The 56,867-nt window shown below is 68.3% G+C and carries 46 protein-coding genes and 1 tRNA gene; 29 read left to right on the top strand and 18 right to left on the bottom strand.

Features of this window, described 5'->3' with window-relative positions:
• Nucleotides 1-930, top strand: a 930-nt coding sequence (locus O3Q52_RS03660) for a CdaR family transcriptional regulator (RefSeq protein ID WP_269647306.1), incomplete at its 5' end; no start/stop codon positions are given.
• Nucleotides 931-1,147: 217 nt separating this feature from the next.
• Nucleotides 1,148-1,993, top strand: coding sequence for a phosphatase (locus O3Q52_RS03655; RefSeq protein ID WP_269647305.1), 846 nt, complete (start codon nucleotides 1,148-1,150; stop codon nucleotides 1,991-1,993).
• A 48-nt stretch (nucleotides 1,994-2,041) separates the two neighbouring features.
• Here the strand turns inward: O3Q52_RS03655 and tesB are convergent, their stop codons facing one another.
• The 3 genes from tesB to O3Q52_RS03640 form a co-directional block, all read right to left on the bottom strand.
• On the bottom strand, nucleotides 2,042-2,914 hold the full coding sequence (gene tesB, locus O3Q52_RS03650) for an acyl-CoA thioesterase II (RefSeq protein ID WP_269647304.1): 873 nt from the start codon (nucleotides 2,912-2,914) through the stop codon (nucleotides 2,042-2,044).
• A gap of 57 nt (nucleotides 2,915-2,971) precedes the next feature.
• A complete protein-coding gene (locus O3Q52_RS03645; protein ID WP_269647303.1) occupies nucleotides 2,972-4,129 on the bottom strand; it encodes an acyl-CoA dehydrogenase family protein in 1,158 nt (385 codons plus the stop codon).
• Nucleotides 4,130-4,334: 205 nt separating this feature from the next.
• Nucleotides 4,335-4,925 (bottom strand): TetR/AcrR family transcriptional regulator, encoded by a 591-nt coding sequence (locus tag O3Q52_RS03640; RefSeq protein WP_269647302.1) that lies wholly within the window; start codon nucleotides 4,923-4,925, stop codon nucleotides 4,335-4,337.
• A gap of 199 nt (nucleotides 4,926-5,124) precedes the next feature.
• Here O3Q52_RS03640 and O3Q52_RS03635 point away from each other — a divergent pair, with 199 nt between their 5' ends.
• The 4 genes from O3Q52_RS03635 to O3Q52_RS03620 are packed head-to-tail and all read left to right on the top strand — an operon-like array spanning nucleotide 5,125 to nucleotide 10,877.
• Complete coding sequence (locus tag O3Q52_RS03635; RefSeq protein WP_269647301.1) at nucleotides 5,125-6,741, top strand: carboxyl transferase domain-containing protein; 1,617 nt, start codon at nucleotides 5,125-5,127, stop codon at nucleotides 6,739-6,741.
• A 28-nt stretch (nucleotides 6,742-6,769) separates the two neighbouring features.
• Nucleotides 6,770-8,752, top strand: a complete 1,983-nt coding sequence (locus O3Q52_RS03630) for an acetyl/propionyl/methylcrotonyl-CoA carboxylase subunit alpha (protein WP_269647300.1) — start codon at nucleotides 6,770-6,772, stop codon at nucleotides 8,750-8,752.
• Nucleotides 8,749-9,705 (top strand): hydroxymethylglutaryl-CoA lyase, encoded by a 957-nt coding sequence (locus O3Q52_RS03625; RefSeq protein ID WP_269647299.1) that lies wholly within the window; start codon nucleotides 8,749-8,751, stop codon nucleotides 9,703-9,705. The genes O3Q52_RS03630 and O3Q52_RS03625 overlap by 4 nt, the downstream gene beginning before the upstream one ends.
• A gap of 5 nt (nucleotides 9,706-9,710) precedes the next feature.
• Entirely contained in the window at nucleotides 9,711-10,877 is a 1,167-nt protein-coding gene (locus tag O3Q52_RS03620) for an acyl-CoA dehydrogenase family protein (protein ID WP_269647298.1), read from the top strand.
• Nucleotides 10,878-10,934: 57 nt separating this feature from the next.
• Here the strand turns inward: O3Q52_RS03620 and O3Q52_RS03615 are convergent, their stop codons facing one another.
• Nucleotides 10,935-11,552 carry a Uma2 family endonuclease gene (locus O3Q52_RS03615; protein WP_269647297.1) on the bottom strand — a complete coding sequence of 206 codons (618 nt, stop codon included), beginning with the start codon at nucleotides 11,550-11,552 and terminating at the stop codon, nucleotides 10,935-10,937.
• 103 nt (nucleotides 11,553-11,655) lie between these two features.
• Entirely contained in the window at nucleotides 11,656-12,153 is a 498-nt protein-coding gene (locus O3Q52_RS03610) for an ATP-binding protein (protein WP_269647296.1), read from the bottom strand.
• A gap of 250 nt (nucleotides 12,154-12,403) precedes the next feature.
• On the opposite strand from O3Q52_RS03610, the gene O3Q52_RS03605 reads away from it, so the two are divergent.
• Nucleotides 12,404-13,255 (top strand): Scr1 family TA system antitoxin-like transcriptional regulator, encoded by an 852-nt coding sequence (locus tag O3Q52_RS03605; protein ID WP_269647295.1) that lies wholly within the window; start codon nucleotides 12,404-12,406, stop codon nucleotides 13,253-13,255.
• A gap of 11 nt (nucleotides 13,256-13,266) precedes the next feature.
• Nucleotides 13,267-13,461, top strand: a complete 195-nt coding sequence (locus O3Q52_RS03600) for a DUF397 domain-containing protein (protein WP_269647294.1) — start codon at nucleotides 13,267-13,269, stop codon at nucleotides 13,459-13,461.
• A gap of 83 nt (nucleotides 13,462-13,544) precedes the next feature.
• Here the strand turns inward: O3Q52_RS03600 and O3Q52_RS03595 are convergent, their stop codons facing one another.
• The 6 genes from O3Q52_RS03595 to O3Q52_RS03570 form a co-directional block, all read right to left on the bottom strand.
• A complete protein-coding gene (locus tag O3Q52_RS03595; RefSeq protein WP_269647293.1) occupies nucleotides 13,545-14,234 on the bottom strand; it encodes a hypothetical protein in 690 nt (229 codons plus the stop codon).
• A 421-nt stretch (nucleotides 14,235-14,655) separates the two neighbouring features.
• Nucleotides 14,656-15,267, bottom strand: coding sequence for a hypothetical protein (locus O3Q52_RS03590; protein WP_269647292.1), 612 nt, complete (start codon nucleotides 15,265-15,267; stop codon nucleotides 14,656-14,658).
• Nucleotides 15,268-15,735: 468 nt separating this feature from the next.
• Nucleotides 15,736-16,023 carry a hypothetical protein gene (locus O3Q52_RS03585; RefSeq protein ID WP_269647291.1) on the bottom strand — a complete coding sequence of 96 codons (288 nt, stop codon included), beginning with the start codon at nucleotides 16,021-16,023 and terminating at the stop codon, nucleotides 15,736-15,738.
• A complete protein-coding gene (locus tag O3Q52_RS03580; protein ID WP_269647290.1) occupies nucleotides 16,016-16,354 on the bottom strand; it encodes a hypothetical protein in 339 nt (112 codons plus the stop codon). Before O3Q52_RS03580 ends, O3Q52_RS03585 begins: the two co-directional genes overlap by 8 nt.
• Nucleotides 16,355-16,511: 157 nt before the next feature.
• Nucleotides 16,512-17,759 carry a helix-turn-helix domain-containing protein gene (locus tag O3Q52_RS03575; protein WP_269647289.1) on the bottom strand — a complete coding sequence of 416 codons (1,248 nt, stop codon included), beginning with the start codon at nucleotides 17,757-17,759 and terminating at the stop codon, nucleotides 16,512-16,514.
• Between the two features lie 558 nt (nucleotides 17,760-18,317).
• Nucleotides 18,318-19,187 carry a winged helix-turn-helix domain-containing protein gene (locus O3Q52_RS03570; protein WP_269647288.1) on the bottom strand — a complete coding sequence of 290 codons (870 nt, stop codon included), beginning with the start codon at nucleotides 19,185-19,187 and terminating at the stop codon, nucleotides 18,318-18,320.
• Nucleotides 19,188-19,364: 177 nt separating this feature from the next.
• Between O3Q52_RS03570 and O3Q52_RS03565 the strand changes: the two genes are divergently transcribed.
• The 7 genes from O3Q52_RS03565 to O3Q52_RS03535 all read left to right on the top strand — a co-directional run bounded on the left by O3Q52_RS03565 (nucleotide 19,365) and on the right by O3Q52_RS03535 (nucleotide 25,193).
• Nucleotides 19,365-19,718 (top strand): hypothetical protein, encoded by a 354-nt coding sequence (locus O3Q52_RS03565; protein ID WP_269647287.1) that lies wholly within the window; start codon nucleotides 19,365-19,367, stop codon nucleotides 19,716-19,718.
• The gene (locus O3Q52_RS03560; RefSeq protein ID WP_269647286.1) at nucleotides 19,715-19,903 is read left to right on the top strand and encodes a hypothetical protein; all 189 of its coding nucleotides are present in this window, start codon (nucleotides 19,715-19,717) and stop codon (nucleotides 19,901-19,903) included. Before O3Q52_RS03565 ends, O3Q52_RS03560 begins: the two co-directional genes overlap by 4 nt.
• Nucleotides 19,904-19,913: 10 nt before the next feature.
• Complete coding sequence (locus O3Q52_RS03555; protein ID WP_269647310.1) at nucleotides 19,914-21,314, top strand: cell division protein FtsK; 1,401 nt, start codon at nucleotides 19,914-19,916, stop codon at nucleotides 21,312-21,314.
• Nucleotides 21,315-21,349: 35 nt separating this feature from the next.
• Nucleotides 21,350-22,093: a DUF2637 domain-containing protein gene (locus O3Q52_RS03550; protein WP_269647285.1), complete on the top strand. Its 744-nt coding sequence runs from the start codon at nucleotides 21,350-21,352 to the stop codon at nucleotides 22,091-22,093.
• Nucleotides 22,094-22,243: 150 nt separating this feature from the next.
• Nucleotides 22,244-23,689, top strand: coding sequence for a replication initiator (locus O3Q52_RS03545; RefSeq protein ID WP_269647284.1), 1,446 nt, complete (start codon nucleotides 22,244-22,246; stop codon nucleotides 23,687-23,689).
• Complete coding sequence (locus tag O3Q52_RS03540; protein WP_269647283.1) at nucleotides 23,689-23,913, top strand: helix-turn-helix domain-containing protein; 225 nt, start codon at nucleotides 23,689-23,691, stop codon at nucleotides 23,911-23,913. The genes O3Q52_RS03545 and O3Q52_RS03540 overlap by 1 nt, the downstream gene beginning before the upstream one ends.
• Entirely contained in the window at nucleotides 23,913-25,193 is a 1,281-nt protein-coding gene (locus O3Q52_RS03535) for a site-specific integrase (protein WP_269647282.1), read from the top strand. The genes O3Q52_RS03540 and O3Q52_RS03535 overlap by 1 nt, the downstream gene beginning before the upstream one ends.
• A 77-nt stretch (nucleotides 25,194-25,270) precedes the next feature.
• Here the strand turns inward: O3Q52_RS03535 and O3Q52_RS03530 are convergent, their stop codons facing one another.
• The 3 genes from O3Q52_RS03530 to O3Q52_RS03520 form a co-directional block, all read right to left on the bottom strand.
• Nucleotides 25,271-25,828: a hypothetical protein gene (locus tag O3Q52_RS03530; protein ID WP_269647281.1), complete on the bottom strand. Its 558-nt coding sequence runs from the start codon at nucleotides 25,826-25,828 to the stop codon at nucleotides 25,271-25,273.
• Entirely contained in the window at nucleotides 25,825-32,784 is a 6,960-nt protein-coding gene (locus O3Q52_RS03525) for a polymorphic toxin-type HINT domain-containing protein (RefSeq protein ID WP_269647309.1), read from the bottom strand. Before O3Q52_RS03525 ends, O3Q52_RS03530 begins: the two co-directional genes overlap by 4 nt.
• Before the next feature lie 192 nt (nucleotides 32,785-32,976).
• On the bottom strand, nucleotides 32,977-36,354 hold the full coding sequence (locus O3Q52_RS03520; protein WP_269647280.1) for a LamG-like jellyroll fold domain-containing protein: 3,378 nt from the start codon (nucleotides 36,352-36,354) through the stop codon (nucleotides 32,977-32,979).
• 762 nt (nucleotides 36,355-37,116) lie between these two features.
• Here O3Q52_RS03520 and O3Q52_RS03515 point away from each other — a divergent pair.
• The 6 genes from O3Q52_RS03515 (at nucleotide 37,117) to O3Q52_RS03490 (ending at nucleotide 44,597) form a co-directional block, all read left to right on the top strand.
• Nucleotides 37,117-38,166, top strand: a complete 1,050-nt coding sequence (locus O3Q52_RS03515; RefSeq protein WP_269647279.1) for an ABC transporter substrate-binding protein — start codon at nucleotides 37,117-37,119, stop codon at nucleotides 38,164-38,166.
• Between the two features lie 167 nt (nucleotides 38,167-38,333).
• Nucleotides 38,334-39,284 carry a siderophore-interacting protein gene (locus O3Q52_RS03510; protein ID WP_269647278.1) on the top strand — a complete coding sequence of 317 codons (951 nt, stop codon included), beginning with the start codon at nucleotides 38,334-38,336 and terminating at the stop codon, nucleotides 39,282-39,284.
• A gap of 199 nt (nucleotides 39,285-39,483) precedes the next feature.
• Nucleotides 39,484-40,950: a lysine decarboxylase DesA gene (gene desA / locus O3Q52_RS03505; protein WP_269647277.1), complete on the top strand. Its 1,467-nt coding sequence runs from the start codon at nucleotides 39,484-39,486 to the stop codon at nucleotides 40,948-40,950.
• On the top strand, nucleotides 40,934-42,226 hold the full coding sequence (locus O3Q52_RS03500; protein WP_269647276.1) for a lysine N(6)-hydroxylase/L-ornithine N(5)-oxygenase family protein: 1,293 nt from the start codon (nucleotides 40,934-40,936) through the stop codon (nucleotides 42,224-42,226). The genes desA and O3Q52_RS03500 overlap by 17 nt, the downstream gene beginning before the upstream one ends.
• Nucleotides 42,223-42,798, top strand: a complete 576-nt coding sequence (locus O3Q52_RS03495) for a GNAT family N-acetyltransferase (protein ID WP_269647275.1) — start codon at nucleotides 42,223-42,225, stop codon at nucleotides 42,796-42,798. Before O3Q52_RS03500 ends, O3Q52_RS03495 begins: the two co-directional genes overlap by 4 nt.
• Nucleotides 42,795-44,597 (top strand): IucA/IucC family siderophore biosynthesis protein, encoded by a 1,803-nt coding sequence (locus O3Q52_RS03490; protein WP_269647274.1) that lies wholly within the window; start codon nucleotides 42,795-42,797, stop codon nucleotides 44,595-44,597. Before O3Q52_RS03495 ends, O3Q52_RS03490 begins: the two co-directional genes overlap by 4 nt.
• Before the next feature lie 114 nt (nucleotides 44,598-44,711).
• On the opposite strand, the gene O3Q52_RS03485 is transcribed toward O3Q52_RS03490, so the two are convergent.
• A complete protein-coding gene (locus O3Q52_RS03485) occupies nucleotides 44,712-46,307 on the bottom strand; it encodes a beta-N-acetylhexosaminidase (RefSeq protein ID WP_269647273.1) in 1,596 nt (531 codons plus the stop codon).
• Between the two features lie 62 nt (nucleotides 46,308-46,369).
• Here O3Q52_RS03485 and O3Q52_RS03480 point away from each other — a divergent pair, with 62 nt between their 5' ends.
• Entirely contained in the window at nucleotides 46,370-47,248 is an 879-nt protein-coding gene (locus O3Q52_RS03480) for a DUF4429 domain-containing protein (RefSeq protein ID WP_269647272.1), read from the top strand.
• 143 nt (nucleotides 47,249-47,391) lie between these two features.
• Here O3Q52_RS03480 and O3Q52_RS03475 read toward each other — a convergent pair whose 3' ends face one another.
• Nucleotides 47,392-48,966: a metallophosphoesterase family protein gene (locus O3Q52_RS03475; protein ID WP_269647308.1), complete on the bottom strand. Its 1,575-nt coding sequence runs from the start codon at nucleotides 48,964-48,966 to the stop codon at nucleotides 47,392-47,394.
• Between the two features lie 163 nt (nucleotides 48,967-49,129).
• Between O3Q52_RS03475 and O3Q52_RS03470 the strand changes: the two genes are divergently transcribed.
• Both O3Q52_RS03470 and glmS read left to right on the top strand, forming a co-directional pair.
• A complete protein-coding gene (locus tag O3Q52_RS03470) occupies nucleotides 49,130-49,387 on the top strand; it encodes a hypothetical protein (protein WP_055616059.1) in 258 nt (85 codons plus the stop codon).
• Nucleotides 49,388-49,481: 94 nt separating this feature from the next.
• A complete protein-coding gene (glmS, locus tag O3Q52_RS03465) occupies nucleotides 49,482-51,299 on the top strand; it encodes a glutamine--fructose-6-phosphate transaminase (isomerizing) (RefSeq protein WP_269647271.1) in 1,818 nt (605 codons plus the stop codon).
• Between the two features lie 175 nt (nucleotides 51,300-51,474).
• On the opposite strand, the gene O3Q52_RS03460 is transcribed toward glmS, so the two are convergent.
• The gene (locus O3Q52_RS03460; protein WP_269647270.1) at nucleotides 51,475-52,044 is read right to left on the bottom strand and encodes an acetate uptake transporter; all 570 of its coding nucleotides are present in this window, start codon (nucleotides 52,042-52,044) and stop codon (nucleotides 51,475-51,477) included.
• A 235-nt stretch (nucleotides 52,045-52,279) separates the two neighbouring features.
• A complete protein-coding gene (locus O3Q52_RS03455) occupies nucleotides 52,280-52,804 on the bottom strand; it encodes a universal stress protein (RefSeq protein WP_055616056.1) in 525 nt (174 codons plus the stop codon).
• 521 nt (nucleotides 52,805-53,325) lie between these two features.
• Here O3Q52_RS03455 and O3Q52_RS03450 point away from each other — a divergent pair.
• The 5 genes from O3Q52_RS03450 to O3Q52_RS03430 all read left to right on the top strand — a co-directional run.
• A complete protein-coding gene (locus O3Q52_RS03450; RefSeq protein WP_269647307.1) occupies nucleotides 53,326-53,631 on the top strand; it encodes a hypothetical protein in 306 nt (101 codons plus the stop codon).
• Between the two features lie 377 nt (nucleotides 53,632-54,008).
• Nucleotides 54,009-55,238: a helix-turn-helix domain-containing protein gene (locus O3Q52_RS03445; RefSeq protein WP_269647269.1), complete on the top strand. Its 1,230-nt coding sequence runs from the start codon at nucleotides 54,009-54,011 to the stop codon at nucleotides 55,236-55,238.
• Between the two features lie 138 nt (nucleotides 55,239-55,376).
• A complete protein-coding gene (orn, locus tag O3Q52_RS03440) occupies nucleotides 55,377-55,979 on the top strand; it encodes an oligoribonuclease (RefSeq protein ID WP_269647268.1) in 603 nt (200 codons plus the stop codon).
• Between the two features lie 94 nt (nucleotides 55,980-56,073).
• A tRNA-His gene (locus O3Q52_RS03435) sits at nucleotides 56,074-56,146 on the top strand.
• A 143-nt stretch (nucleotides 56,147-56,289) separates the two neighbouring features.
• Nucleotides 56,290-56,867 (top strand): hypothetical protein (locus tag O3Q52_RS03430; RefSeq protein ID WP_269647267.1); only part of this gene is annotated, 578 nt, incomplete at its 3' end.

The following is a 56,867-nucleotide window of genomic DNA, read 5'->3' as shown; positions in this document are numbered from 1 at the left end:
GGGGCGCTGGCGGGGCTGGTGGCGGTGGTGCGGCCGACGACGGGGAATGGGTCCGGCGCCGGAACCGGGAGCATGAGTGCGGGTGCGGGTAAGGGCCCGGGTGGCGGGGGCCCCACGCCCTCCTCCGCGAGTGACACCGCCGCCGGGGTCCACCTCGCGGCGTACGCCCTCGGCACCGGGCAGGGCTTCGTGCTGGGCGTGGCTGCCCCGCGCCGCGATCCCGGCGACCACACGATCGCGTCCGTGGGGGCCGTGCTCCTCTCCCTCCTCACCGGGGAGCACCAGAGCAGCACGGGTGCGGCGCGCTCCTCGGCCCTCGTACGGCTATTGCTGGGCGCCGCTCCGGAGGAGGTCGCACCACTGCTGGGCGGGGGTGAGCGCTGGGTGGTGGTGCACGCGCGGCCGGACGGTCCGGCGCCGGACGCCGTGACCGCGTCCGCGCTGGGGGCGGCGCTCGGTTCGGCGCTGGTGGATGTGGACGGTGACGTCGTACGGGTCCTCGTGCCCGCGGGTCACCGTGAACCGGCCGTCCAGCAGGGCTGGACGTGCGGGGTGAGCGCCCCGGTGGGCGCGCAGGAGTGGGCGTCCGCGGACACGCAGGCGGCGCGCGCCCTGTCCCGCGCGAGAGCGACCCGAGCCCGTCTGGTCCGCCACGGCGAACACCCGGGCCTCGCCGACCTGGTCGCACCGTCCGAGGCCGCGGCCCACGCCCGTACGGTGCTGGCCCCCATCACCGCGAACCCCGCCCTCACGGAGACCCTCCGCACCTGGCTCTCCCTCCACGGCAGTTGGGACCGCACGGCCGTCGCCCTCTCCGTCCACCGCAACACGGTCCGCCAACGCATCACCCGCTGCGCGACCCTCCTGTCAACAGACCTGGACGACCCGGACGTCCGCATGGAGCTGTGGTTCGCGCTGCGGCACGCGTAAGGCGGCGTCGTCCTCAAACGCCGTACGGGCTGAAAGGCAGGGGCGCAGCCCCGCTTTTCAGGGGCGCGGGGAACTGCGCGACAAGCCACTCACCACCCGCACCCGGCACACAACCCCACCCACCCCACTCCACCCCGCCCCAAACCCCGAGTGACCCATGTCCCACGGTTCGATACACCGGCGCCACCCAGCGGAGCGCACCGGCAGAATGGGGGGCATGCCGATACCCGGGACCCCCAGCCGCGCCGACCTCGTAGACCACCTCGTACGGACGCGAATCGCGGGCGACGTAGCCACCCCCCGCGAGAACAACCTCTCCCACTACCGCAAGCTGGCGAACGGCGACCGCAACTACTGGCTCGGCCTGGAGCTCGGCGACCGCTGGACCGACGAGCAGGACGTCCTCGCGGTGATGGCCGAGCGGTGCGGCGTGAACGACGACCCCGAGTACCGCTACGGCCAGGACACCATCGACCCGGACCTGACGGTCGACGCCCTGGAGCGGATGGCCGGCCGGCTGCGCAAGGCGGCCGCGGGCAAACAGCGCGTGCTGTTCGCGACGGGCCACCCGGGCGGCCTCCTCGACGTGCACCGCGCCACCGCCGCCGCCCTGCGCTCCGCCGGCTGCGAGATCGTCGTGATCCCGGACGGCCTGACCACGGACGAGGGGTACGTCTTCCAGTTCGCGGACGTCGCGGTCCTGGAGCACGGCGCGACGCTGTGGCACACCCACTCGGGCGAGCCGATGCGCGCGATCCTGAAGGGCCTGGAGGGGGCCGGCCGCCCCCTGCCGGACCTGGTCGTCGCCGACCACGGCTGGGCGGGCTGCGCGGGTCAACTGGGCGTCGACTCCATGGGTTACGCGGACTGCAACGACCCGGCCCTGTTCCTCGCGGAGTCCGAGGGCACGGTCCAGGTGACCGTCCCCATGGACGACCACGTCACGAGCCCCCGGTTCTACGACCCGATGACGGCGTACCTGCTGGACGCGGCGGGCCTCACGGACACCGACGCCGAAACCGACACGGACGCGGAGACCGGGACAGAGGCCAAGAGCAACTGAGCCTCCTCCGCCCGCGCCCGGCAGGGCCCCCTCGGCCCGCCGGCGCCGTCACCGCGGAACGCGAACCACACCCTCCTGGATCACCGTGACCGCCAGCCGCCCGTCCTGCGTGTAGATACGGGCCTGGCCGAGGCCCCGGCCGCCGGACGCGGACGGGGACTCCTGGTCGTACAGCAGCCATTCGTCGGCGCGGAACGGCCGGTGGAACCACATCGCGTGGTCCAGGGAGGCTCCGACGACGTCTCCCGTGACCCAGCCGCCGCGCCCGTGGGCGAGCAGCACGGAGTCGAGGAGCGTCATGTCGGAGACGTACGTGGCGAGACAGACGTGCAGGAGCGGATCGTCCGCGAGCTTGCCGTTGGCGCGGAACCACACCTGGGAGCGCGGCTCGCGGGCCTCCCCGACGCTGGCGAACGGCGGCGCGTCGACATAGCGGAGGTCGACGGCCTCGCGGGCCTCCAACAACCGCTCCAGGACACCCTGTTCGCGGTACAGGTCCATGTACCGCGGCAGCAGCTCGGCCGCCGTCGGCAGGGTCTCCGGATCGGGCGCGGGCGGCATGTCGGCCTGGTGCTCCATGCCCTCCTCGTACGTCTGGAAGGACGCGGAGAGGTGGAAGATCGGCTGGCCGTGCTGGACGGCGACCACCCGGCGGGTCGTGAAGGACCGGCCGTCGCGGATCCGGTCGACGGTGTAGACGATCGGCGCGCCCGCGTCCCCGGCGCGCAGGAAGTACGCGTGCAGGGAGTGGGCGAACCGGTCGTCGGGGACCGTACGCCCCGCGGCGACCAGTGCCTGCGCGGCGACCTGCCCGCCGAAGACTCGGGGGACGACGGCGAACCGGGACTGGCCGCGGAAGATGTCCTGCTCGATCTGCTCGAGGTCGAGCAGATCGAGCAGGGCTTCAAGTGCCTGACTCATGTGTCAGTTGTACCGTGCAGTGATTTCGCGGGTGTTTTCTCGGCTGGTTTCCGGGCCCTACAGACCCATGTCCTTGGCGATGATCGACTTCATGATCTCGCTGGTGCCGCCGTAGATGCGGTTGACGCGGTTGTCCGCGTACAGACGGGCGATCGGGTACTCGTTCATGAAGCCGTAGCCGCCGTGCAGCTGGAGGCAGCGGTCGATGACGCGGTGCGCGACCTCGGTGCAGAACAGCTTCGCGGACGCGGCCTCGGCGGGGCTGAGTTCACCCGCGTCCAGGGCTTCGAGCGAGCGGTCGGCGACCGCCTGCGCGGCGTCCACCTCCGCCTGGCAGGCGGCCAGTTCGAACTTGGTGTTCTGGAAGTGCGAGACCTGCTTGCCGAAGACGGTGCGCTCCAGCACGTACTCCTTGGCGAACCGGACGGCCGCCGCGGCCTGCGCGTACGCGCCGAACGCGATGCCCCAGCGCTCGGAGGGCAGGTTGCCGCCGAGGTAGTAGAAGCCCTTGTTCTCCTCGCCGAGGAGGTCCTCGACGGGCACCTTCACGTCGACGAACGCCAGCTCGGCGGTGTCGGAGGTCTTCAGCCCGAGCTTGTCGAGCTTGCGGCCCACCGAGTAGCCCTCGGACTTGGTGTCCACGGCGAAGAGGGAGATGCCGAAGCGGCGGTCCTCGGCCGTGGGCGCGGCGGTGCGGGCGCAGACGATCACCTTGTCGGCATGCACGCCACCCGTGATGAAGGTCTTGGCGCCGTTGAGGACGTAGTGCGAGCCGTCCTCGGAGAGCTTCGCGGTGGTCTTCATGCCCGCGAGGTCGGAGCCGGTGCCCGGCTCGGTCATCGCCAGCGCCCACATCTCCTCGCCGGAGACGAACTTCGGCAGGAAGCGCTTCTTCTGCTCGTCGGTGGCGAGCGCCTTGATGTAGGGCAGGCCGAGCAGCACGTGCACACCGGAGCCGCCGAAGGAGACACCCGCGCGGGCGGTCTCCTCGTACATCACGGCCTCGAACTTGTACGAGTCGATGCCGGCACCGCCGAACTCCTCGTCCACGCGGATGCCGAAGACGCCCAGCTCGGCGAGCTTGTAGTAGAAGTCGCGCGGCGCCTGGCCGGCCGCGAACCACTCGTCGTAGACGGGAACGACCTCGGCCTCGATGAAGGCCCGGAGGGTCTCCCGGAACGCCTCGTGATCCTCGTTGAACACCGTACGGCGCACCGCCGCCACCCTTCCTTGCGCCTAAACCGGCGCCGCTCTCGCGTACGTGGTTGCTCGCCGTCGGGGTTCCTCAATTGGTGGTTGAGGTCCAATTGGCGATTGAAGTCCAATTGGCGGTTGCGGTCCCGGGTTGGCTAAGCGCTTGCTCATTCACCGTACCGGCGAGTAGGCGGCAGCGTCCAGAGGAGCACCCGCGTAACGCTCGTCACGCTGCGGCGGCCGCGAAGGCGCCTCTCGCCATGCGGTGGAGCAGCTCCGCCGTGCCCGCGCGGCCCGGGAGGGCGCCGGGGCGGCCCAGGTGAGGGGTGGAGTTCAGCAGTCCGAACACCGAGTGCACCGCCGAGCGGGCCGCCGGTTCGGCCAGCTCCGGATAGACCTCGCGGACGACCTCCACCCACAGCTCGACGTACTGCCGCTGCAGCTGCCGTACGAGCTTGCGGTCGCTGTCCCGGAGGCGGTCCAGCTCGCGGTCGTGCAGGGTGATCAAGGGGCGGTCGTCGAGCGCGAAGTCGATGTGCCCCTCGATGAGCGAGTCGAGGAGCGCCTCGGGATTTCCGTCGGACTCCGCCAGCCGGCGTTTGCCGCCGGTCAGCAGCTGCCCGCTGATCCCCACCAGCAGCTCGGCGAGCATCGCGTCCTTGCCGGGGAAGTGCCGGTACAGGCCGGGGCCGCTGATGCCGACCGCCGCCCCTATCTCGTCGACCCCGACCCCGTGGAAACCGCGCTCGGCGAAGAGCCGCGCGGCCTCCTTGAGGATCTGCTCGCGGCGGGTGGGGGCGTCGGTTCTCGTGGCCATGGACGCAATTCTAGACAGGGAGGTTAGCGCTCGTTAACCTGAAGGAAACGCGTTAACGCTCATTAACTTGGTTCATGGACCGACGGCAACTGGTTCATGGACCGACGACAACTCGGCTCACGGGCCGACGACGGCTTGGTTCATGGGCGGCGACGGCTTGGTTCATGGACCGGTGACCACCGGGTGAGGGGACCGCAGAATGCACGAGGCACCGGAGCTGACGACCGCGGGGGACCCCGCGGCGGAGGCCTGGCGGGCCAACGAGGAGGCGCACCGCACGCTCGTCGACGAGCTGCGGGGCAAGCTGGCCGCGGCCCGTCAAGGCGGCGGTGAGCGGGCCCGCGCCCGGCACACCGCCCGCGGCAAGCTGCTGCCGCGCGACCGCGTGGACACGCTCCTCGACCCCGGCTCGCCCTTCCTGGAGCTGGCCCCGCTGGCGGCCGACGGGATGTACGAGGGGCAGGCCCCGGCCGCAGGCGTCATCGCCGGGATCGGCCGGGTGAGCGGCCGCGAGTGCGTGGTGATCGCCAACGACGCCACGGTCAAGGGCGGCACGTACTACCCGATGACGGTGAAGAAGCACCTGCGCGCCCAGGAGGTGGCACTGGAGAACCGCCTCCCCTGTGTGTACCTGGTGGACTCGGGCGGCGCCTTCCTCCCCATGCAGGACGAGGTCTTCCCCGACCGCGAGCACTTCGGGCGGATCTTCTACAACCAGGCCCGGATGTCGGGCGCCGGCATCCCGCAGATCGCGGCCGTCCTCGGCTCCTGCACGGCCGGCGGGGCGTACGTCCCGGCGATGAGCGACGAGGCCGTGATCGTGCGGAACCAGGGCACGATCTTCCTCGGTGGCCCGCCCCTGGTGAAGGCCGCCACCGGCGAGGTCGTCACGGCGGAGGAACTGGGCGGCGGCGAGGTCCACTCCCGGGTCTCCGGCGTCACGGACCACCTCGCGGAGGACGACGCGCACGCGCTGCGGATCGTCCGGACCATCGTCTCCACACTCCCCGACCGCGGCCCCCTCCCCTGGTCGGTCACACAGGGCATCGAGCCGAAGGTGGATCCCGCCGGGCTGTACGGCGCGGTGCCGGTGGACTCCCGCACCCCCTACGACGTGCGCGAGGTCATCGCGCGCGTGGTCGACGGCTCGCGGTTCGCCGAGTTCAAGTCCGAGTTCGGGCAGACCCTCGTCACCGGCTTCGCCCGGATCCACGGCCACCCGGTCGGGATCGTCGCGAACAACGGCATCCTGTTCTCCGAGTCCGCCCAGAAGGGCGCCCACTTCATCGAGCTGTGCGACCAGCGCGGCATCCCGCTGGTCTTCCTGCAGAACATCTCGGGCTTCATGGTGGGCCGCCAGTACGAGGCCGGGGGCATCGCCAAGCACGGCGCCAAGATGGTCACGGCCGTCGCCTGCACACGCGTACCGAAGCTGACGGTGGTGGTCGGCGGGTCGTACGGCGCGGGCAACTACTCGATGTGCGGCCGGGCGTACTCCCCGCGCTTCCTGTGGATGTGGCCGAACGCCAAGATCTCGGTCATGGGCGGCGAGCAGGCCGCCTCGGTCCTCGCGACCGTCAAGCGCGACCAGTTGGAGGGGCGCGGCGAGTCCTGGCCGACGGAGGAGGAAGAGGCCTTCAAGGACCCGATCCGCGCCCAGTACGAGACCCAGGGCAACGCCTACTACGCCACGGCCCGGCTCTGGGACGACGGTGTGATCGACCCGATGGAGACCCGGCAGGTGCTGGGACTGGCTCTGACGACTTGCGCGAACGCCCCGCTGGGTGACCCCCAGTTCGGCGTCTTCCGGATGTGAGGGGACAGACGTGAGGGGACGGACGACGATGTTCGACACAGTACTTGTGGCCAACCGGGGCGAGATCGCCGTACGGGTCATCCGTACGCTCCGGTCGCTGGGCGTCCGCTCGGTGGCCGTCTTCTCGGACGCGGACGCCGACGCCCGGCACGTGCGCGAGGCGGACACGGCGGTCCGGATCGGTCCGGCGCCGGCCGCCGAGAGCTATCTGTCGGCGGAACGGCTGCTGGAGGCCGCGGCGCGGACGGGGGCCCAGGCGGTGCACCCCGGGTACGGATTCCTCGCGGAGAACGCCGACTTCGCGCGTGCGTGCGCCGATGCCGGGCTCGTCTTCATCGGTCCTCCGGCGGACGCCATCTCGCTCATGGGCGACAAGATCCGCGCCAAGGAGACGGTGAAGGCGGCGGGGGTTCCGGTGGTGCCGGGGTCGTCCGGCAGTGGGCTCTCCGATGCCGAACTGGCCGAGGCCGCGCGGGAGATCGGGATGCCCGTGCTGCTGAAGCCGTCGGCGGGCGGGGGCGGCAAGGGCATGCGGCTCGTGCGGGACGCCTCCGTGCTGGCGGACGAGATCGCCGCCGCCCGACGGGAGGCGCGGGCCTCCTTCGGCGACGACACGCTCCTCGTCGAGCGGTGGGTCGACCGGCCCCGGCACATCGAGATCCAGGTCCTCGCGGACGGCCACGGGAACGTCGTGCATCTCGGCGAGCGCGAGTGTTCCCTCCAGCGCCGGCACCAGAAGATCATCGAGGAGGCGCCCAGCGTGCTCCTCGACGAGAAGACCCGCGCCGCGATGGGCGAGGCGGCCGTCCAGGCGGCCCGCTCGTGCGGGTACTCGGGGGCGGGCACGGTCGAGTTCATCGTGCCGGGCGTCACTGTGCCCATCGGGGGGACACCCCCCGAACCCCCCGTGTCCTCGTACTACTTCATGGAGATGAACGCGCGTCTCCAGGTCGAGCATCCGGTGACCGAGATGATCACGGGCGTCGACCTGGTGGAGTGGCAGTTGCGGGTGGCTGCGGGCGAGCGGCTCGCGTTCGCCCAGGACGACGTCACGCTCACCGGGCATGCCGTCGAGGCCCGGATCTGTGCGGAGGATCCGGCGCGGGGGTTCCTGCCGTCCGGCGGGACCGTCCTGCGGCTGCACGAGCCCCAGGGTGACGGCATCCGTACGGACTCGGGGCTGTCCGAGGGCACGGAGGTCGGGTCGTTGTACGACCCGATGCTGTCCAAGGTCATCGCGTACGGGCCGGACCGGGCGACCGCGCTGCGGCGGCTTCGCGGGGCGTTGGCGGGGACGGTGACGTTGGGGGTGCAGACGAACGCGGGGTTCCTCCGGAGGTTGCTCGGCCATCCTGCGGTTGTCGCTGGTGAGTTGGATACGGGGTTGGTGGAGCGGGAGGTTGAGGGGCTGGTTTCGGGCGAGGTGCCGGACGAGGTGTACGAGGCCGCCGCGGCCGTCCGCCTGGACGCGCTGGCCCCTGCCGGCAGCGGCTGGACCGACCCGTTCTCCGTGCCGAGCGGCTGGCGGCTCGGCGGTGAACCGGCGGTACCGGCCTTCGACCTGCGAGTGACGGGACTTGAACCCGTCACTCTCGGGGCGCACCCGGGTGCCGAGGTCACCCTCACACATGTCTCCGTCACCCTCGACGGCGTACTCCACACCTTCCACCGGGCCGGCGACTGGCTCGGCCGGGACGGCGACACCTGGCACGTCCGCGACCACGATCCGGTCGCCGCCTCCCTCACCGGCGCGGCACACGCGGGCGCGGACTCCCTCACCGCTCCCATGCCCGGAACCGTCACCGTCGTGAAGGTGGCCGTCGGGGACGAAGTGGCCGCCGGGCAGAGCCTGTTGGTGGTGGAGGCGATGAAGATGGAGCACGTCATCTCCGCCCCGCACGCCGGCACCGTCACCGAGCTGGACGTCACCCCGGGCACGACGGTCGCCATGGACCAGATCCTGGCCGTGGTGGCGCCGGGCGAGGAAGCGCAGGAGGAGGAGAAGGCATGACCACCCCCGAACTCGGCCTGCCCATGGCCGTACCGGCCGAGGGCCTCCCGGCCCGCGTCCGTATCCACGAGGTCGGCGCCCGCGACGGCCTGCAGAACGAGAAGGCGACCGTCCCGACGGAGACCAAGGCGGAGTTCGTACGGCGGCTGGCCGACGCGGGCCTCGGCACCATCGAGGCGACGAGCTTCGTCCACCCGAAGTGGGTGCCCCAACTGGCCGACGCGGAGGACCTGTTCCCCCTCGTCCGCGACCTGGGCGACCTCTCGGGCACCGCCCTCCCGGTCCTCGTACCGAACGAACGGGGCCTGGACCGGGCGCTGGCTCTCGGCGCGACCCGTATCGCCGTCTTCGCCAGTGCCACGGAGTCCTTCGCCAAGGCCAATCTCAACCGGACCGTGGACGAGGCACTGGCGATGTTCGAGCCGGTGGTCGCGCGGGCCAAGGCGCAGGACGCCCACGTGCGCGGCTACCTCTCCATGTGCTTCGGCGATCCGTGGGAGGGTCCGGTACCCGTACCCCAGGTCGTACGGGTCTGCCGTGCGCTCCTCGACATGGGCTGCGACGAGCTGAGCCTGGGCGACACGATCGGAGTGGCGACCCCGGGGCATGTGGGCCGACTCCTCACCGCGCTCAACGATGAAGGCGTGTCCACGGCCTCCATCGGCGTGCACTTCCACGACACGTACGGCCAGGCGCTCTCCAACACCCTGGCCGCGCTCCAGCACGGCGTCACGACGGTGGACGCGTCCGCGGGCGGCCTCGGTGGCTGTCCGTACGCGAAGAGCGCCACCGGCAACCTCGCCACCGAAGACCTCGTGTGGATGCTGACGGGCCTCGGCATCGACACCGGGGTCGACCTCGACCGTCTCACCGCCACCAGCGTGTGGATGGCCGAACAACTGGGCCGACCCAGCCCGTCCCGCACCGTCCGCGCCCTCTCCCACCAGGAGTGATCCCCATGCCTCTCGACCACCGCCTGTCCCCCGAACTCGACGAACTCCGCCGTACGGTGGCCGACTTCGCGCACGACGTCGTGGCCCCGAAGATCGGCGACTTCTACGAGCGCCACGAGTTCCCGTACGAGATCGTCCGCGAGATGGGCCGCATGGGCCTGTTCGGGCTGCCGTTCCCGGAGGAGTACGGGGGAATGGGCGGCGACTACATGGCTCTCGGCATCGTGCTGGAGGAACTGGCCCGCGTCGACTCGTCCGTGGCCATCACCCTGGAGGCGGGCGTCTCCCTCGGCGCGATGCCGATCCACCTCTTCGGGACCGAGGCCCAGAAGGCGGAGTGGCTCCCGCGCCTCTGCTCGGGCGAGATTCTCGGCGCCTTCGGTCTCACCGAGCCGGACGGCGGCTCGGACGCGGGCGCGACCCGTACGACGGCCCGCCTGGACGAGGCGACGAACGAGTGGGTGATCAACGGCACCAAGTGCTTCATCACCAACTCGGGGACGGACATCACGGGCCTGGTCACGGTGACGGCGGTGACCGGCCGCACCGAGGCGGGCAAGCCGCTCATCTCCTCGATCATCGTGCCGTCGGGAACCCCCGGCTTCACGGTCGCGGCCCCCTACTCGAAGGTCGGCTGGAACGCCTCGGACACCCGCGAGCTGTCCTTCGCCGACGTCCGCGTCCCGGCGGCGAACCTGCTCGGCTCCGAGGGCCGCGGCTACGCGCAGTTCCTCCGCATCCTCGACGAGGGCCGCATCGCCATCGCGGCCCTCGCGACGGGCCTGGCCCAGGGCTGCGTGGACGAGTCGGTGAAGTACGCGAAGGAACGCCACGCCTTCGGCCGCCCGATCGGCGCGAACCAGGCGATCCAGTTCAAGATCGCGGACATGGAGATGAAGGCCTACACGGCCCGCCTTGCCTGGCGCGACGCGGCCTCCCGCCTGGTGGCGGGCGAACCCTTCAAGAAGGAGGCGGCCCTGGCCAAGCTCCACTCCTCCACCATCGCCGTCGACAACGCCCGCGACGCCACCCAGATCCACGGCGGCTACGGCTTCATGAACGAGTACCCGGTCGCCCGCATGTGGCGCGACTCCAAGATCCTGGAAATCGGCGAGGGCACGAGCGAGGTCCAGCGGATGCTGATCGCACGGGAGTTGGGGTTGGTGGGCTGAGAGCCGCCGTACCGTCGTCGGTCTGCGCCGACTCGCCCGCAGACCGACGTCCGGTGTTCACGCGTCGCGCGCGCCCTCTCCGTTGGCGTCATGCGCGCGGACGAAGAACCCGGACGTGTCCAACTCGAAGTCGAAGGGCGCGGGCACGTGCAGCGGCTCACCGAAGGGAACGGAGTGCCGGGACCGATAGCCCTTCGCAGACGGATCCCAGAAGGCGGTGACCTCCTGGACCTGCATGTCGAGCACCAGGTACACGGGCACGACCCGACCGTACGTGTCCAGCTTGTCGAGCCAGTCGGCGTCCTTGGTGGAGTCGGAGGTCAGCTCCGCGGCGAGGGACAGAGCGGCACCGTCGGCATGGCGGCCATCGGCGTCGAACGCTGTCTCGTCGGCGACGTGCAGGTCAGGGCCGAAGCCCCGCTCGGAACCCGGGAAGGTGAAAAGAAACGGCGCCACGTCGACGTCGTGCCCCTCCGGGGCGTGGGGTTGCAGCTGCAGCCGCAGTGACTTCATCACCTTCTTGTGGCGCAGCTTCGACCACGGCGACACGATGATCTTCCCGCGGATGAGTTCGGCCTTGTAGCCGTGAGGTGTGTCCAGCTCCTCGACGATTCGGAGCATGTCCTCGAAGGTTCCAGCCGGAGCGGTGTCTATGGCCGTCGGGCGCTCGGTCATGGTGGTCACCACGGTCCTCCGCTGGTTACAGAGCGTGTCGTGATTCCACGATAGCGTGGGGCCACCTGGGCCGCCCGCCGCTTGGTCACCGGCCGCGCGGCCGTCACGCGGCAGCTCCGGCACGATCAACCACCGGCGCCCCCAGCTCGCACCAAAGCAGCTTCCCGCTCGTCCCGAAGAGATCATCTCCGAGCGGATACCCGCCCCACGCGTCCGCGAAATGGCATACCAGGAACAGCCCACGCCCGCCGTCGGCCTCCACCGGCACAGGTGCGGGGCGCAGCGGTCCTGAGCGCTTGTCGAACGGGGGCGGGATATGAGGGTTGGCGTCCCAGACACTCACCCGCAGTCGGCTGCCGCCCAGGCCACGGAGGCGGAGGGCGGCGGGGCCGGTGGAGTGGCGGTAGGCGTTGGTGACAAGCTCGGAGGCCAACAGCTCCGCGACGTCAACAAGTTGCACCAGGCCGTGCCCCGCGAGCACGGCCCGGAGGGTAATACGGGCGATGCGGGCGGCACGGGGATCGTGAGGCAGTTGGAGGGCATACGCCCAAGTCTGGTCCGCTTCACACTCCAGCGGGGACGGCGGGGATACGGTGACCATGAAAGCCTCCTGCGGTGGGGGGACTTGCTTCATTCGACTCACTCGACGCCTCGACCGGGCGGTGACGGTGGCGGTGCCACGTACAGGCACGTACGTGGTGCACTTCCGGCTTACCGGCGGGGGCGGTTGAGCGGTTCGGGTCTCACCGTAGACTGCAAACCCTGAAGGTTTTGCTTGAAAATGCAAAACCTTCAGGGATTTGCCCTGTGTGGGTGACCGCCACGTCAGATGTACGAAACGGAGCGAGGACATGGCACCACGGAGCACCCCCACAGCTCGCCGTCTCCGCATCGGCACCGAGTTGCGCCGACTGCGCGAGCGGGCCGGCATGACCGCAGTGAAGGCCGCCCACTCGCTGGGTACCACGCAAGCTCAGATCAGCAATATCGAGGCCAACCGCTTCGGCGTGAGCGGGGAGCGCGTACGCTCGCTCGCCCACATCTACGGCTGCGCGGACCAGCCTCTGGTCGACGCCCTCGCGGACATGGCAGCGAACCGCACGCGCGGCTGGTGGGAGGAGTACCGCGACACACTGCCGTCCCCCCTCCTCGACTTGGCCGAGATGGAGCACCACGCCACCGCACTACGCGTTGCCCAGGTCATCAACATCCCCGGCCTGCTCCAGACGCCCGATCACGCCCGCGCGCTCTTCCGCGAAGTGGTCCCGGCCCTGCGACCCCACGAAATCGAGCACTACGTCTCCCATCGCATCAAACGCCAGGCCGTCCTGTTTCGCGACAACCCGGTGCCGTACATCGCGGTCATCCACGAAGCGGCCCTGCGCATGCAGTTCGGTGGTCGAGAGGTCGCCCGAGCCCAACTCCGGCACCTCGTCGAAGTCGGCGAACAACCGAACATCAGCCTGCGCGTCATCCCCTTCGGCGGTACCTCGTTCCCAACCGCCGGCCACGGCCTCGACTACGCCAGCGGACCGGTGACCGCCCTCGACACCGCCCAACTGGACACCAGCCACGGCAGCGAACTGATTGACGCGGCAGGGAAGTTGGAGACGTACCGGCTCATCCTGGACCGCATGGAGCAGGCCACCCTGAAGCCCGCCGCCTCCCACGACCTCATCGAAACCATCGCCAAGAGCATCTGACGAGGAACCCCGTGACCGACCTCCACTGGCAGAAGTCCACATACAGCGAGACAGCGTCCTCCTGCGTCTATCTCGCCACCCCGTCCGCCGGAACGATCCTCCTCAGAGAAAGCGACGAACCGGAAACCATGCTCATAACCGGCCCACTCCAGCTTGCCGCCCTGATATCCACCCTGCACACACCACACAGGTCACCGCGGGCATAGGCCGAGAGCGAGCATCCGGAGCGGCCAACTACTACTCACGGGCGCCTTCTCCACCCGGGCACCGGCAACGGCGCGACCAGCACTCACTTACGTTGCGCTTCATGCAGACGCTCCACTTGCTTGCCGATCAGTTCTTCAGGGAAGGAAGAGCTGCCCCCGATATTCATCCTCTGAAAGGTCACAATCACATTCCCGGACCGAACCAGGGTGAACTCCATATCTCGGTCTCCCAAGTCCTTTATGGGGACGATTTCCCGGAAACGCGCGGCTTCGTCTCCCACACTCGGGTCCTTCTCCACCTTGACCGCTGCCTTGAATTTTCCTGCATAGTTTCCGCCCGAGTAGGAGCGGCACGCACCAAGCGCCTGCTCGAGTTCGGCAAAGACTTTGCGCGCTTCACCCTGTTTATACGATGCAATGATCGAGGAGCCTGCGTAGATATCTCCCTCCCAGTCGAAGGACTGAGAAACAACGACTGATGCATTCTCCCCGATTCGAATATCGACCATCGCATTGCAGGAAGGGTCAGAAACCGGCGGGAACGAAGGCCTACCGCTCTTCGTTTCGAATTCCTGCAGGGCGATCCCGCCCTCTCGCACCTGCGGGACCTCACCCTCCTTGAAGGTGAGCGCCTTCAACTGCGCTTTCGTGAGTGGAGCCAGAGAAGCCTCAGCAGACGCAGTCGACTGCCCAGCTCCTGCCGTTTGCCGCGCATCAGTATCTGAGGAACACGCGACGGTGACGAGCACCCCGGCAGCCAAGATGAGCAGCACTGGGACGATCCGTGGTACGTGGACATACATAAGCTCTCCGAGAGAATTTCGAATAGGTCATCGAAGTAGAGCGGTGCAGACACTGGCAGACATGAGACCTTGAAGGCGTATCCGTCAGCCTCGGCGCCGGTGACTCACTCCGACAACTGCGGCAACCCTCGCGGATCAAACCCTGTACGCATACCTGGACGCGGGGAGCGCCAACGCCCCATGGGGATTTTCCGACAAGGTCCGCCCTTGTCAGGCGAGAGTCTTTCCCATCGGGAAATTTCGTCCCATTCGGCCACTCGCGCGCATTCACCCACGGTTAATTCAGCCCCCCGGAATTGCGAATGAGAACCGGGGCGAGTCCCGCCAGCGAATAGTACATGATGGATTCAATAGGTTCCCACCGCAGCAATCTGGCCCGGATGCAGCGCTACTAAGAAGCGCCAACTCGGCGAGGTTCCGGACCATGACCAAGAAAATGCACGCCTAGAGACCCAAGCCCCTCTCCCACCAAAGTGGTCTCAATCAGAGAAACATTGTCAACTTCTTCGACGTCGACACTGAGCAGCGAGGCACAGTCCGGCATGTAGAGGATGAATCCATCAGTCATCCACTCTACAGCCGAAGGAATTATTTCTGACTGCACAATGCCTGGCGAAACCTCAATCCACGCCGCTTCTGGCGCATCCATGATCAAGACCAGGAGTCGCTCTCCGTTCAGTTCGAAGGAGTCACAAGATCGCGAAACCTCGTCGAACTTTCCCTTGGTCGGCCAACGCTGAATGACTCGCTCACGAGACTCGCCAAGTTCCTCAACCTCCCTGGTCAGCCGGGCTGACTCTGGAAAGCTGCACCATTCACCTGTCAATTGCCGGCCATGATCACTGAACGCGTCAAAGAGAGACTCCCTGGCCCTTCTCGCCTTCCAGTTCCATCGTGCGAGCTCGGCTCGCTTCGCCGCATCACCCACAGGGAGCTCCACCGTAATTAGCCTTAGTCTTTCCGCTACCAACGCGGAGCCGACCAAGGGTATCTCGCTGACCACCGGGCTTGGCTTCGCCGACCTCCCAATGTGGAGGATGAGGCTTATCTGCGTTCAAATCATTCCAGTTATCGGTGACGAGCCAAGTCCTACCATTGTAGTCATAGACGTACTGGTACCCGCCCCCTTGTCCGTATCCGCCCGAATAATACTTCGAGCTTCTAGGCTGCAGGCTTGTAGGGAGACCAGCCTCTCGCATCGCAGCAAGGCGCGCCTGCCTACTCTTCTCATAACTTGGATCATCACCGTCGGCATTGTGAACCAGAATGGGTGTCTTGCCGACAAGCACATAGTACGTGTGCTCACGGGCCCGCTCTATCTGCGTATTCGCAGATCAGCAGCGGTTTCGGGTTCCGCTGGTGTCCGTGGTTGTGCGGGGGAATCCGTGGGTGTTGCCGTCGGTACTGCCGTCAAGGGCTCCGGCCCCGCGGTCGCGTTTCCGCTGGCGTGATGTCATCTCCCCGGGGGACTTCACTGCCATGCGCCGGGCTCGGCTCGGACGAGGGCTCGGACGGTCTGCTCATACAGTTCGTGGCCGCTCTGGGCGCAGTGTCCGGCGATCCAACGGGTCAACTCGTCCGAGGTGTGCAGCGTGCCTGACGTGGCACCGCAGTTGCGCTCTTCGCCAGTGACGCAGACCGCCTCCATGGTCGGCAGCGCCAGTGGGTCGGGGACGGTGGTCAAGTGGTACTCGCGGAAGCGGTAGCGCCCCCGAGAGGCATCGCGTACTGGTGCGCCGGCGTTCGGAGAGTCAGGCATCCTCGGTCGCCTCTTCCTGATCCGGGATGCGCTGTCCGCGCGAGTCCGCGACCCTGAGTGCGTCCGCCAGAGCTTCTGTCAACCGGCGAGCCAGCCAGCGGTATTCGGTCGCCGACAGGGTTTTCGCGCCGGGCGCCGTGGCGTCGCGGGCGTACTCCAGCAACTCCTGGCCCATGCTGAGCTGTGCCGTCTCGATGCTGTCGGCGAGCGTGGAGAGGTAGCCCCGGCCATCGGTGCTCAGGTAGCAGGGCTTTCCCTCCGGGCTGGTCCACGGCAGTAAGCGGGGACCTCCTCCACCCGACGCGGCGTCGTACAGGTCTCTGCGGCGCATGCGGTCGGCATCGCTCCTGGGCTGGCTCACTGGGCACCCCCGGCCTGGGTCACTGATGGTGGACACACTGACCGTAGGCACTGACTGGCCGTCACCCCAGACGAGAGTCATGGCAGTTCGCGACTCTTGGTTCACGAACTGCCACGCTATGTGGCAGCTACCCGACGACGCCCAGGTAGTCGGCCATTTCGCGCATCTCCGTCGTGAGGGTGCGCTTGCGCTTGCCCAGGATCTCCTGCATGGTCTCGGCGGCCCCGTTCTGGTGCCGCAGCCACTGCGGGGCGGCTTCCCGGGCGCGGGTCAACTCGTCCATGGCGGCGGACAGGTCGCCGGTCCGGGTGTGGGCGCGCGCCACATCGAGGGTGAAGCGGTTCCCGTCGTTGGTGCTGGGCCTGCCCAGGCGCTTCCACGCCTTGGGCGACAACTCCTCCTGCTCGCCTGCCTTGCGCACCACCGCGCGGGCGTCGCCGATGACCATGGAGTCTTCGAGTGCCTTGACGGCGACGGTGACCGGCCCGAAGACGGACCAGTGCCGGGAGACGTTGCGATGCGCTGTCCCGACAGCGGTTGCCGCGACCCGGGCGGCCTGACGGTACGCCTTCGCCTCGTCGGGACGGTTGTTCCTCGCGGCTGCGGCGGCGGCCTCCATCGCCAGGCCGCCCCACACCGCGTAGTGGTCCGGCTCGGCCCCGGTGATCTTCGGCTCCACCGCGTCCATGCTCCGGGCGGCGACCTGTTCCGCCTCGTCCAGCCTTCCCTGTCTCACCAGCAGCCAGCACATGCAGCCGACACCGGAGCCCGCCGCAAGCATGTCTCCGGCCTGACGGGCATCCATGATGGCGCCGCGCACAGCGGCGTACGCGATGTCGTACTGCCGTACCTGGGTGAGGTAGGTGCCGGCCAGACGCAGCGCCTCGGCGCGGGCCAGCAGGGCCTGTCGGTGCTCGTCCCCGCTGTCGTAGTAGGCGACGGCCTGGGCGGCATCACGCAGCAGGCCCGGCAGTTGGGCCGCGACACTCTTGTAGCTGTCGGAGAAGTACAGCACCCGTGCGTCTTGCAGCGTCCGCCGGAAGGTGCGCAGGTTCGGTTCCTCGCCCACGGCTTCGGCGTCCTGGTCCACGAGTCCGACGGCCGGGGTGAGGGCGGCGCGGAGCTGGATCAGGTTGACCCGGTTAGGCTCCTCGGTCCGCCCGACGGGCTCCGGGGCATCCGAGGCCATCAGCGCGGCCGTGGTCACGCCCAGTGCGCGGGCGAGCGTATGCAGGGTCTCCATGCGGAGAGTGCCGCCCTGCTCGGCCTTGCGTACCGTGCCCGGCGATACGCCTGCGGCATGGGCCAGTTCCTCCTGGCTCATCCCCGCGCGACGCCGGTACCTGCGGACGTTGTCGGCCAACTCCGTAATCATCAACTCACCACCTCCCACTCCACGGTACGCCCGGCCGGCACATCAGCCAGGGGCGATCCGGCAGACACCCACCCACAGGAGTGCCCCACCACGTGGCGGGCCAGAACTCCGGCAGCATCCATGCCTGAGCGGGAGGGGGTCCCTCGTCGGTCGGGCAGCTTCGCCGGACCAGGGTTCCCCGGGGGCCGCCAAGGCTCACACCGTGACGCATGCGCTCGGCCTTGGCGGCCCCCGGGGGTTCCTGGTACGCCTCCGGTGACCGGGCGGCGAGGGACCCCCTCCCGCGACCCCGCCCCCACACCACGACGAAGCCGCACCCGCAAGTCGACCCCCTGCCCCTCAGAGAGAGGGCCGGGGTCTGGGGCAGGGCCCCAGGATGGTTCGCTGTGCTGGCTGTTGCGCGCCCGGACCGGCGGGGCCGTCGCCAGCGGGGCGGAGACAGGAGCGGGCGGCGGCCCCACAGGGCCGGAGCGCGCGCGGGCCGCGCCAGCGGACCGCCTTGATCAAGTAAGGAAACTCTGAACAGCTCACCCAGTGTCCGCGCTGTCAGACTGGCGGTCAGGGGCGCTGCTGCCGACGCTTCTTCGATTCGGCCAGTGCGGTCTCCAGCTTCTCGCTCGGCGACATGTCCGGCTCGGCGTCGTCGTCATGGAGGGGCGGCAGGAACAGGCCTCGTCGGCTCTTCTCTCGTTTGACCTTGCGGCGCTCGTTGAAGAGCCGCTGATGCTCCTCACGGACCGTGACCCACCGCTGGTCCAGCTCCGTTTCCCGTTCCAGCAGCTCGTCATCGCTGAGGTCGGCGAACTCGGTGGCGGCTGCGCGGGCCTCTCGGTCGATCTCCTCCCTCAGCAGGTAGTTCGTGATCGGCCCGTGGTACTTGCCCGGCTCCGGCTCTTGGCGCACGAAGACGCCCCGTCCCTTGACCGCATACACAAGTCCTGCCTGCTTGAGTCTGCGGTAGGCGTTCTGGGCGGTGGAGTTGGCGACTTGGAACCGCTCTTGGATCTCGCGGGCCGGGGGCAGCTGCGAACCGGGAGGGTAGACGCCTTCCACGATCTCCCGGTGGAGGGCATCGGCCACCTGAACGTACGGCGGCCGGCCGTCTTCGTTACGGATGACATCGACCGGCCAGTCCGGCTCTCCGGTTTCAGCCTCGTCGTGCTCACTGTCGGTCGGCTCGGCGCTTCCGTTCGCGGACGTGCTCACGAAGCTGCCCCGGCCGAGCTGGGAATGGACCAGCCCTTCCTGCTTGAGGACCCGCAGAGCGTTTTGAACAGTGGAGCTGGAGACACCGAACCTCTCCCCCAGCACGTTGGCCGAGGGCAGGCGCTCACCGGGGCGGAATTCGGCGTTCAGGATCGCGTCCCGTAGAGCTTCGGCGGCCTGGAGATAGGGCGGCCTGGAGTCCTCGTCCAAGGGCAGGGTCATGCCCCCACGGTATCGCCAGTAGCCCGTAGCGCTACAGGCACATCCACGTGCTACCCACCCGGGCTCACACGCCCTCATCGATGTCACAAGCTAAGCGCTCTTGCAAGTTGAGCGCTCTTCTCCTTATGCTCATGGCGAGTCGATCAAGCGGCTCCATTCGAACGAGGATGTGATGGCATGGCCATGACCCGTATCCGTGTTGCCCTGCTGCCGTCGGCGGTCTGCATCGCGGGCACCGACCCGACGCTGAAGATCAAGGACCAGCAGACCGGGGAGGCCGCCACCGACCGGGAGACCGGCGCGTCGCTCTACACGGTGACCGTGATGCTCATGGAGGAAGGCCGGGCCGAGGTCCTGAAGATCACGGTCCCGGAGACAGGCCTGGCGGCCGGGCTGAAGCCGGGTGCGATGGTGCGGCCGGTGGAGCTGTTCGCAACTCCGTGGGCGCGGATTTTCAACGGTCAGCTCTCCGACGGCGTCGCCTACCGGGCTGCCCGGCTGGAACTGGTGACGGTGGAGGCGGCCCAGTGATCCGCTTCGAAAACTCCGTACCAGAGCGGGAGTTGTACCCACTCCGGCCCCTGCCTGGGACCGAGGGCAAGGCCACGTTCGCCGCCTCGTCTGCGGTGCTCGATCTGCTCGGCCTGTACCCGGAGCAGGCGGCCCGCCTGGACCTGGGTCACGTGCTCCGCCTGATACGTGAAGAGGAGGCCTGACGTGGAGGACATGACGGAATACGCGCCGTACGCGCTGCTGGTCGTGGTCGTGCTGGTCGGTGTGTGGCTGCTGGTGACGGTGGTGCGCTACGTGCGGGCCGACCGGGGCACGCGGGTGAGCATGCGGCAAGCCGTCCGGGTGCGGTGGGGCTGGGTACGGCTCGCGCGGATGGCGGGGCTCACGGTCACCGACAAGACCCCTGGCCTCCTCGCGCAGATCACCGCGCAGAAGGACGGCCCCGCCCCCGCGCCTCGGGTGCTGACTCCCCGGATCAAGGTCAAGGCGGATCAGTTCGGGGTGATCGTCCGGGCGCGCACGCTGCCGAAGGTCGGGCTGGAGGAGTACCAGAAGTCGGCGCGGTTCCTGGCGGACGCCTGGCGGTGCACGCGGGTCTCTGTGCTGCCGGACGGCCCCGGCAGGGTGGTGATCCGGGGCGTGCGCTCCGACCCGCTGACCACGCCGACCACCCACCGGCCCACCGGCCGGCCGCCCACGGACCTGACGCGCTGGGAACTGGGGGTGGACGAGTACGCCGCGCAGGTGTGCGTGTCCCTGGCCAACGTGCCCGGGGTGACCGTGGCCGGCGTCCCCGGCGCGGGCAAAACCTCAGGGGTCAGCAAGTTCGTCTGCGACTTCGCGCCGTCGGCCGCCGTGCAGATCGCGACTGCGGACGGCAAGGTGTCACGGTCTTCGGAGGGCGATTACGCCGACCTGGTCAAGCGGATGTTCGCGTTCTGCGGTGACGACCTCGACGAGGCGAACGCGCTGTTCAAGCGCCTGGTGGAGCTGCGCAGGCGGCGCTCGGCGACCATCCGTGACGTGCTGGGCGTGAAGAACATGTGGCACGCCGGCCCCTCGCCGGAGTGGCCTCTCACGGTCCTGATCATCGACGAGGCGCACACGTTTTTCCGCGAGTACAGGGGCAGCGACGCCGAGACGAAACGTTTGGGCACGCTGACGGCGCAGAACGCCCGGCTGGTGGAGGACCTGGTCAAGAAGGGCCGCAGCGTCGGCATCCTGGTGATCCTCATCAGCCAGAAGACCACCGGCGACGCCATCCCCACCTTCATCCGCGACGTGTGCCCCATCGGGCTGTCCTTCGCTCAGAAGACCGTGGAAGCCGCGGTGGCCGCGCTGGGCGACGACATCCGCAACTGGCCCGACGCCAGCCCGGTCACCTTGCAGGACCCCGCCTACGTCGGCGTCGCGGTGATGGCGATGCAGGGCCGCCCCGGCTACACCCGCATCCGCACCCCCTACGTCTCCGACGCCGACGCGGCCCGCCTCGCCGAGGACACTTCCCATCTGACCGCCGATCCCGCCCTGTGCCTGGATGCTCTCCTCGCCTCGACCAGCCGCACGATCCTCGATGACGAGCCTGACGACGCCATTGCATCGCTCGCCAAGTAGCCCCAAAAGCCCATTCCAGGAAGGAGGTTGAGCATATGGCGGAGGAACGGTTCACCCGACGCACCGTGACCGTGGTCATGGCGGTCATCGCGGCCCTGGCCTTCGTCTTCTCCTTCGGCAACGTCTGGGCGCTCGCCCTGCGGCTCGGCGTTCCCCGCCCGATCGCGCCGCTGATCGCTCCCATGGTGGACCTGTCAGTCGTCGGGCTCCTGGTCGCACTGCGGTTCCTCGCCCTGCGCGGCGTCCCCAAGCGTGAGCTGAAGGCCGGTACCCGGCTGCTGCACCTGTGCGGCCTGCTCACCCTCGCGCTGAACACCGCTGAACCGCTGCTGGCCGGACGCTACGGACGGGCCTGCCTGGACACTGTCGCCCCGCTCCTACTGCTCGGCTGGGGCCACGTCGGCCCCGCCTTCCTCGCCCAGTTCCACACCCACCCCACCCCGCACCTGGAGGCCGTCCCGCTCTCGCCCACCCCTGTACCGGTCCCCAATACGGTGCCCCCGATCCCCGAATCGGCCCCGATCGTCGCGCCCACCCTTGCACCTGATCGGGCCGTGGCCGAGAAACCCACCTCAGCTCCGGCCCCCACGCTGGTCACCGTCACCAAGACGGCCACGACCACCTCCCGCCCGGCTCTGCCTACTGCTCTGCTGGATGCGGCCCGGCGTATCGCGGACACCCACCGCGCCGAGCACGAAGTGCCTATCACTGCGGCCCAGTTGGGGAACCGAATGGGCGTCGCCCCGCCGGTGGCCACCGCCGCGCTCGCTCAGCTCTGAGCCCCGCGCCCTGCTGGCCGAATCCCCCTCGCTGAACCCACGCCCACCCCTGGGCCTGGTTCGTCATGCCCCGAGCAGCACCAACACGCCTCCCTGACGGGCCGGTTGCTGCTCGGGGCCACCACCCCGACAGAAGGGACACGCCCCGACATGGTCACCCTGGACCTGCGCCACGTGGCAAGCCCCGCCGTGCGGGACCTGCTCCACCTGGTCAACCACCCCGACTTCGACCGCGCACAGCAGCAGATCGAGCGCCTCGGCGGCTGCACCGAACCCGTACGTCTGATCGGCCGCACCGCCACCGTCGACACCGCAACAGGTGAGGTGCTGCGCTCCTACACCACATCCGAGGAACCCACGGGCAGTCTGCTCACCACGTGCGGCAACCGCCGCGCCTCGCGCTGCCCGGCCTGCTCCCGCCTCTACGCCGCCGACACCTACCACCTCATCCGCGCTGGCCTCTCCGGCGGCAAGACCGTGCCAGACACCGTCCGCACCCACCCCCGCGTCTTCGCCACCCTCACCCCGCCATCCTTCGGCCCTGTCCACAACCGCCCCACCACCCCCGGCGGCGACATCCGGCCCTGCCGCTGCCGCAAGCTCCACGAACCCACAGACGCCCTGATCGGGACGCCGCTGAACCCCGCGACCTACGACTACGCAGGCGCGGTCTTGTTCAACGCCTACGCCTCCGCGCTGTGGGCCCGCTTCACCATCTACCTGCGCCGCGAGATCGCCGCCCAGCTCGGCATGACCCAGAAGGCCGCCCACGCGATCCTGCGGGTCTCCTTCGCCAAGGTCGCCGAGTACCAGCAGCGCGGCCTGGTCCACTTCCACGCCGTCATCCGGCTCGACGGCCCGGACGGCACCAGCCAGCCCCCGCCGCCATACGCCACCGTCGCCGTGCTCACTGAGGCCGCCCGTGCCGCCGCTGCACGGGTCCGCGTCATGGTCGAGTCGGACGCGGTCGGGGACCGCGAACTCGGCTGGGGCGAACAGTTCGACGTGCGCGAGATCGCCTCCTTCGGCGCTGACGCCGAATTCACCGATCAGGCCGTGGCCGCCTACGTGGCCAAGTACGCCACTAAATCCGCCGACGCCTCCGGCACCCTCGACCGCTCCCTGTTCTGCCGCCCCTGCCAGGGCCGGGGCGCCGTCCTCCTGCCCCACGGGGCCCCTCTCCCGTGCGCCGCCTGCGGCGGCAGCGGGCAGGCCCGCCCGCTGCCACGGCTCGCCGTCACCCGCCACGTCCGGCAGATGATCCGCACCTGCTGGGAGCTGGGCAGGCTGCCGGAGTTCGCCGATCTCAAGCTCTGGAAGTGGGCGCACATGCTCGGCTTCCGGGGCCACTTCTCCACCAAGTCCCGCAGCTACTCCACCACCCTCGGCGCGCTGCGCGACATCCGCCGCGCCTGGCGCACCGAACAGGCCCGCATCCGCGCCGACCTGCCCGACCTCGACCCGACCACCACTCTCGTCATCGGCCACTGGAACTACCTCGGCTCGGGCTACAGCCCCGGCGCCGCACTCCTCGCCGCCCACGTCTGGCACCGCAAGGAACTGGAACGACAGTTCGCGGCCGAAGGGGGCTGCTGATGGCCTCGCCCCCGCTCGCCGTTCGCCACTCGGAGGCGGCACCGGTGCTGGATCTGCTCACGGTGCCCCAGGTCATGGCCCGCCTCCAGCTCGGCCGCTCCGCCGTCTACGACCTGCTCCGCTCCGGCCAGCTCGCCTCGATCACCCTCGGCCGCGCCCGCCGCATCCCCACCCACGCCCTCACCGACTTCATCCGCACCCACCTGGAACAGGAAGCCGTCTGATGACCACAGCCCGCCCCGCTTCGTCCCGCCGCTCCCGCACCCGTGCGAACGGAGACGGGACCGTCTACCAGCGCAAGGACGGACGCTGGGAAGCCGCCGGGTACGTGCTGGCCCCCGGCAACACCCGCAAGCGCGTCCGCGTCTACGGCGCTACCCGTAAAGAAGCGCTGGCCAAGCTCACCGAGAAGATAGCCGCCAGCAACCGCGGTCTCCCCGTCGCGGCAGCCGACAGCACCGTGAGCGCCTATCTCGCGCACTGGCTGGACGGCGTCGCCGTTCACCACCTGCGGGAGAACACCCACAACCGCTACGCCGCCGCCATCCGCCTCCACCTCAATCCCGGCCTCGGTGCCAAGAAGCTCGCCCGGCTCACCACCCGCGACGTCCGCACCTTCCTCGACGGACTCCGCACCACCTGCCAGTGCTGCGCCCAGAAACGAGACTCCGTCCGGCGGTCCTGCTGCGCCATCGGCCAGTGTTGCGAGAAGCGGCTGTCGCCGCTGACCGTGACGTACGTTCACTCGGTCCTCAAGTCCGCCCTCGAACACGCCATCCGCGAGGACGAACTGCCACGCAACGTCGCCCGGAACGTCAAGACCGCCACCCCCCGGCCGAGACGCTTCCAGCCCCTCACTGCGGCCGAGGCACGGCAACTGCTTCAGGCGGCCAACAACGACCGGCTCCACGCCCTGTACGAACTCGCCCTGCGCACCGGACTCCGCAAGGGCGAACTCCTCGGCCTCCACTGGGAAGACCTCGACCTCGACGGCGGCACCGCCACCATCCACCGCTCCCTCCAGCGCACCCGCACCCAGGGCCTGACCGTCCTGCACACCAAGACCCTCGCCTCCGAACGCCGCATCGCCCTCCCCACCGAATGCATCAGCTGCCTCAAGATCCACAAGGAACAGCAGCAGGAAGAGCGTCAGGCGGCCGGAACGGGCTGGACGGACAACGGCCTCGTCTTCACCACTCCGAACGGCAAACCGCTCGATCCCACCAACGCCACCCGCCGCTTCCGCCGCCTCCTCCACAACGCAGGGCTCCGGACCATCCGCTTCCACGACCTCCGGCACTCGACCGCCACGCTGCTCCTGGAACAGGGTGTCGACCTCGTCGTCATCAAGGAACTCCTCGGCCACGCCCACATCGGCGTCACTGCCGGCGTCTACGCCCACGTACGACTCCGACTCCAACGCCAGGCCATCAACACCCTCGGCAGCATCCTCAGCCCGACCGACGCCCCGGACGACCCGCCCACCCCAGCCGTCGTCCGCTGACGTTGCCGTCACCGTTGCCGTCAAAGTGCTCTGGGCCCCCTCTGCAGAACGTTCCAGAGGGGGCCCAGAGCGCTTCTCTACGTCGCCGGATCCTGATGTGATTTCCGCCATTCCGAGAGGCGCCTGAGGAGAGGTCCGTCAACGTTCTTCGCGCCACAGGCATAAGCCAGCCAGCGGAACTCTTCACACGGGAACGCGGGCTCGCCAGACGAGTCGACCCACAACACCACCGCATCATTCGAGAGTTGGGTCACATCCCACCACGCCCAACCCCTCAACTGCGGATCGAAGCAGAAGAGCCAATCTTGAAGCTCCCATGGCTCTTCACCGCGACGGGAAACATACTGTTGGCTTCCCGAGGACGCCACATGGTCACGGCCAACCACAACAGAGCCGCGAGTCACTTCTGCGAACCAATCAGGGATCAGGGTTTCCGAAATGGTCTCCGAATCGAAATCAGCCTGATTCGTCGTGCGGATTGCAGCGGACAGTACCGCCCGCAATCTAGCGACATAGTCGACCGCGCCCACGCTAGTAGTGACCAGGAACGTAGCGAGGACTGGCGGCGCTTCGGTCCCCTCTGCGAGAGAGGAGTCGACTCGCTCCAGTTCACCAATGAACTTGTGGACGCTCATCGAACCACCCGACCCGAACCAGGAACGATTGCCCCCATGAGATCGCCGAACATATTCGACGGGATTCCATATAGCCCAGGTGAAACCGAAGGGTCTGCAATATCCGGCTGCGTTCTGCGGAGCTGATTCCACTCTCGCGTACTTCCCGCGAACCCGCGCGGCTTTCTCTGCGGAAGCGCCGACTCGCGCACCCGGTTCACGAATGAGCTGTCCACGTCGAATCCCAAAACCTGACCGTCTGCACCACGGAACTGCAATGAATGCGAAGCGTCGCCACTCATGTTCAAGTACAGGCGCCCTTCTCCGCTCAACGAGACGTTTCCGTTCGCATCGATCCCAAGACGCTGGCTGTCAGGGTGCGAAGTCTGCGTCCGGTAGACGGTGCAGTTGGAATTGTGAACGAGTACCGGCGTGGCCCCCGCCAGCACATAGTACGTGTGCAGTTCATCGACGGTCAGGTTGTGCACACGGGCGATCTGAGTCCAGCGCTGGATCGTCTCGACCTGAACGAAAGTCCCGGCAGAGGTCCGAAGCCACTGTCCAGGCTTGAGGTCGCCGGCGCTCACCCACTGCCGCAGGTCGGGGACCCAGAAGGGATGGTTGTCGGTGGCGGTAACCGTCTGCCGACTGCCCCGTTCATCTTCGACAGCGATCTTTACGAGATTCTTGACGCCTTCGCTCAAGATCTCAGCGGTCACCTTCTGTGCCGCTGTCTCCCCCGTCTCGGGATCCGTCGCCAGGACTTCGTCACCGACCCGCAAGTCCTCGATGGCCTTGGTGGTGCCGTCGGCCATAAGTACCTGAGTGCCGGGGAGGAAGCTCCTCCTCACGCAAGCCAACGCCGCAGCAGCTGCGTTGTCGCCGCGCTTGACGAGCTTCGCCGCCTTGGCGAGCTTGCCCACCGGCAGCAGTCCCACTGCCGTCCATACGCAGCCGCTGACGCTTCCCTTGGCGCAGTCGATGGCGTCGCGTACGCCGATGAACTCCAGGAAGTCCTGCGTCGGGCTGACCCACCCCAAGGCATTGGCCGCTTTGCAGGTCAGACCTGTCGGCTCTGCAAGGCACTTACCGTCGGACCACTTCATAAGGAGTTGGGTATACGTCTGGTTCTTCCACGGGTCGTAGCCACGGTTCCGGAGGTCTTCCTCCGTGGGAATGGGGACTCCGGGGACGATCTCAGGTTGCTTGCCCGAGCCGCCGCCACCACCGCCGCTGTTGCCGGCGTTGTTGCCCCCCGTGCCACCACCGTGGCTGATCTCGTACTGGACGTTCCCGTCGTGGTCGTAGCACGCGTTGTGCGTGCATCCGGGCCCGTTGTCCGCGGTCCAGGCCGTGTCCGGGTTGTCCACACTGCAGCCGTCGCAGTACAGACCGCTCGGGTCCGACTGAGTGATGGGGCTGTTGTTCGCGTAGCTGTAACCGTTGAGGGACCAGGCGTTGTTGCCGTCGAGGACGGGGTCGACGCTGATGAACTGGCCGATGGCAGGGTCGTATTCGCGAGCCCCGACATGGGTCAGGCCAGTCGTCTTGTCAGCGGGCTTTCCTAGGAAGGCCTTGTCGTCCGGCCATGTGGTGGGCTCGTCTCCGCGTGGATCTCCGAACGGTGTGAGATAGCGGCGAGTGGCAGTCTGGGTCGCGTCGGCCTTGACGCTCAGGCTCATGGTGCCGTGGTGGTCACCCGCCTGGAAGGTGAGTTCGTTCTTGCCCGCGCCGACGGTTCGTACGGCGCCTCCCGCGTAGTAACGGGTGCCTGAGAGCGCCTTGGCCTTGCCGCCGCCCGATACCGAGAGCTTCACCTCGGTGGCGCCGAGGTACAGGACCGTCTCGCCGTCGGTGGTGGCAGCGCGGCGGATGAGGAGTTCCCCGTCGGCGTCGTAGACGTACTTGGTGCCGGTGGCCGGCTGGGAGTCGGCTGCGGGCTCGCTGGTTTCGGCGAGTCGGCCTTCGCTGTTCCAGGCCAGAGTCTGCGTTGCCTTGGTGCCCGGCCTGCTGGTGGTGTTGCCCGTGGCGTCGTACTTGTAGTCGCGCGTGGTCGGGGTCGAGCTTCCCGGCACCTTTGTTTCGGTCTTCGTCAGAGGATGCGGCTGTCCGGTGGCGGTGCCGTAGGTGGAGTTGATCGTGGTGTCACCGGAAAGGCCGTGCTGGGTCTCGGTCTTGCGCTGGCCCGCGTTGTCGTACGTGTAGCTGGACCAATAGGGCGCTGCACCCCCCAAGTTGGAAGTGCTGCGGCCGGAACTCGAGCAGTCCGCGGTATTCGGGGTCCAGGCCTCCGTGAGGCGGCGGTGCCCGTCGTAGGCGAAGCACTGATTATCTGCCTGTGAGGTGCCCTGCCAGGTGGCGGTGTCGGACACCGCGGTGACGTTGCCCACGGCGTCGTAGGAGTACTTGAGGTCCTGCACCATGTAGCTGTGGGTGTCGGTGGTGACGTCCGACTCCGTCAGTCGGCGCGTGCCGTCCTCGTACTGGTTGGCGACATAGACCTTCTTGCCCGCCGAGTCGGTGCCCAGCGTCTGCTGCTCCAGCAGGCCGACAGGCGTGTACGTGGTGCCCAGCAGATAACCGGTCGCGCCTTTGGCCGTGTTGGGCATGCCCAGGGTGTTGTACGTGTAGTCGATCTGCTCGTAGGTCTGCGTGCCCGTGGCGGGCATACCCGCCACGACCGGCTCGCGGGTGTACTGCACGGTGCCGTCGACGTTGTAGGCAGTTTCGAACTTCAGGGTCTGCGGTACTCCCGCCGCGACGAGAGGCTCGTCGGCTGCCGCGGGCAGCTGCAGTTCGGAGGACAGGGGCTGGTAGAGGCTGTTGTAGCCGGTGACCTTCTGCGTGTAGGTCTTGCCGCCGACGTAACGGGTGGCGGCTGCCGGGTAGCCCTTGCCGTTCGTGACCGTGTCGAAGGTCCAGTTGGCGAGTTTGTTGGCGTCGGTCTTCTCGGTCTGCCACAGGTCCGTCTTGCGGCCTAGTTCGTCGTAGCCGTAGATCAGCTTTCGCTGTTCGGCATCCCTGCTGGTGTCGAGCAGGTCAAGGCTGGTGTACGTGGACGCCGTGGTGCCGCTGTCCGGGTCGGTCGCGCTGGTTCGGCGGCCATGGAGGTCGTAATTGTAGAGCCACTGCTTTTCGTCCGGCCCGGTAATGGTTTTCGTCTGACCGCCGTCGGCATAGGTGAACTTGGTGGTGGCCGGCGTGCCGATCGCGGTGGGGTTGGGGTACTCGCGCCGCTCGGTGACCTGCCCGAGCAGATTGCTCATCACGGTCACGGCATTACCGCCGGCCGGCGCGGTGGTGGTGACGGAGTCCCCGGTGTAACTGCTGCCGGTGGTCCAGCGCGTGGTGTTGTAGGTCTTGGTCACGACCTGGGTCGACCGACCAGTGCCGTCATAGCTCGTGTCGGTGTGCAGCGGTGCGGACCCACCCGCCGTGCCGACCAACTCGCCTGCCGGGGCGGTGGAGTCCCAGAGGTCGGCGTTGGTCTCGACCGCCAGGCCGCGATCGTCGTACATGGTCTCGTTGACGACCCTGCCGCCTCGCGGGGAGGGCGCCTGTGTTTGGCGTGGTCGCTGAAGCGCGTCGAAGATCTCGTAGCTGGTGTTGTACTGGGTCTTGCCGAGCGTCGACGTCGAGAGCCACGAAGGGGCGGTGCTGGAGATGCTGTAGCCGAACTTGTAGTTGCCGCCCTGACTCAGGGCACGGGACCGGTTCGGCAGCCACACCTCGGTCATCCGGCCGAGGCTGTCGTAGCTCTGTTCGGTGATTCTGTTGTTGGTGTCGGTGGTCTTCGCCGGGAGGCCTCGGCTGGCGTCCATCACCGTGATGGCCTTGTGCTGCTTGGCGTTGATCACCTCGGTCTGGGTCAGCGGACCGGCAGCGGCGGGAGTGTAGGTGGTCCGGGTGCTGCTCCCTATGTTGTTCGAGACCAGGGTCGCGCGGCCGAGGGTGTCGTAGTCGGTCGCGGTCACCTTCTGCCAGATCGGATTGTCCGAGGCGTCATAGCCGTTGACGCGGCCGATCCACCGCACCTGCCCCTGCGTGGGCTCCTGTGTGGCCGACCATGTGGTGGTGTCGTACGCGGTGGCGGTGTCGGCGATGACATCGCCGGGGCGGGAATCGTCAGCGGGAAGGTCGAGCAGGCCCGTGGCCACGTCGCACGCCTTGGCGACCATCTGTTCACGGGAGACCAGCGCGGTCAGCCCTGCCGTGCTGTTGCGGGCGTACCAGGTTCGCGTGCAGACCTCGTCGCCGGAAGCCTCCGTGCCGGAGTCCTCCACCGTGAGGGGCATGCCGTAGTCGTCGAACGTCGTCCGAGAGGTGCGCGTCCTGTCCGTGGCGGTGACGCCCGAAGTCACCCGGGTGCGGGAGTGGCTGGCCTCGGTGCGGACGTAGTAGGCCTCGGTGTCGGCGTACGACTTGTGTTGCGTGGCGGTCTTCTTCGACCAGGGGTCGTTGACCTTCCCGGAGACTTCCTCACCGCCGTCGTAGGTGACCTGCTCTCGGGTGACACCTGCGTAGCGATCCAGGTCGGTGATCTTCGGGGCTTTGATCCCTGTGACCTCCACCGTGCGAGTGGAACCGTCCTTCTGCTTGTCGCCGTGCATGCCGCGCAGGAAGACGGTGGCGTCCTTGGACTTCGGGCCGGTGTCGTCACCGATGGTGCGCGTGACCTTCTCGAAGCCGCGCCAGACGGACCAGGTGCGCTCCTTCTCCACTGTCATGGGATCGTCGTTGTAGTGCCACGCACCGCCGCCGGAGTAGTCGTAGTGGTGGTTGACGGCCAGAGTGCCCCCGTAGACAGAGCCAAGACGCACGTCCGAGACGGGGTACTTCTGGAACCAGTCGAGTTGGGGCACGGAGCCCCCGTTGGGCGACCAGTACACCGGGTAGCAGCGCTTGGTGTTGTTGTCCTCCGCCGGTTTGGTCATACCTGCGGTGCACTCGGCGGGCAGGTAGTTGACCGTGGTCTGTTGGCCGGTTTCGGAGACGATGGTGGACAGGCGCGGCTTGCCCAGCGGCAGGATGTTGTCGGCCGTGCCGTCCACCCGGTTCTTGAACATCTGGTGGCCGAACTTGACGGCGGGCAGCGCGATGTCGGTGCCGTAGGTTCCGGTGCGCTGAATCTCGTCCAGCCACAGCGACTGGTCCGACGAGTCGCCGACCTCGCCCGGATCCAGATAGAGGTGCTTGAGCTTCCAGGAGTCGACCTGGTCGAAGGCCGGGGTCGTCAGCTTCGTGTTCCAGAAGTACGTTTCGACTCCGGTCAGCCGCTTGCGAGTGAAGAACGTGGGGCTGCCCAGCCCGGTGCAGGCGTCCCCTTCCTTGCAGATCGCGTCGTAGGGCACGTCGGGCCAGTTGGTGCGGTGCGCCTCGTCCAAGCTGTCGCAGCCCGAAGACGCCGCCAGGCAGCGTTCCGCGACCGGGAACGTGACCTTGTGCGAGGCGGCCGGAGTAGCACTGAACAGTGCTTCGGCGCGCTGGCCGTAGCGGATCTCCTTCAGGTAGCCGCCACGGACGTACTCCGTGCCAGGGGAGTCGACACCGTTCTTGGCGTAGAAGTTCTTCTCCGTGGCGTACCAGTAGGTCATGGCGTTGCCGTAGGTGTCCTCGACCAAGTCGAGGTTCCAGCGCCAGGCTTGGATGTCCCACCGCCCGGCGAAGCTGGTGCCACCGTCGTACCCCGGCTCGTCTTCGTCGTCTCCGAATACCGGCACGGTCCACACGGAGTTGGTCCGCTCGCCGCTCGGAGCGCCGGGCAGTTTGTGCAGGCCGAAGGTGTACCGGGTGCCGTCGCCCGTCGTCACACGCCAGTACTCGCCACTGCTGTCGCCGTTGCCGAGAGCCGTGTCGGTCAGGTGCTCGACCTTGGACGCGTCGTCGTTCTTCAGCCGCCACTTACCGCTGGTGTCGTCCTTGACCAGTTCGGAGGCCTTGCCGTTGAGCACCAGTGAGGCGTTGGTGTATTTCCAGCACAGGTCGAACTTGTCGGTCTGGCCGTCGTCGTCGCACGAGTGGTACTTGCGCTCGATGTAAGAGGAGGTGAGATCGAAGCCCTCTCCGACGAGGGAGCCCTGGTTGTTGGTGTTGGCGGTCCGGCCGTCCACACTGCTGGAGTCGTAGGAGAGAGCCAGATCCGGGCCGGGTCCGGCCGCCGGGGCAGGCACGCCGAACGGGTAGCTCCAGCTGAACGATCCGGACGAGCCACCCGCTTCCCAGGTGGAGGAGGCAGAAAGCGGGGTGGCCTTGTAGCTGCCCAGCCCTGAGGAGGCACCTGCGGTGACGGCGAGCACCGTCGCCTGGCGCGGAGCAGCTGCGCTGCGGGCCGCGGGCCGATCGCCGTTCGAAGCCGACGGCTGAGGCAGCGTGATATCTCCTGCTACCGCGGCGGCCCGACGGTCATTGGAGGAGACGAGCTCCGTCTGGACGCGGCAGACACGCTTGTCGGGTGTGGTCAGGGCACACGCGGGCAGTTGCACAAGGCGGAGCCGGCCGCCGAAGTCTCCGCCTGCTGCGGCGAACTTGCGGTAGTCCACCGTCAGGCGAGCAGCCCCCTTGTGCTTGCCCTGGGCGGTGAGCAGCACCCCGTCGACGCCGACCGCTCGAGCCTTCTTGCGGTTGAGGACCGTGAGGGTCACCGCGTCGGCTGCCTTGGTGCGCCCGGACTTGGGAGCGGCGATGGTGACGGGCAGCGATCCGGCTGTGACGCGCTTGGTACCGGTGGCCGGTACGTCGACGGTGACCGTGCCCGGCTTGGGCCATACAGGCTTCACCCGCTGCTCGTTGCGTGCGCGTGAAGCCGCGGCCTTGTCGGCGGCCTCCGCCTTCTTCAGCGCCGCGGCGCTCTTCTTGTCCGGCTTCGTGGTGACAGGGCGTAGGTCTGCTTCACGCGGGGCAGGCAGGTCCGGTCGGCCGAGGCCCTTGTCCTGAGCCTCGGCTTGGTACTCGATGGGAGCCAGCAGACCCGGCAACATGGCCAACGACAGAACCGCGGCCGCACGCCCCATCCAGCGTCGCCGTCCCACTCGGTGTGCAGCCCTCATGGCCTTTTCCGCCCCATCGTCATCGTGTGACCCACCTGGATCCCATGTACAGGGATCTGTTCGGTTGCCTGTGCCGGAGTGAGCGGTGTCCGTGCCGGATCCGGCTGCCGCCCTCGTGGTCGGTTAGCCGGTGGGCGTCGCCTCGCCGAGGACTCGCTCGGCGATCTGACGGCTCTCCATGGCTCCGGTCCAGATGCGCAAGCCCTCCACCGCACCGGGCAGGTACTCGCCGGGTGCGCCGTTGCTGTGGCCGCGGCCGATGGCGAGCTCGCCGGTGCCCTGCTGCGGCTCGGCGAAGTTCGGCTCGGTGGCTTCATCCACCTGTTCGTCGGCGCCCACGAAGAGGTGCAGTTTGCCGAACCGGGTGGCGTCGCCGTCGTCGAATGCCTCGGCCGCGTTGTACACCCCGGTGACATGCACGAGTTCGTCCAGGATCGCCACGGCGGTGGCCGACACGTGCGTGGTTGCGGTCTTCTTCCCCGTGGCGTCGACCTTGGCTCGCTCGAAACGCCAAAGGCATTCAGGTTTGCCGTCGCCGTCGATGTCGTCGGCCAGTTTGACCAACTTCAGGGCCCACGACGCCTCATTGCCGATCTTCTGCTTGGCGACGGTCATGGTGTAGCCGTCGGCCTTGCCGATCAGCTTGGCGGAATCTGCCCGGGTCAGGGCGCTGACGGTGAAGGAACCGGTCTCATCGACCGCTGGTCCGGTGGTGGTGGCGTAGCTGTTGGCACCATCCAGTGTCAGCAGTTGCGGGCTTTCTTCGAGTTTGGAGTTTCCAGCAAGTGTCATTGCCGGGAACGGGTAGCCCGTTTTCTCCGCCAAGGCCGTGCCCGTTGATGTGGAGGCATCCCACTCCGCCATCAACTCCGTTGCGGCGGCCTCGTTCTCGCTGAGCAGGCCTTCCAGACGTATTTCGGCCTCGGTCAGGGGTCGCTGCCACACCGCTGTCTCGTCGAGTCGGCCTCGGAAGAATTCCTGCCCCGTACCCGCCTTGACCGAGCGCGCCCACTGCAGAGCGCCGGAGGCCGACCAGGGCTGGTAGGTGGAGGCCGCACCGGCCAGGTTCACCGGCTGCCCCTGGGGCCGGCCATTGACGAACAACTGAATCGTGTCGTTCGTCGGATCGGTGTCCGGGATGCCGTCGTCGCCCTCGGTCTTGTAGACGCCTGCCAGATGCGTCCATACCTTCAGCTGAGGATTCTGCTGGTCGGCAATGGAGCGAATGTAGACCGGGCCGGCCTGGTCCTTGTCGGTGCGGTTGAACACCCATGCCTTGTAGGAGGTCGAGTAGTACAGCGTGAAGGCGTTCGACGCGCTGCCCGGCTGAGCCAGGACCACCCTGTTGGCCGATGCATCGGTCAGATACGCCCACGTCGACACGGTGAAGGAGTCACTCGTGTTGAGAACGGGTGTCGAAGTGGCCGCGTATCCCTGCTGTTTGGCCGGGTCGGTGCTGTCCAACCAAAGCGACTGGTCCGCGTCTCCACGGCGTGCGAGCGAGGAGAAGCCTGTGCCCTCGGTGAACATCGTCGCGTTGTGGCGGACCGCGCCTTCAACCGCGCTGTCCTTGGCCAGTTTTTCGGCTGAGCCCGACGGGGAGTCGTCGAAGTGCCAGCGGCCGAGCGCGCCTTGCGCGGCTGCGACCTTGATCTTGGCGTACGCCCACTCACCGTAGCCTCCGGCGTCCCATCCGCGGATCTGCAGGGTCTGACGGCCGGCCACGAAGGGCGTGATCTCCTCGTCCACACTGGCACCGGTGATGAACTTGGGCTTGGTCATACCCGGCAGCCGCCACTCGTACTTCACGACATCGGTGTCCGCGGAGTTCTGAGCGAAGTGCAGCTTGCCCCGGGTGCCGGGACCGCCCTGGGCCCCACAGTCCTCCGTGATGCACAGCGAATAGATGCCGCCCTGCACGGCGCTCACGACGGGGGCTTGGGGTCGATCGGCATCGACCTTGAAATAGCACCAAGGGGTGTAGGACGAGAACAGGTCTCCTGACTTGGTGTCGTAGTTCCAATGCGATTGGGTGCGCGCCTTGACCCGGTATGTCGTCTTGTCCACGCGCGGGGAGACCTTCGCTGTCTCCACCGTGCCATCAGGGGACCAGCCGTCGTCGGGTTTGTAGTCGCTCCAACTGCTCACCCAGGTGCCGTCTGCCTGCCGTCGCTCCATCACCCACTCGGCCTGGAGCTGACCTTCCGAGTTTCCCTTGCCGTGCTCGACCTTGGTCTGCACAGACGCCTGCACATACGGCTCAGCCCGGGTGACGACGACGGGGTTGGAGGAAGAGGTGGAGCACTGCACGTCGTCCGGGTCGCCGCCCATGTTGCCCGGCCAGATCCCATACCGGGTCGGCACCCCGGGCTGGTAGGCGAACTCCACCTCGAGTTCGGCGTTGTCGTCGAAGCGCTTCCAGGCGGTGACGTCCGATTCGTCCTTCGCCTTGAGCATGAGCGTCAGGTTGTCGATCTTGCCATCGGCGAAGTTCCGCACCGTGGAGTTCAGGTTCTCATCCGCCTCGTCCGGATTGTCATTGAACTCGATCCACGAGTTCGGCTGCTCCGGCGTACACGCGGTGCCACGTCCCGCCGCAACGTACTTGTCTCCCAGCTGGTCCCAGCTGTTGTCCGACTTGGGTCCGCCCGGGCCCGGCCACTTGCTGCCCGAAGAGATCCCGTCGGTGCGCTCCAGATCCACCCAGGCCGGGTTGCAGTCGAACGACCACGTCTCGTACGCCCGGAAGGTCGAATCGATCACGTACTTGCCACGCAACGCACTCGCGGAGTTGAACTGGAAGTACATCCGGTTCGTGTACCAGGCACCGGTGGTGCACGCACCCTGGGAGTTGGAACCGCATCGGCCAATGCCGTAGCCGGCCCCCTTGAACATCCAGAAACTGTCACCGTCGGAGGACAGAACCGCGCGGTACGTGTGCCCGAGCCCAACCGCCGGATCGATATAGACCGGGTAGACAGTGCCGGCCCTTTCCAACATCTCGGCGTCCGGCACGACGGCGATGCTGTCGCCTTCGACCTGCACAGGCATCACCGCGGAAGCTGCACCGTTTCCGGGGCCGACAGCCGGATCGCTCTCCTCACCCTCGGCTGCGGCAGCACCCTCGCCCATCATGGTCTGAGGGCCAGAACCCTCGGCGGCCTCACCGGCGGAGTCCCACATCCGCCCAGGTGGTCCGGTGAAGACCTCTACCCCGTCCTCGTTCGCGGCCACCAAACCGCCATTGGTGCTGGGCCGGACCTCCAGCCCCTCGCTGTCGACACCGAGGACCACCTTGTCCAACGCCGGACTCGTAGCCGCCTGCGGTGTCTTGACCACCAGCACCTCGCGATACGACTCCGGCGTCGCCGTCAGCAGCAGGTCGACCCCGGGAAGCACCTCGCGGTACGTGGCCGTATCCCCGTCCAGAACCGGTTCCGGCAGTTCACGATCCCAGCCCAGGGTGAGCGCACGCCCCTTACGGTCCCCGATGCGGATCATGTCCGAACCCGCACCCCCGCCGGCGAAGGACAGGTCCACCACCGCACCCTTCGGCGCGATACGGCCGTCGGCGCGCTTCTCCAGCGTGACGTCGACCGGCTGCCATGCCCCGTCGGCACCCTTGACTCGCCGCGGAGTGGTCGACTGAGTGAGTTTGAAGCTGCCGTCCGGCTGGGCGAACACCTGCGAGTACTCGGTGCGCTCGTAGAGCACCTCCACGGGCTCCCCGGTCTCGGCGGCGCGGGCCGCCGAGGATCGGGCCGCCTGCGGAATGCTCCCCGCCGCGGCACTCCGTTGCGTCGACGGCACCTCGGCTTGGGCTGCACCGCCATAGCCGGTCATCGGCAGCACACCCCCGACGACCGCCACCGAAAGCGCTGTCACAAACGCTCTACCGCTGCCGCGCCTACACACAGACAAGCCCACCCCGTGCCTCCCCCGACCCCATGAAATCCCCAACAGGGAGTCACGGGATGTTCACAGTTGAGGCACCCTACATATCCGTGGTGCGCACATGTCAAGGGCAAAACCCGAGGTCAACGGGGCATGAGTGACAAGGGAGTTGGGTCTCATTGGCCGAAAAGATCACCCCCGCGGCCTCCCCCAGGCTCGGGGTGCACAGGCTGCCCACAGGTGCCATCATGGACCGCTCCGGGCGTTCCAGCAGGTGAGGGCCACCTCCTGGACAAGTAATGAGGTTAGGCTAACCTACCTTTCGCACTGTCCAGTGGGTCATCCGCCCTGTTCGAAAGCAGCCATGCCATGTCCAACGCCCGTGCCACCCACCTCACCCGCCGCGGCATCCTCGCCGCCGGTGGCGCCCTCGGCCTCGGTGCCGCGCTCGCCGCCTGCGGTGACGAAGACTCGAAGAGCGGTGGCTCGGCGGACGCGACGAAAAGCGCCGCCGCGTCCGGCCCGTGGAGCTTCGAGGACGACCGCGGCACGACGGTGAAGCTGGACAAGAGCCCGGCCAACATCGTCGCCTTCACCGGTGTCGCCGCCGCCCTCTACGACTACGGCATCGAGGTCAAGGGCGTCTTCGGTCCGACGAAGACCAAGGACGGCAAGGCCGATGTCCAGGCCGGCGACATGGACGTCAGCAAGCTGACGATCATCGGCAACACGTGGGGCGAGTTCAACATCGAGAAGTACGCGGGGCTCGCCCCCGACGTGCTGCTCTCCACGATGTTCGACGACGCCGGCACCCTCTGGTACGTCCCCGCCGAGTCCAAGGACAAGATCCTCAAGCTCGCCCCGAGCGTCGGCATCTCCGTCTACGACCGCCAGCTGCCCAAGCCGCTGGAGCGCATGCTCGCGCTCGCCGAGTCGCTGGGCGCCGATGTGAAGGCCGCCAAGACGGTCGAGGCGAAGAAGAACTTCGAGACCGCCGCCGAGCGGCTGCGCAAGGCCGCCAAGGCCCGCCCGGAGATCAAGGTCCTCATCGGCTCCGCGAGCCAGGACATCTTCTACGTCTCCGGCTCGAACCTCTCCATCGACCTGGAGTACTTCAAGGCCCTCGGCGTGAACCTCGTCGAGCCGCCCGCCAAGGTCCTGAAGGCCAGCGGCGGTTGGTTCGAGAACCTGAGCTGGGAGAACGTCGACAAGTACCCGGCGGACATCATCATGATGGACGACCGCACCGCGACCATCCAGCCCGCCGACATCACCAAGGCCACCTGGAAGAAGCTCCCCGCGGTCAAGGCCGACCAGGTCGTCCCCCGCACCACCGAGCCGATCCTCTCCTACGACAAGTGCACCCCCATGCTCAACACCCTCGCCGAGGCAATAGAGAAGGCCAAGAAGGTCGCCTGACCGGCAGCCCCTTGAAGGCGCGCCGCCACCTGGGCGCCCTTCAGGGGCGCGGGGAACTGCGCAATCCCTTAGGGGCGCGAGGAACTGCGCGACAAGCCCCCACCGGCCCGCACCCGGGAAACAACACAGAACCACCCGCCCCCTGACGCAACTCAGGAGCAAAAGCCATGCCGACGGCAGTAGCCGCCCCGTTCCGTTTCTTCACCCTTCAGGTCACACGGACGAGGCGGCTCAGCCCGTCCCTCGTCCGCGTCACCTTCACCGGCCCGGACCTCCACGCCTTCGCCTCCAACGGCCAGGACCAGAGCCTCTCACTCTTCCTCCCCCGCCCGGGCCAACAGACCCCCGTCATGCCGATGGAGTACGGCGACGGCTGGCGCCAGGCCTGGATCGACACCCCCGAAGACGTCCGCGCGGTCATGCGCTCGTACACCCTGCGCGCCCTGCGCCAGGACGCGAACGGCGCCACCACCGAGATCGACATCGACTTCGTGCTGCACGGCACGGAACCCGGCGCCGCAACTCCCGCGGGCCCGGCCTCCCGCTGGGCCGCGGACGCCAAGTCCGGCGACCGGGCGGTCCTGCTCGGCCCGTCCGTCGCCGACAACACGGCGATCCGGTTCCGCCCGCCCGCCGACGCCGACCTGATCCTCATCTGGGCCGACGAGACGGCCCTGCCCGCCGCCTCGGCCATCCTGGAGGCCCTGCCCGCCGGGACGAAGGCCCGCGTCTGGCTGGAGGTCCCACACACCGGCGACCGCGTCGAGCCCACGACCTCCGCGGACGCGGAGATCACCTGGCTCGTACGCGACGAAGCACGCGCCGAAGCGCACGCCGACGCACCCGACGACATCCGCGGCGACGCACACGACGAGGCACCCAACAACGACCCCGACGGCACCCCCGAAGCAACCCCCCTCGCCCTGGAAGCCATCCGCTCCGCCCAACTCCCCTCCGCCCAGGCCCCCTACGCCTGGATCGCAGGCGAGTCCGGCTGCGTGAAGGCGCTGCGGCGCCACCTCGTGCGGGAGCGCGAGATCGACCGCAGGCGGGTCACCTTCGTCGGCTACTGGCGGCGCGGACTCAGCGAGGAGCAGCTGCGCGAACGAGGCGAGTGACGGGAGCAGTGGCAGGCGAGGTGACGGGCGAAGCAGCGAGAGAAGTAGCGGGAGAAGTGACGAGAGGGAGGCATAGCTCACAGCGTGACGGGTGGGGCGGACATCGACGTGAAGTTAGGTTAGGCTTACCTAAGTTCAGAGAGTCGCCCCCACCTCTCTCCCGCGCCCGTTTCTCTCCTGTCCCCCGGAGGACTCCCCCATGCGCTCGCACCTGCTCAATGACACGACCGCGGAGCGGTACCGCCGCTCCGTGACCGAAGGAATAGAGCGGGTGGCGGCCAAACTCGCCACCACCGACCGTCCGTTCACAGGTGTCACGGTCGACTCCCTCGCGCCCCGGATCGAGCAGATCGACCTCGACAAGCCGCTGCACGACACGACCGCGGTGCTCGACGAGCTGGAGGACGTCTACCTCCGGGACGCGATCTACTTCCACCACCCCCGCTACCTCGCGCACCTCAACTGCCCGGTGGTCATACCCGCCGTGCTCGGCGAGGCGGTCCTCTCCGCCGTCAACTCCTCCCTCGACACCTGGGACCAGTCGGCCGGCGGCACCCTCATCGAGCGCAAGCTCGTCGACTGGACCAACGAACGCATCGGGTTCGGGCCCGCCGCCGACGGCGTGTTCACCTCCGGCGGCTCGCAGTCCAACCTCCAGGCGCTGCTGCTCGCCCGCGAGGAGGCCAAACCAGGGCGGGCAGGGTGGGAAGCGTCTGCCTCGCACGCCGAACTGCGGATCTTCGCCTCAGAGGTGAGCCACTTCAGCGTCAAGAAGTCGGCGAAACTCCTCGGCCTCAGCCAGGACTCCGTGGTCTCGATCCCCGTGGGCAACGACAAGCGCATGCAGACGGTCGCGCTCGCCCGCGAGCTGGAGCGCTGCAAGCGCGACGGCCTGGTCCCGATGGCGGTCGTCGCGACCGCCGGCACCACCGACTTCGGTTCCATCGACCCGCTGCCCGAGATCGCCGAGCTGTGCGAGCAGTTCGGTGCCTGGATGCATGTCGACGCCGCCTACGGCTGCGGACTGCTCGCGTCACTGAAGAACCGGCACCGCATCGACGGCATCGAGCGCGCCGACTCCGTGACCGTGGACTACCACAAGTCCTTCTTCCAGCCGGTGAGTTCGTCCGCCGTGCTGGTCCGCGACGCGGCCACCCTGCGCCACGCGACCTACCACGCGGAGTACCTCAACCCGCGCCGCATGGTGCAGGAGCGCATCCCCAACCAGGTCGACAAGTCCCTGCAGACCACCCGCCGCTTCGACGCGCTCAAGCTGTGGATGACGCTGCGCGTGATGGGCGCCGACGGCATCGGCCAGCTCTTCGACGAGGTCTGCGAACTGGCCGAGGAGGGCTGGCGGTTGCTCGCCGCCGACCCGCGGTACGACGTAGTGGTCGCGCCTTCCCTCTCCACCCTCGTCTTCCGCTACATCCCGGCGGCCGTCACCGACCCGGCCGAGATCGACCGCGCCAACCTGTACGCCCGCAAGGCCCTGTTCGCCTCCGGCGACGCGGTGGTCGCGGGTACGAAGGTCGGCGGCCGCCACTTCCTCAAGTTCACCCTGCTCAACCCCGAGACCACGGCGGACGACATCTCCGCCGTGCTCGACCTGATCGCCGGCCATGCCGAGCAGTACCTGGGAGAGTCCCTTGACCGCGCTTCCTGAATCCGCGCTTCCTGGATCCGCCGTGAAGATCCACGACTTCATCGGTATCGGGCTCGGCCCCTTCAACCTCGGCCTCGCCTGCCTCACCGAGCCGATCGACGAACTCGACGGTGTCTTCCTGGAGTCCAAGCCGGACTTCGAGTGGCACTCCGGGATGTTCCTGGAGGGCGCACACCTCCAGACCCCGTTCATGTCGGACCTGGTCACCCTGGCCGACCCGACGTCCCCGTACTCCTTCCTCAACTACCTCAAGGAATCCGGCCGTCTGTACTCGTTCTACATCCGCGAGAACTTCTACCCGCTGCGCGTCGAGTACGACGACTACTGCCGATGGGCCGCCTCGAAACTGACGAGCCTCCGTTTCGGCACGACGGTGGCGGAGGTCTCGTACGCCGATGACGTGTACGTCGTCCGCACGACGGCCGGTGCCGAGTTCCGCGCCCGGCACCTCGTCCTGGGCACCGGCACTCCCCCCTACATCCCGGAGGCCTGCCAGGACCTCGGCGGGGACTTCATCCACAACTCCCGCTACCAGCAGCACAAGCGGGAGCTGCAGGCGAAGAAATCGATCACGCTGGTCGGCAGCGGGCAGTCCGCCGCCGAGATCTACTACGACCTGCTGAGCGAGATCGACGTCCACGGCTACCGGCTGAACTGGGTCACGCGCTCACCGCGCTTCTTCCCGCTCGAATACACCAAGCTGACGCTGGAGATGACCTCCCCGGAGTACATCGACTACTTCCACGCGCTGCCCGAGCAGACCCGCTACCGCCTCCAGACGGAGCAGAAGGGCCTGTTCAAGGGCATCGACGGCGAGCTGATCGACTCGATCTTCGACCTGCTCTACCAGAAGAACCTCGGCGGCCCGGTCCCCACCCGCCTGCTCACCAACTCCGCTCTCAGCACGGCGAGTCATGAGAACGGCACGTACACCCTGGGCCTGCGCCAGGAGGAGCAGGGCAAGGACTACGAGCTGCACTCCGAGGGCCTGGTCCTGGCGACCGGCTACAAGTACGTGGAGCCCGGGTTCCTGAAGCCCGTCCGCGACCGCATCGTCTACGACGAGCAGGGCAACTACGACGTGGCCCGCAACTACGCCATCGACACGACCGGGCGCGGCATCTTCCTCCAGAACGCCGGCGTCCACACCCACTCGATCACCTCACCCGACCTGGGCATGGGCGCCTACCGCAACGCCTACATCATCCGGGAACTGCTCGGCACCGAGTACTACCCGGTGGAAAAGTCCATCGCGTTCCAGGAGTTCGCGGTATGAGCGCCGCCGGAACCGGCAACACCGTCGGCACCCTGAGCCTGCGCCCCCTCGACCCCCTCAAGGACGCCGAGCTCCTGCACTCCTGGGTGACGCATCCCAAGGCCGCCTTCTGGATGATGCAGGAGGCGAAGCTGCAGGACGTGGAGCGGGAGTACATGGCCATCACGGCCAGTGAGCACCATCACGCGTATCTCGGGTTCCACGACGGACGGCCCGCGTTCCTGATGGAGAAGTACGACCCCCGGTACATCGAGCTGGTCGGGCTGTACGAGCCCGAGCCCGGTGACGTCGGTATGCACTTCCTGGTCGCCCCCACCGACCGGCCCGTGCACGGCTTCACCAGGGCCGTCATCACCGCGGTGATGGACGAGCTGTTCGCCGACCCGCGCACCCGGCGGGTCGTCGTCGAGCCGGATGTCACCAACAAGGCAGTGCACGCGCTGAACGAGGCAGTCGGCTTCGTCCCGGCGCGCGAGATCGACAAGCCGGAGAAGCGCGCGCTGCTCTCCTTCTGCACGCGCGAACGCTTCTTGAATCGGCACAGCTTGGCCACCCGAGGAGTTTCCCTGTGACCCTGTCCGACGCCGTGGCACATCTGTCCCCCCACCGCTGGGCGCGGGCCAACCGCCTCCTCATCCGCAAGGCCCTCGCCGAGTTCGCCCACGAACGGCTGATCACGCCGGAGCCGACCGAAGGCGGCGGCCAGGGCAGCAACGCGGGCAATCCCGCCGAGTACGCCGTCCGCAGTGACGACGGGCTGACCCGCTACCGGTTCACCGCCACCCGCCGCGCCCTCGACCACTGGCAGGTCGACGCCGAGTCGATCACCAGGCACCGCGACGGCGGCGAACTCCCCCTGCACGCCCTGGACTTCTTCGTCGAGCTGAAGGGCGCGCTCGGTCTGAGCGACGAGGTGCTCCCGGTCTACCTGGAGGAGATCTCCTCCACTCTCGCCGGCACCTGCTACAAGCTCACCAAGCCCCAGCTCACCTCCGCCGAGCTCGCGAGAAGCGGATTCCAGGAGATCGAGACGGGCATGACCGAGGGCCACCCCTGCTTCGTCGCCAACAACGGGCGACTGGGCTTCGGGGTCCACGAGTACCTCTCGTACGCGCCGGAGACCGCCGGCCCCGTACGGCTGGTCTGGCTGGCCGCGCACCGCTCGCGGGCCGCCTTCACGGCGGGCGTGGGCATCGAGTACGAGTCGTTCCTCCGGGACGAGCTGGGCAAGGAGACCGTGGACCGCTTCCACGGCACGCTCCGCGACCAGGGACTCGACCCGGCCGACTACCTCTTCATCCCGGTCCACCCCTGGCAGTGGTGGAACAAGCTCACCGTCACCTTCGCCGCCGAGGTCGCCCAGAAGCGTCTGGTGTGTCTGGGCGAGGGCGACGACGAGTACCTGGCCCAGCAGTCGATCCGGACGTTCTTCAACAAGAGCGCCCCCGAGAAGCACTATGTGAAGACCGCCCTGTCGGTCATCAACATGGGCTTCATGCGCGGCCTCTCCGCCGCGTACATGGAGGCGACCCCGGCCATCAACGACTGGCTGGCCGGGCTCATCGACAACGACCCGGTGTTGAAGTCGACCGGCCTGTCGATCATCCGCGAGCGGGCGGCCGTCGGCTACCGGCACCTGGAGTACGAGGCCGCCACCGACCGCTACTCCCCGTACCGGAAGATGCTCGCCGCCCTGTGGCGCGAGAGCCCGGTCCCCTCCCTCCGGGACGGCGAGTCGCCGGCCACCATGGCCTCGCTCGTCCATGTCGACCACGAGGGCGCGTCGATCGCGGCCACCCTGATCGAGCGCTCGGGGCTGACGCCGGTGGAGTGGCTGCGCCGCTATCTGCGGGCCTACTTCACCCCGCTGCTGCACAGCTTCTACGCGTACGACCTGGTGTTCATGCCGCACGGCGAGAACGTCATCCTCGTGCTCAAGGACGGTGTCGTCGAGCGGGCGATCTACAAGGACATCGCCGAGGAGATCGCCGTCATGGACCCGGACGCGGTGCTCCCGCCGACGGTCGAGCGGCTGCGCGTCGACGTCCCCGAGGACAAAAAACTCCTGTCGATCTTCACCGACGTCTTCGACTGCTTCTTCCGCTTCCTCGCCGCGAACCTGGCGGGCGAGGGCGTCCTGGAGGAGGACGACTTCTGGCGGACGGTCGCCGACTGCGTACGTGAGTACCAGGAGGCCACACCCGAACTCGCGGACAAGTTCGAGCAGTACGACATGTTCGCGCCCGAGTTCTCGCTGTCCTGCCTCAACCGTCTCCAGCTGCGCAACAACAAGCAGATGGTGGATCTCGCCGATCCCGCCGGAGCCCTCCAGCTCGTCGGGAACCTGAAGAACCCCATCGCCGGGCTGTAAGGACGGACCTGCTCACCGACTTACAGCTCCCACAAGCAGGCGGGCGTCCCCTATGTACGGTCCCAGGGGGCGCCCGCCGCCGTGTTCACCTGCCGAGCGTCAACTACTCCCCAACTACTGGGCGGGCCAGGGGACTTGCGACGACCGGTAGTAACCGGTCCCCATCGCGTCCCACCGCGGGGCCTGTGCCGCGAGCCGCACCTTGTACGTGTCCCAGTCGTGCGTGGCCGCGGGCGACCAGCCGAGCTCGGCCACCCCGGGCAGCCGCGGGAACGCCATGTAGTCGAGGTTCGCCGAGGTGGCGAGGGTCTCCGTCCACAGCGGCGCCTCGACGCCCCGGACCGCCGAACCGGGCACGCCCGCAAGGTAGTTGCCGGGATCCCAGTCATAGGACCGCTTGACCTCCACCAGGCCGGCCCAGTCGAGGCCGAGCGGGGTGTCCGCGTTGTACTTCATGTCGAGGTACACCCGGTCGGCGGGCGACAGGACGATCCCGGTCCCGTTCCGCGCCGCCGCCGCGACCTGCTCCTTCTCGGCGGCGCTCGTGTCGTCCAGACCCCAGTACTGGGCCAGCGCGCCCTTGGCGGGGGTCGCCCCGGTCAACTGGTGCCAGCCCATGACCTTCTTCCCGTACTTGGCGACGACCGGCTGGACCTTGGTCATGAAGTCCACGAAGTCCTCGTGGGGCGTCGAATGCGCCTCGTCGCCCCCGATGTGGATGTACCTGCCGGGCGTGATCGCGGCCAGCTCACGGATCACGTCGTCCACGAAGTCGTACGTCACCGGCTTGCGGACGCACAGCGAGCTGAAGCCGACCTCGGTGCCGGTGTAGAGCGGCGGAGCGACCCCGTCGCAGTTCAGCTCCGCGTACGAGGCGAGCGCCGCGTTGGTGTGGCCGGGCATGTCGATCTCGGGCACGACTTCAAGGAAGCGCGAGGAGGCGTACCGGACGATCTCCTTGTACTGGGCCTTCGTGTAGAAGCCGCCCGCTCCGCCGCCGACCTGCGTGGACCCACCGTACGAGGCGAGCCGCGGCCAGGAGTCGATCGCGATCCGCCAGCCCTGGTCGTCGCTCAGGTGGAGGTGCAGCGTGTTGACCTTGTAGAGCGCCAACTGGTCGATGTAGCGCTTGACTTGATCGACGCCGAAGAAGTGCCGGGAGACATCGAGCATCGCGCCGCGGTAGCCGTAGCGGGGCGTGTCGGTGATGGTGCCGCCGGCGACCGCCCAGGGTCCGGGCTGTACGGAGTCCTTCTCGACCGCGGCCGGGAGGAGCTGGCGCAGGGTCTGCACACCGTGGAAGAGTCCGGCGGGCTCCCGGGCCGTGATGGTGACGGCACCCTTGCCGCTCTTCAGCCGGTAGCCCTCCGCTCCGAGCGCGGAGTCCTTGCGGCTGAGCCGGAGCCGGATGCCGTCTCCGCCGCCGTCGTCCGTGACCGGCAGCCGATAGCCGGTCGACGGCCGCAGGACATCGGCCAGATACGAGCCGATGCGCCGGGCTTCCCGCGAGTCGTCCACGCGGATGCGCGTACTGCTGGTGATCCGGTACGGGGATCCGCCCGCGTCGACAGAGGCGGGGGCCGGAATCACCTGGCCGAGCGGGGTAGCGGTTCGGCCGGCGGCGGACGGTGCCGCGCCGACGACGGAGATACCTGCAGCCACCACGAGCAGCAGCGTACCGAGGAGTCGGGGCGTTCTGTGCTGTCTCACATGCGCTCCCTTCGAATGGGTATAGACCACTCTCCCGCACGGCCGGTGAAACAATCCCCCTCATGGCGGAAATCATCCAACGGGACGGCACGTGGACCTTCGACGGCGACGCCCTGCGGCTCGTGCCCGGCCGCGACAAGAACGTCGGCCCGCTGCGCAGGACGTTGGGCGAACTCGCCGTACCGCTGGGCGCGTTGGCGGGGATCTCGTTCGAGCAGGGCAAGAAGTCCGGGCGGCTCAGGCTCCGGCTGCGCGACGGCGCCGACCCGCTGCTGCACGCGACCGGCGGCAGGCTCACGGACTCCTCCGACCCCTACCAGATGGCCGTCGACTCGGACCGCTACGGCGTCGCCGAGTACTTCGTGGACGAGATCCGCAACGCGCTGCTCCTGGACGAGGTGCCCGCCACCGCCGTCGACCGCTATCTGCTGCCGGGGCCCGCGGTGCCCCTGTCGGTCTCGGCGGGCGACGGCACCGCGAGCTTCGACGGGGAGACCATCCGCCTGGAGTGGAACTGGAAGACGGAGGAGGCCAAGTCGGCGGCCGGCGCCCGCACGCTCGCCCTGACCGACATCCAGTCCGTGGAGTGGCATCCCGCGGTCGGCCTGGAGAACGGCTTCCTCCGCTTCACCGTCCGGGGCGCACCCACGAAGGCCCCACCGAAGTACGACCCCAACTCGGTCGACCTGTGGGGCTTCAAGAAGGACCCCCTGATGGCCCTGGTCGCGGCAGCGGTACAGGCCCGCCTCCCGCACCCGTCGGCCCCGTCCCCCACGGACACCCCACCCAAGCAACTCACCCCCACCCCGGAACCACCCCCGGAAGCCGACCACGACGCCCTCCTACGCCGCCTCCGCGAACTGGGCGACCTGCACAAGTCAGGCGTACTGACGGACGAGGAGTTCACCCTGGCGAAGCAGGCGGTACTGAGGGGCATGTAGCCGCAGAAAGGAAGACGCCCGCGTCCCAGACGGGGGCGCGGGCGCCTTCTTCAGGGGCGCGGGGAACTGCGCAGTCTTTTGGGGGGCGCGAGGAACTGCGCGACCAGCCCCCACCCACCCGCAGCCGCCGTACCACAACAAGGTCAATGAACCCGCCGCGCCACAGTGAAGTGGTCAACCTCCGCACCGGTCTCGGCAATCCCCCGCACCCTCAACGTGGCAAGCCGCCCCCGAGACGCCGGCGTCACATCCACCCGCAAAAACGAGTAGTCGAGGTACCGCACCCGAGACCACACAACCGTCTCATTGACCTTGCCCTCCTTCGTATTGACGAAGGAGGCGACGGACTCGACCTCGTTCTCATGCCCCTCGTACGACACCGGCGCGGTGAACGCGTACAGACTGCGCCCCGCCGCCCCCGCCGTCACGTACACCACACCGTCCGTCTCGGGATACGCCGTACCGCCGATCGGCAGCTTCTTGGTGACCTTGCCCGCCTTGATGACGTCCGTGCGCTCGTACTGGTGGTTGTGACCGTTGATGACGAGATCCACCGTGTACTTCTCGAACAGCGGCACCCACTCCTGGCGCACACCCCCCTCCGAGGCGTGCGCGGTGGATGTGCAGTAGGCGCAGTGGTGGAAGAAGACGACAACGAAGTCGACGTCCTTCGAGGCGCGGAACTTCTTCAGCTGCGCTTCGAGCCACTTGGTCTGCGTACCGCCGGAGATCCCCAGGTTGGCCGGGATCTCGAAGGAGATGTCGTTGGCGTCGAGCGAGATGACCGCCGTGTTGCCGTAGACGAAGGAGTAGACGCCCGGCAGGTTCTTCTTGTCGGGGCCGTTGTCCGGGAGGTTCCAGCGGGCGTCCTCGCCGCCGTAGCCGTTGGGCGAGTACCAGGCCTCCATGTCGTGGTTGCCGTAGGCCGGCATCCACGGGACGGACTTGGCGACCGACTCGGTCTGCGCAAGGAACTGGTCCCACACGCGCGAGTCGAACCCGGCGTCGGCGGTCTGGCCCGCACCGGCGGGGTCGGCGTACGCGATGTCGCCGGCGTGCAGGTGGAAGGCCGGGTTCTGACCGAGCAGCAGGCTGTTGTTGGCGAGGCCGTGGTAGCCGACGCCCTCGTCGCCGAAGGCCGTGAAGGTGAACGGCTCCTTGTGCGCGGGGGCGGTGGTGAAGGTGCCGAGCGTGCCCAGCAGGTGCGCCTCGGCCGGGTCGAAGCCCGCGTGGCCGACGCCGTAGTAGTACGTCCGGCCGGGCCGCAGGTGGGTGAGCTTGGCGTGCACGTAGTACTGGGTGTGGTTGCCGCTCGCGCCGACGCCGGCCGGAGTGAAGAGCGTGCGGACCTCGGCGTCGATCTTGTGGGAGAGGTCCCAGGGGTGGGCGCCGATGCGGACGAAGGGTTTCTTCACCGCGACCGGGACCTGCCAGGAGACGGTGATCTCCGTGCGGGGGTCGCTGCCCCAGGCGAGATGGCGGCCGAAGGGCGCGACGAGCGCGCCGTCGACGCTCTCGGTGCGCGCGGCGGTCTGCGTCGGTACGGAAGTCTTCGTTGCCGCCTGTGCGACGGCGCCGGGCACGAAGACCCCGCCCGCGACGGCGCCCAGCGTGACGGCGCCGCCCCTGATCATCGTGCGCCGCGAGAATCTGGCGCGAAGGTATTCGTGCTGCTCGGCCATGCTCATGCGCGCGGCGAGCTCGTCCGGTATGCCCATGCGTGGAGTGTCCATGGCCGAAAAGGTGCTCCTGGCAACCATCGCACCGCGGGCCACAGGATGAACAGGCCCCGAACAGCCTCCCATAAGAGTTTCAACAGCCTCGTGCCCGAAATCGGGCAGGATTCTTGCGATTGCCAGCGCTTTACCTCAGGATCGACGGGTGCACGACGAACTTGTTGATCATCTGACGCGCTCCTCGCCCCTCAGCCGGGGCGAGGCACTGCGGGTGATCCAGGACGTCCTCGCCTACTTCGACGAGGCGACCGACGACTACGTCCGTCGCCGCCATCGCGAGCTCCAGGCTCAGGGACTGGTGAACTCGACGATCTTCGAACGGATCGCGGCGGACCTGAAGTACCGCGCGGTCGCACCGCCCGAGCTCACGCTCAGACAACTGCGCCGCATCGTCTACGGCTGACGGCGGGGCGAAAGCCGGACGAACAGAACGACAGAGCCGGTCACGACGGAGCCGCTTCGGCGCGGCCGGCCGACAGAGGGGAACCGAAGAACGTATGTGCGGAATCGTGGGATACATCGGCAGGCGTGATGTGGCACCGCTCCTCCTCGAAGGCCTGCAGCGCCTCGAGTACCGCGGCTACGACTCGGCGGGCATCGTCGTGACGTCTCCGAAGACGGCCGGCCTGAAGATGGTCAAGGCGAAGGGCCGCGTCCGTGACCTGGAGGCCCGCGTCCCCAAGCGCTTCGCCGGCACCACCGGCATCGCCCACACCCGCTGGGCCACCCACGGCGCCCCCTCCGACGTGAACGCGCACCCGCACATGTCGGCCGACAACAAGGTCGCCGTCGTCCACAACGGCATCATCGACAACGCCTCCGACCTGCGGAAGAAGCTGGAGGCCGACGGCGTCGAGTTCCTCTCCGAGACGGACACCGAGGTCCTCACCCACCTGATCGCCCGCTCCCAGGCCGAGAAGCTTGAGGACAAGGTCCGCGAGACCCTCCGGGTCGTCGAGGGCACGTACGGCATCGCCGTCATGCACGCCGACTTCCCGGACCGCATCGTGGTGGCCCGCAACGGCTCCCCGGTCGTCCTCGGCATCGGCGAGAGGGAGATGTTCGTCGCCTCGGACATCGCCGCGCTCGTCACCCACACCCGCCAGATCGTCACCCTTGACGACGGCGAGATGGCGACGCTGAAGGCCGACGACTTCCGTACGTACACGACCGAGGGCACGCGCACCACGGCCGAGCCGACCACCGTGGAGTGGGAGGCCGCCTCGTACGACATGGGCGGCCACGACACGTACATGCACAAGGAGATCCACGAGCAGGCCGACGCCGTGGACCGTGTGCTGCGCGGCCGGATCGACGACCGGTTCTCGACGGTCCACCTCGGTGGCCTGAACCTGGACGCCCGCGAGGCGCGCCAGATCCGCCGCGTGAAGATCCTCGGCTGCGGCACCTCGTACCACGCGGGCATGATCGGCGCCCAGATGATAGAGGAGCTGGCCCGTATCCCCGCGGACGCCGAGCCCGCCTCGGAGTTCCGCTACCGCAACGCGGTCGTCGACCCCGACACGCTGTACGTGGCGGTGTCCCAGTCCGGTGAGACGTACGACGTCCTGGCGGCCGTGCAGGAGCTGAAGCGCAAGGGCGCGCGGGTCCTGGGCATCGTGAACGTGGTCGGTTCGGCCATCGCCCGCGAGGCCGACGGCGGCATGTACGTGCACGCCGGCCCCGAGGTGTGCGTGGTCTCCACCAAGTGCTTCACCAACACCACGGTCGCCTTCGCGCTGCTCGCGCTGCACCTGGGCCGCACCCGTGACCTGTCGGTCTCCGACGGCAAGCGGATCATCGAGGGCCTGCGCAAGCTGCCCGGCCAGATCACGGAGATCCTCGACCAGGAGGACGAGATCAAGAAGCTCGCCGAGCAGTACGCCGAGGCGCGCTCGATGCTCTTCATCGGCCGGGTCCGCGGCTATCCGGTGGCCCGCGAGGCCTCGCTGAAGCTCAAGGAGGTCTCGTACATCCACGCCGAGGCCTACCCCGCCTCGGAGTTGAAGCACGGCCCGCTCGCGCTGATCGAGCCCGCGCTGCCGACGGTCGCGATCGTCCCGAACGACGACCTGCTGGAGAAGAACCGCGCGGCCCTGGAGGAGATCAAGGCCCGCAGCGGCAAGATCCTCGCCGTGGCCCACGAGTGCCAGGAGAAGGCCGACCAGACCATCGTCGTCCCGAAGAACGAGGACGAACTGGACCCCATCCTGATGGGCATCCCCCTCCAACTCCTCGCCTACCACACGGCCTTGGCCCTGGGCAGGGACATCGACAAGCCGAGGAACCTGGCCAAGTCGGTCACGGTGGAGTAGAAAATTCCGCCCGCCCGCCGAAGCGATGATTGAGCAACCCCAACGGCGAGCAACCAGGTCCGCGAGAGCGGCGCCGGTTTAGGCGCAAAAAGAGGACGGACCCTCCGTGTCGCCACCAGAACACGGAGGGTCCGTCCACGGGCCGGGGCCGCCCAAAACCCCGGCAGGCTGCCATTTAGCCGGTTGCCGTCACGCCCCGGCCGGCAGCACGACGCGGCATGGCCGTAGGCCAGTGAGCCAGCGCCGCAGTCGCCGCGTACCAGGCGGCCAGTCCGCCGACGACCGCGAACCACCCACCCACCTTGGCAAGCCCCGCGGAGTCACCGAACTGCGCCACGGCGAGCAACACCATCGCCACGAACAACAGCCCGTACGCGCCCCTGGTGAGCGGCGCCGAGGCCGACGCCCCCAGCGTCAGACTCAGCGCGACCAGCGCGAAGAGCAGCAGGAACAGCCCCGCCGCGTTGTCGGAGACCTGCGTGTCGGCGCCGACCCCCCAGGTGAACCAGAACGCCCCGAGCCCGGCGAACGCCGTACCCGTGAACGTGTCGCGGTCGCGGAAGGCCATGAGGCCGGCGACGAAGAGTGCGATGCCACCGACATAGGTGGCGAGAGAGACGGAGTCGGCTGCCGTGACGCCGTCGATCACTTCGGTGTGACCGAGGCCGAAGGCCAGCAGGGTGAGTCCGAGTGCGAGGTGGCCGAGGGTCCAGGTGGTGCTTCCCGCGGAGACGTCATTGTCCACGGCGGGCTCCCTTCGTGCATGTGCTGTTGTGCGGTGACCGGTATATGCCCTTCACAAGCGCACAAACACATCTACGCGCGAGTAGATTTACCCGACACGTAAAGGAAGTTGACCTCGCCCGCGGCTCATCTCACCTGGGACAACGCCGAGTTGCGAAACGACAGCACCGAAGGCGTTCGAACAGAGGTCGAAACAGAGGCGATCAGCGGTCAGTCGAGAAGCGGCCGGAGGCCGATCAGGGGATGACGACCACCGGGCGCTGCGCACGCTTCGCGAGCCGGCCGGCGACGGAGCCGAAGATGCGCCCGACGATGCCGTGGGTCGATCCGACGACGATCGCGTCCGCCTCGTACTCCCGCCCCACCTCTTCGAGTTCGTGGCAGATGTCGCCGCCGCGCTCGACGAGGATCCAGGGGACCTCGGCCAGATACTCCGCGCAGGCGAGTTCGAGCCCGAGCACCTCGGTGCGGTGATCAGGGACGTCGACGAAGACCGGGGGCTCGCAGCCCGCCCACACCGTGGTGGGCAGCCGGTTGGCGACGTGGACGATGATCAGGCCCGAGCCCGAGCGGCAGGCCATGCCGATCGCGTACGCGAGGGCGCGCTCGCTGGACGTCGATCCGTCGAAGCCGACGACGACTCCGTGCTTGAAGGCGGGATCGCAGGACTGACGTGGTTCTTCCGCCGCCAAGGGCTCGGCCGCCGTGGGATCGGCGACGGGGCGCTTGCGGTCCGCGGGTTCGAATTCGTGACCGGCCATGAGTGTCTCGGCGTTCGGATCCTCGTGGGTGGGACGGCAGGTGCTACGGAGCTGTGTCCGGGAATCATCTTCCCAACCCCATACCCCCAAGGGTACGGCGGCACGCCTCCTCTGCCCAGATCCCGCTCTCGCCGCGGGAGGGTTCCAGGGAGCATGCACGAGAGAACGCCCGTAACGCAATGGTTGCTGCCCCGTACAGGCGGTTTGCACAGCGTTCACCCAGCAAGAAAGCCCCGGTGCGGGACTGCGCCCCGTAAGGGGCGCGGGGCTGTGACATGTGCGGCTCCGCCGCGTGGGCGCGGTCAACCACAACGCACCCCCGGCCGGACCACGACCCCCGACACCCCCCAGGACTTCCGAGGGCACCCCTGGGAAGCCCCCCGTGACCGCCGGGTCGAACCCGCGTTGAACCCCTGTAAGCCACCGCCCCAGGGAGCCCCACCGTGTCCGGACAACCCTCGACCGCGCCCCAGCCCCCCTCCAGGACACCCGCCGCCCGTTCCGCCGCCACCCAGGACACGGTGAGCGACGTGGTCCGCTGGGCGGCCTTCAGCTGCGTCCTGGTTCCGGTCGTCCTCGTCGGGTACGGGACCTCTCTGGCGGGTGCCGCCGGCGCGGCCCTCGGTCTGGCCGCGGTGACGGCGGCGTGCCGGATGCTGCTGCGCCGGTCCGAGCGGGGCGCGGCACGGCTGCTTACCGAGGAGCCGTCAGCGCAACACACGCCCCGCGTCGAGGACCCGGCGCCACATCATGCGCCCCGCGGCAGGGTCGGCGCGGGAGCGCACCGGGGCGGTCGGCATGCCGGTGGAAATACGCCGGTTGACTGACCGGTTTCCGCGCACGAGCCCGTTGCTTTTCAGCCAACTTCTGGACACCGCGCACCCCTTGGCCGACCAGGCCCCCAACCCCCGTTCGACCTGCACTGAAAGGGTCCCGCAGGGTGCCCGCACCCTACTGGGACCGGCCACGCGGGCCAGGCGCACTTCCCTGTACGGCCCACGAGTGCAACGCTTCGTGATCGAATGCTTCACGCCAAGTTGCCATGTCGACAATCTGCCGAGTGCTGAACTGGCCACCTCGGCACCACGGGACACAGTAGATTCGATCTTGACGTCTTACGGCGGGGGACTCGTGCAGGACCGAGGGGAAACGTGCAGGAGCGACACAACCGAGGAGCCGCGACCACCGAGGGGGGCTTAGCAGTATGAGCCACGACTCCACTGCCGCGCCGGAAGCCGCGGCCCGGAAACTTTCCGGGCGACGCCGCAAGGAGATCGTCGCGGTGCTGCTGTTCAGCGGCGGCCCCATCTTCGAGAGTTCCATACCGCTTTCGGTGTTCGGGATTGACCGCCAGGACGCCGGCGTGCCGCGCTACCGACTACTGGTGTGCGCCGGCGAGGAAGGCCCACTGCGGACCACAGGGGGCCTGGAACTCACCGCGCCCAATGGGCTGGAGGCGATCTCCCGGGCAGGCACGGTCGTCGTGCCGGCCTGGCGGTCGATCACCTCACCGCCACCGGAGGAGGCGCTCGACGCACTGCGTCGGGCCCATGAGGAGGGTGCCCGCATAGTCGGGCTGTGCACCGGCGCCTTCGTACTCGCGGCGGCCGGACTGCTGGACGGCCGTCCGGCGACGACACACTGGATGTACGCGCCGACGCTGGCCAAGCGCTATCCGTCGGTGCACGTCGATCCCCGCGAGCTGTTCGTGGACGACGGCGACGTACTGACGTCGGCGGGCACGGCGGCCGGGATCGACCTCTGTCTGCACATAGTGCGGACGGACCACGGAAACGAAGCAGCCGGAGCACTGGCCCGCCGTCTGGTGGTCCCGCCCCGGCGCAGTGGCGGTCAGGAGCGCTATCTCGATCGGTCTTTACCAGAGGAGATCGGCGCCGACCCGCTCGCGGAGGTCGTCGCCTGGGCGCTGGAGCACCTCCACGAACAGTTCGACGTGGAGACGCTGGCGGCACGCGCGTACATGAGCAGGCGTACGTTCGACCGCAGGTTCCGCTCGCTCACCGGGAGCGCTCCCCTGCAGTGGCTGATCACGCAGCGGGTGCTCCAGGCGCAGCGGCTCCTGGAGACGTCCGACTACTCGGTGGACGAGGTGGCGGGCCGTTGCGGCTTCCGCTCCCCGGTGGCCCTGCGCGGCCATTTCCGCCGGCAGCTCGGCTCGTCCCCCGCCGCGTACCGGGCCGCCTACCGGGCCCGCCGGCCGCAGGGCGAGAAGCAGTCGGACTCGGACGGTTCCGGCGCGCCACCACCGCTGCCGGTGCAGCAGGAGGCACCCGTGCCGCTGCAGACCCGGCGTACGGCGGCCGCGCACGCGGTCGGTCCGGCGACGTCGTCCCTCTCCACGGAGGGACGGACCGGCGCGGAGATGTACGCGGCGGGACGGGCGAGCCTGCCCGGGCAGCGGAGCGCGCCCTAGCCGCGGCCGTGTCATGGCGTTGCGCGCCGGCCCCGGACCCTCGCGGTCCGGGGCCGGCGCGGTTTTTGTCCGTCATCGGCCCTGACTGCCGAGGTCCCGGGCCTGCCCGGGCGCGGGAGCGGGCCGTAGGGTGAACCCATGAACGATCGCATGGTGTGGATCGACTGCGAGATGACCGGTCTCTCGCTGTCGGACGACGCGCTCATCGAGGTGGCCGCGCTGGTGACCGACTCGGAGCTGAACGTACTCGGCGAGGGGGTGGACATCGTGATCCGCCCGCCGGACGCCTCGCTGGAGACGATGCCGGACGTGGTGCGCCAGATGCACACGTCCTCCGGCCTCCTCTCCGAGCTGGCCGGCGGCACGACGCTGGCGGACGCGGAGGAGCAGGTCCTCACCTATATCCGTGAGCACGTCAAGGAACCGGGCAAGGCCCCGCTGTGCGGGAACTCGGTCGGCACGGACCGCGGCTTCCTCCTCCGTGACATGGCGACCCTGGAGGAGTACCTCCACTACCGCATCGTGGACGTCTCCTCCGTCAAGGAGCTGGCCCGCCGCTGGTACCCCCGGGCGTACTTCAACAGCCCGGAGAAGAACGGCAACCACCGCGCGCTCGCCGACATCCGCGAATCCATCGCGGAGCTCCGCTACTACCGCGAGGCGATCTTCGTCCCGCAGCCCGGCCCCGACTCGGAGACGGCCCGCACCATCGCCTCGAAGCACGTCCTACCTGCGGGATAACCCCCACCGAAACACGGGCGCGAGCACCCCTTCGGACCCTGTACACTTTTTCTCGGCCGGTCGGTGAACCACTCGGAGAACCAGCCCGGTCATGGTGGGTGTAGCTCAGCTGGTAGAGCACCTGGTTGTGGTCCAGGATGCCGCGGGTTCAAGTCCCGTCACTCACCCTGAAGGTCCTGAGGGCCGGTCCGCGAAAGCGGACCGGCCCTCAGGCGTTTCCCGCACCACTCGGCCCTACCCGGCCACCGGACTGATCGGATTCCCCGGTGGTACTGGACTGCCCCTCCCGCACCCCGTCACAGTTACGAGCATGCTGGAGGCAGTCGTCGGAGTGGTCGGGGTCGTTGTCGGGGTGGCGGGGCTGGTCACGAGCTATGCCGGGCATCGGCACTCCGTGCGGGAGTCGGCGCGGGTGGCGGCCGTGGCCCGGGAGGTCGAGGAGCGGGAGCGGGAACTCGCGCGGGAGGCCGAGCGGCAGGCGGAGGTGGTGCAGGCCTCCCTGGTGCAGGTGGTGATGAGGAGCCGGCCGTCGCCGCTGGCCGAGCAGTGGGTCGGCTGGAGTCTTCAGGCGACGAACGGGAGCGACCAGCCCGTCAGGGACGTCGCTCTGCACTACGACGGCCGGCCGCTCCCCACGACCCTCACCGGCGGACTGCTGCACGCCGGGGAGAGCGTCAGCGCCCTGCTGCCCACGAGCGACACGAGCCTCGGCCCCGCCCGTCCCTCCCAACCCGCCCTCGGCGTCGTGCAGTTCACGGACGCGGCGGGCGTCCGGTGGCGGCGGTCGGCCACCGGAATGCTGGAACAACGGTACGAGAGCGGGAGTTGGGACCCCCGGCACCCACGGGTGGCCCCGTTTCAACCGCCCGTGCAGACAGGGGCGTACGG

This window comes from Streptomyces sp. ActVer, assembly GCF_027270795.1.
In the GTDB taxonomy this organism is placed as follows: domain Bacteria; phylum Actinomycetota; class Actinomycetes; order Streptomycetales; family Streptomycetaceae; genus Streptomyces; species Streptomyces umbrinus_A.
This window is presented reverse-complemented; position numbering and strand designations above follow the sequence as displayed.

Bases quoted from the DNA above. Each gene is read 5' to 3' on its own strand.
- O3Q52_RS03655 (WP_269647305.1), top strand. From the start codon at position 1,148: ATGCCGATACCCGGGACCCCCAGCCGCGCCGACCTCGTAGACCACCTC.
- tesB (WP_269647304.1), bottom strand. From the start codon at position 2,914: ATGAGTCAGGCACTTGAAGCCCTGCTCGATCTGCTCGACCTCGAGCAG.
- O3Q52_RS03640 (WP_269647302.1), bottom strand. From the start codon at position 4,925: ATGGCCACGAGAACCGACGCCCCCACCCGCCGCGAGCAGATCCTCAAG.
- O3Q52_RS03635 (WP_269647301.1), top strand. From the start codon at position 5,125: ATGCACGAGGCACCGGAGCTGACGACCGCGGGGGACCCCGCGGCGGAG.
- O3Q52_RS03630 (WP_269647300.1), top strand. From the start codon at position 6,770: ATGTTCGACACAGTACTTGTGGCCAACCGGGGCGAGATCGCCGTACGG.
- O3Q52_RS03625 (WP_269647299.1), top strand. From the start codon at position 8,749: ATGACCACCCCCGAACTCGGCCTGCCCATGGCCGTACCGGCCGAGGGC.
- O3Q52_RS03620 (WP_269647298.1), top strand. From the start codon at position 9,711: ATGCCTCTCGACCACCGCCTGTCCCCCGAACTCGACGAACTCCGCCGT.
- O3Q52_RS03615 (WP_269647297.1), bottom strand. From the start codon at position 11,552: ATGACCGAGCGCCCGACGGCCATAGACACCGCTCCGGCTGGAACCTTC.
- O3Q52_RS03610 (WP_269647296.1), bottom strand. From the start codon at position 12,153: ATGGTCACCGTATCCCCGCCGTCCCCGCTGGAGTGTGAAGCGGACCAG.
- O3Q52_RS03605 (WP_269647295.1), top strand. From the start codon at position 12,404: ATGGCACCACGGAGCACCCCCACAGCTCGCCGTCTCCGCATCGGCACC.
- O3Q52_RS03585 (WP_269647291.1), bottom strand. From the start codon at position 16,023: ATGCCTGACTCTCCGAACGCCGGCGCACCAGTACGCGATGCCTCTCGG.
- O3Q52_RS03580 (WP_269647290.1), bottom strand. From the start codon at position 16,354: ATGCGCCGCAGAGACCTGTACGACGCCGCGTCGGGTGGAGGAGGTCCC.
- O3Q52_RS03575 (WP_269647289.1), bottom strand. From the start codon at position 17,759: ATGATTACGGAGTTGGCCGACAACGTCCGCAGGTACCGGCGTCGCGCG.
- O3Q52_RS03570 (WP_269647288.1), bottom strand. From the start codon at position 19,187: ATGACCCTGCCCTTGGACGAGGACTCCAGGCCGCCCTATCTCCAGGCC.
- O3Q52_RS03565 (WP_269647287.1), top strand. From the start codon at position 19,365: ATGGCCATGACCCGTATCCGTGTTGCCCTGCTGCCGTCGGCGGTCTGC.
- O3Q52_RS03555 (WP_269647310.1), top strand. From the start codon at position 19,914: ATGACGGAATACGCGCCGTACGCGCTGCTGGTCGTGGTCGTGCTGGTC.
- O3Q52_RS03550 (WP_269647285.1), top strand. From the start codon at position 21,350: ATGGCGGAGGAACGGTTCACCCGACGCACCGTGACCGTGGTCATGGCG.
- O3Q52_RS03545 (WP_269647284.1), top strand. From the start codon at position 22,244: ATGGTCACCCTGGACCTGCGCCACGTGGCAAGCCCCGCCGTGCGGGAC.
- O3Q52_RS03540 (WP_269647283.1), top strand. From the start codon at position 23,689: ATGGCCTCGCCCCCGCTCGCCGTTCGCCACTCGGAGGCGGCACCGGTG.
- O3Q52_RS03535 (WP_269647282.1), top strand. From the start codon at position 23,913: ATGACCACAGCCCGCCCCGCTTCGTCCCGCCGCTCCCGCACCCGTGCG.
- O3Q52_RS03530 (WP_269647281.1), bottom strand. From the start codon at position 25,828: ATGAGCGTCCACAAGTTCATTGGTGAACTGGAGCGAGTCGACTCCTCT.
- O3Q52_RS03525 (WP_269647309.1), bottom strand. From the start codon at position 32,784: ATGTTGCCGGGTCTGCTGGCTCCCATCGAGTACCAAGCCGAGGCTCAG.
- O3Q52_RS03520 (WP_269647280.1), bottom strand. From the start codon at position 36,354: ATGATCCGCATCGGGGACCGTAAGGGGCGTGCGCTCACCCTGGGCTGG.
- O3Q52_RS03515 (WP_269647279.1), top strand. From the start codon at position 37,117: ATGTCCAACGCCCGTGCCACCCACCTCACCCGCCGCGGCATCCTCGCC.
- O3Q52_RS03510 (WP_269647278.1), top strand. From the start codon at position 38,334: ATGCCGACGGCAGTAGCCGCCCCGTTCCGTTTCTTCACCCTTCAGGTC.
- desA (WP_269647277.1), top strand. From the start codon at position 39,484: ATGCGCTCGCACCTGCTCAATGACACGACCGCGGAGCGGTACCGCCGC.
- O3Q52_RS03495 (WP_269647275.1), top strand. From the start codon at position 42,223: ATGAGCGCCGCCGGAACCGGCAACACCGTCGGCACCCTGAGCCTGCGC.
- O3Q52_RS03480 (WP_269647272.1), top strand. From the start codon at position 46,370: ATGGCGGAAATCATCCAACGGGACGGCACGTGGACCTTCGACGGCGAC.
- O3Q52_RS03475 (WP_269647308.1), bottom strand. From the start codon at position 48,966: ATGGGCATACCGGACGAGCTCGCCGCGCGCATGAGCATGGCCGAGCAG.
- glmS (WP_269647271.1), top strand. From the start codon at position 49,482: ATGTGCGGAATCGTGGGATACATCGGCAGGCGTGATGTGGCACCGCTC.
- O3Q52_RS03455 (WP_055616056.1), bottom strand. From the start codon at position 52,804: ATGGCCGGTCACGAATTCGAACCCGCGGACCGCAAGCGCCCCGTCGCC.
- O3Q52_RS03445 (WP_269647269.1), top strand. From the start codon at position 54,009: ATGAGCCACGACTCCACTGCCGCGCCGGAAGCCGCGGCCCGGAAACTT.
- orn (WP_269647268.1), top strand. From the start codon at position 55,377: ATGAACGATCGCATGGTGTGGATCGACTGCGAGATGACCGGTCTCTCG.